The sequence below is a fragment of the Yaniella soli genome (genome assembly GCF_054782375.1).
Genome location: NZ_BAAGSP010000014.1, coordinates 1 through 57,671, shown reverse-complemented (window position 1 = coordinate 57,671; position 57,671 = coordinate 1). Strand labels below are relative to the sequence as shown.

At 56.7% G+C, this 57,671-nt stretch carries 56 protein-coding genes and 1 riboswitch (1 of these 57 running past the window's edge); of the genes, 41 read left to right on the top strand and 15 right to left on the bottom strand.

Features of this window, described 5'->3' with window-relative positions; translation table 11 throughout:
• Positions 1-633: the 5' portion of a threonine synthase gene (thrC, locus tag ACYVJT_RS08900; protein WP_343956848.1), read on the bottom strand. It extends 789 nt beyond the left edge of the window; only the first 633 of its 1,422 coding nucleotides appear in the window; its start codon is at positions 631-633; its stop codon lies off the left edge, out of view.
• A 4-nt stretch (positions 634-637) separates the two neighbouring features.
• On the bottom strand, positions 638-1,930 hold the full coding sequence (locus ACYVJT_RS08895; RefSeq protein WP_343956847.1) for an adenylosuccinate synthase: 1,293 nt from the start codon (positions 1,928-1,930) through the stop codon (positions 638-640).
• 504 nt (positions 1,931-2,434) lie between these two features.
• Between ACYVJT_RS08895 and ACYVJT_RS08890 the strand changes: the two genes are divergently transcribed.
• From ACYVJT_RS08890 to ACYVJT_RS08855, 8 genes are all read left to right on the top strand, one after another.
• Positions 2,435-3,058, top strand: coding sequence for a TRAP transporter small permease (locus tag ACYVJT_RS08890; RefSeq protein ID WP_343956846.1), 624 nt, complete (start codon positions 2,435-2,437; stop codon positions 3,056-3,058).
• Positions 3,055-4,428, top strand: coding sequence for a TRAP transporter large permease (locus ACYVJT_RS08885; protein WP_343956845.1), 1,374 nt, complete (start codon positions 3,055-3,057; stop codon positions 4,426-4,428). Before ACYVJT_RS08890 ends, ACYVJT_RS08885 begins: the two co-directional genes overlap by 4 nt.
• 16 nt (positions 4,429-4,444) lie before the next feature.
• A complete protein-coding gene (gene dctP, locus ACYVJT_RS08880; RefSeq protein ID WP_343956844.1) occupies positions 4,445-5,584 on the top strand; it encodes a TRAP transporter substrate-binding protein DctP in 1,140 nt (379 codons plus the stop codon).
• A 279-nt stretch (positions 5,585-5,863) separates the two neighbouring features.
• Positions 5,864-7,165 carry a M20 family metallo-hydrolase gene (locus tag ACYVJT_RS08875; RefSeq protein WP_343956842.1) on the top strand — a complete coding sequence of 434 codons (1,302 nt, stop codon included), beginning with the start codon at positions 5,864-5,866 and terminating at the stop codon, positions 7,163-7,165.
• A gap of 35 nt (positions 7,166-7,200) precedes the next feature.
• Positions 7,201-8,049, top strand: a complete 849-nt coding sequence (locus ACYVJT_RS08870) for a nitrilase-related carbon-nitrogen hydrolase (protein WP_343956841.1) — start codon at positions 7,201-7,203, stop codon at positions 8,047-8,049.
• 61 nt (positions 8,050-8,110) lie between these two features.
• Positions 8,111-9,526 (top strand): dihydropyrimidinase, encoded by a 1,416-nt coding sequence (gene hydA, locus ACYVJT_RS08865; protein WP_343956840.1) that lies wholly within the window; start codon positions 8,111-8,113, stop codon positions 9,524-9,526.
• Positions 9,527-9,581: 55 nt separating this feature from the next.
• Positions 9,582-10,610 (top strand): TIGR03842 family LLM class F420-dependent oxidoreductase, encoded by a 1,029-nt coding sequence (locus tag ACYVJT_RS08860; RefSeq protein WP_343956839.1) that lies wholly within the window; start codon positions 9,582-9,584, stop codon positions 10,608-10,610.
• 38 nt (positions 10,611-10,648) lie between these two features.
• On the top strand, positions 10,649-11,980 hold the full coding sequence (locus tag ACYVJT_RS08855; RefSeq protein WP_343956838.1) for a uracil-xanthine permease family protein: 1,332 nt from the start codon (positions 10,649-10,651) through the stop codon (positions 11,978-11,980).
• On the opposite strand, the gene ACYVJT_RS08850 is transcribed toward ACYVJT_RS08855, so the two are convergent.
• Positions 11,977-13,578, bottom strand: coding sequence for a PucR family transcriptional regulator ligand-binding domain-containing protein (locus ACYVJT_RS08850; RefSeq protein ID WP_343956837.1), 1,602 nt, complete (start codon positions 13,576-13,578; stop codon positions 11,977-11,979). The genes ACYVJT_RS08855 and ACYVJT_RS08850 overlap by 4 nt on opposite strands.
• Before the next feature lie 115 nt (positions 13,579-13,693).
• Between ACYVJT_RS08850 and ACYVJT_RS08845 the strand changes: the two genes are divergently transcribed.
• Positions 13,694-15,190, top strand: coding sequence for a CoA-acylating methylmalonate-semialdehyde dehydrogenase (locus ACYVJT_RS08845; RefSeq protein ID WP_343956836.1), 1,497 nt, complete (start codon positions 13,694-13,696; stop codon positions 15,188-15,190).
• Between the two features lie 9 nt (positions 15,191-15,199).
• Positions 15,200-16,570 carry an aspartate aminotransferase family protein gene (locus ACYVJT_RS08840; protein WP_343956835.1) on the top strand — a complete coding sequence of 457 codons (1,371 nt, stop codon included), beginning with the start codon at positions 15,200-15,202 and terminating at the stop codon, positions 16,568-16,570.
• 223 nt (positions 16,571-16,793) lie between these two features.
• Here the strand turns inward: ACYVJT_RS08840 and ACYVJT_RS08835 are convergent, their stop codons facing one another.
• Positions 16,794-17,816 carry a zinc-dependent alcohol dehydrogenase family protein gene (locus ACYVJT_RS08835; protein WP_343956834.1) on the bottom strand — a complete coding sequence of 341 codons (1,023 nt, stop codon included), beginning with the start codon at positions 17,814-17,816 and terminating at the stop codon, positions 16,794-16,796.
• Positions 17,817-18,048: 232 nt separating this feature from the next.
• Here ACYVJT_RS08835 and ACYVJT_RS08830 point away from each other — a divergent pair, with 232 nt between their 5' ends.
• The 12 genes from ACYVJT_RS08830 to ACYVJT_RS08775 all read left to right on the top strand — a co-directional run bounded on the left by ACYVJT_RS08830 (position 18,049) and on the right by ACYVJT_RS08775 (position 31,058).
• On the top strand, positions 18,049-18,216 hold the full coding sequence (locus ACYVJT_RS08830; protein WP_343956833.1) for a hypothetical protein: 168 nt from the start codon (positions 18,049-18,051) through the stop codon (positions 18,214-18,216).
• A gap of 136 nt (positions 18,217-18,352) precedes the next feature.
• Positions 18,353-20,065 carry a choline/carnitine O-acyltransferase gene (locus tag ACYVJT_RS08825; RefSeq protein WP_343956831.1) on the top strand — a complete coding sequence of 571 codons (1,713 nt, stop codon included), beginning with the start codon at positions 18,353-18,355 and terminating at the stop codon, positions 20,063-20,065.
• Positions 20,066-20,087: 22 nt separating this feature from the next.
• Positions 20,088-20,342, top strand: a complete 255-nt coding sequence (locus tag ACYVJT_RS08820; protein ID WP_343956830.1) for a PspC domain-containing protein — start codon at positions 20,088-20,090, stop codon at positions 20,340-20,342.
• Between the two features lie 13 nt (positions 20,343-20,355).
• Positions 20,356-21,729: a plasmid pRiA4b ORF-3 family protein gene (locus tag ACYVJT_RS08815; RefSeq protein ID WP_343956829.1), complete on the top strand. Its 1,374-nt coding sequence runs from the start codon at positions 20,356-20,358 to the stop codon at positions 21,727-21,729.
• Between the two features lie 192 nt (positions 21,730-21,921).
• Complete coding sequence (locus ACYVJT_RS08810) at positions 21,922-22,164, top strand: hypothetical protein (protein WP_343956827.1); 243 nt, start codon at positions 21,922-21,924, stop codon at positions 22,162-22,164.
• Positions 22,161-22,538 carry a type II toxin-antitoxin system VapC family toxin gene (locus ACYVJT_RS08805; protein ID WP_343956825.1) on the top strand — a complete coding sequence of 126 codons (378 nt, stop codon included), beginning with the start codon at positions 22,161-22,163 and terminating at the stop codon, positions 22,536-22,538. Before ACYVJT_RS08810 ends, ACYVJT_RS08805 begins: the two co-directional genes overlap by 4 nt.
• A gap of 561 nt (positions 22,539-23,099) precedes the next feature.
• A complete protein-coding gene (locus ACYVJT_RS08800) occupies positions 23,100-24,860 on the top strand; it encodes an ABC transporter substrate-binding protein (protein WP_343956824.1) in 1,761 nt (586 codons plus the stop codon).
• On the top strand, positions 24,857-25,837 hold the full coding sequence (locus tag ACYVJT_RS08795; RefSeq protein ID WP_343956823.1) for an ABC transporter permease: 981 nt from the start codon (positions 24,857-24,859) through the stop codon (positions 25,835-25,837). The genes ACYVJT_RS08800 and ACYVJT_RS08795 overlap by 4 nt, the downstream gene beginning before the upstream one ends.
• Positions 25,838-25,853: 16 nt before the next feature.
• The gene (locus tag ACYVJT_RS08790) at positions 25,854-26,723 is read left to right on the top strand and encodes an ABC transporter permease (RefSeq protein ID WP_343956822.1); all 870 of its coding nucleotides are present in this window, start codon (positions 25,854-25,856) and stop codon (positions 26,721-26,723) included.
• Positions 26,720-28,411: a dipeptide ABC transporter ATP-binding protein gene (locus ACYVJT_RS08785; protein ID WP_343956821.1), complete on the top strand. Its 1,692-nt coding sequence runs from the start codon at positions 26,720-26,722 to the stop codon at positions 28,409-28,411. The genes ACYVJT_RS08790 and ACYVJT_RS08785 overlap by 4 nt, the downstream gene beginning before the upstream one ends.
• Positions 28,408-29,679, top strand: coding sequence for an acyl-CoA dehydrogenase family protein (locus ACYVJT_RS08780; protein WP_343956820.1), 1,272 nt, complete (start codon positions 28,408-28,410; stop codon positions 29,677-29,679). The genes ACYVJT_RS08785 and ACYVJT_RS08780 overlap by 4 nt, the downstream gene beginning before the upstream one ends.
• Positions 29,680-29,717: 38 nt before the next feature.
• Positions 29,718-31,058: an LLM class flavin-dependent oxidoreductase gene (locus ACYVJT_RS08775; RefSeq protein WP_343956819.1), complete on the top strand. Its 1,341-nt coding sequence runs from the start codon at positions 29,718-29,720 to the stop codon at positions 31,056-31,058.
• Between the two features lie 49 nt (positions 31,059-31,107).
• Here the strand turns inward: ACYVJT_RS08775 and ACYVJT_RS08770 are convergent, their stop codons facing one another.
• Positions 31,108-32,331, bottom strand: coding sequence for an acyl-CoA dehydrogenase family protein (locus ACYVJT_RS08770; protein ID WP_343956818.1), 1,224 nt, complete (start codon positions 32,329-32,331; stop codon positions 31,108-31,110).
• A gap of 283 nt (positions 32,332-32,614) precedes the next feature.
• Positions 32,615-32,708: riboswitch (SAM riboswitch) on the bottom strand.
• A 323-nt stretch (positions 32,709-33,031) separates the two neighbouring features.
• Complete coding sequence (locus ACYVJT_RS08765) at positions 33,032-33,430, bottom strand: DUF3151 domain-containing protein (protein ID WP_343956875.1); 399 nt, start codon at positions 33,428-33,430, stop codon at positions 33,032-33,034.
• A gap of 125 nt (positions 33,431-33,555) precedes the next feature.
• On the opposite strand from ACYVJT_RS08765, the gene ACYVJT_RS08760 reads away from it, so the two are divergent.
• From ACYVJT_RS08760 to ACYVJT_RS08730, 7 genes are all read left to right on the top strand, one after another.
• The gene (locus tag ACYVJT_RS08760) at positions 33,556-34,560 is read left to right on the top strand and encodes a methionine ABC transporter ATP-binding protein (protein WP_343956817.1); all 1,005 of its coding nucleotides are present in this window, start codon (positions 33,556-33,558) and stop codon (positions 34,558-34,560) included.
• Positions 34,557-35,237, top strand: coding sequence for a methionine ABC transporter permease (locus ACYVJT_RS08755; RefSeq protein WP_343956816.1), 681 nt, complete (start codon positions 34,557-34,559; stop codon positions 35,235-35,237). Before ACYVJT_RS08760 ends, ACYVJT_RS08755 begins: the two co-directional genes overlap by 4 nt.
• Positions 35,238-35,281: 44 nt before the next feature.
• Positions 35,282-36,181, top strand: coding sequence for a MetQ/NlpA family ABC transporter substrate-binding protein (locus ACYVJT_RS08750; protein WP_343956815.1), 900 nt, complete (start codon positions 35,282-35,284; stop codon positions 36,179-36,181).
• A 157-nt stretch (positions 36,182-36,338) separates the two neighbouring features.
• The gene (locus ACYVJT_RS08745) at positions 36,339-37,265 is read left to right on the top strand and encodes a MetQ/NlpA family ABC transporter substrate-binding protein (RefSeq protein WP_343956814.1); all 927 of its coding nucleotides are present in this window, start codon (positions 36,339-36,341) and stop codon (positions 37,263-37,265) included.
• A gap of 70 nt (positions 37,266-37,335) precedes the next feature.
• Positions 37,336-38,112, top strand: a complete 777-nt coding sequence (locus ACYVJT_RS08740; RefSeq protein ID WP_343956813.1) for an OBAP family protein — start codon at positions 37,336-37,338, stop codon at positions 38,110-38,112.
• A 7-nt stretch (positions 38,113-38,119) separates the two neighbouring features.
• Positions 38,120-39,226, top strand: a complete 1,107-nt coding sequence (locus tag ACYVJT_RS08735) for an SDR family oxidoreductase (protein ID WP_343956874.1) — start codon at positions 38,120-38,122, stop codon at positions 39,224-39,226.
• A 462-nt stretch (positions 39,227-39,688) separates the two neighbouring features.
• Positions 39,689-40,564, top strand: coding sequence for an Abi family protein (locus tag ACYVJT_RS08730; protein ID WP_343956812.1), 876 nt, complete (start codon positions 39,689-39,691; stop codon positions 40,562-40,564).
• A gap of 36 nt (positions 40,565-40,600) precedes the next feature.
• Here ACYVJT_RS08730 and ACYVJT_RS08725 read toward each other — a convergent pair whose 3' ends face one another.
• Positions 40,601-40,789, bottom strand: coding sequence for a hypothetical protein (locus ACYVJT_RS08725; protein WP_343956811.1), 189 nt, complete (start codon positions 40,787-40,789; stop codon positions 40,601-40,603).
• Between the two features lie 55 nt (positions 40,790-40,844).
• Here ACYVJT_RS08725 and ACYVJT_RS08720 point away from each other — a divergent pair, with 55 nt between their 5' ends.
• Positions 40,845-41,387, top strand: coding sequence for a heme-binding beta-barrel domain-containing protein (locus ACYVJT_RS08720; protein WP_343956810.1), 543 nt, complete (start codon positions 40,845-40,847; stop codon positions 41,385-41,387).
• On the opposite strand, the gene ACYVJT_RS08715 is transcribed toward ACYVJT_RS08720, so the two are convergent.
• Genes ACYVJT_RS08715 through pyrE form a run of 5 tightly spaced genes read right to left on the bottom strand, consistent with a single transcriptional unit; the run spans position 41,384 to position 44,335 of the window.
• Positions 41,384-41,719, bottom strand: coding sequence for a YqfO family protein (locus tag ACYVJT_RS08715; protein WP_343956809.1), 336 nt, complete (start codon positions 41,717-41,719; stop codon positions 41,384-41,386). The genes ACYVJT_RS08720 and ACYVJT_RS08715 overlap by 4 nt on opposite strands.
• Positions 41,719-42,741: a class II fructose-bisphosphate aldolase gene (gene fbaA / locus ACYVJT_RS08710; protein ID WP_343956808.1), complete on the bottom strand. Its 1,023-nt coding sequence runs from the start codon at positions 42,739-42,741 to the stop codon at positions 41,719-41,721. Before fbaA ends, ACYVJT_RS08715 begins: the two co-directional genes overlap by 1 nt.
• A gap of 39 nt (positions 42,742-42,780) precedes the next feature.
• On the bottom strand, positions 42,781-43,422 hold the full coding sequence (locus ACYVJT_RS08705; protein ID WP_343956807.1) for a TrmH family RNA methyltransferase: 642 nt from the start codon (positions 43,420-43,422) through the stop codon (positions 42,781-42,783).
• Positions 43,419-43,727 carry a hypothetical protein gene (locus ACYVJT_RS08700; RefSeq protein ID WP_343956806.1) on the bottom strand — a complete coding sequence of 103 codons (309 nt, stop codon included), beginning with the start codon at positions 43,725-43,727 and terminating at the stop codon, positions 43,419-43,421. The genes ACYVJT_RS08705 and ACYVJT_RS08700 overlap by 4 nt, the downstream gene beginning before the upstream one ends.
• A gap of 47 nt (positions 43,728-43,774) precedes the next feature.
• On the bottom strand, positions 43,775-44,335 hold the full coding sequence (gene pyrE / locus ACYVJT_RS08695; RefSeq protein WP_343956805.1) for an orotate phosphoribosyltransferase: 561 nt from the start codon (positions 44,333-44,335) through the stop codon (positions 43,775-43,777).
• 122 nt (positions 44,336-44,457) lie between these two features.
• Here pyrE and ACYVJT_RS08690 point away from each other — a divergent pair, with 122 nt between their 5' ends.
• From ACYVJT_RS08690 to nadE, 8 genes are all read left to right on the top strand, one after another.
• The gene (locus ACYVJT_RS08690; protein ID WP_343956804.1) at positions 44,458-45,057 is read left to right on the top strand and encodes a hypothetical protein; all 600 of its coding nucleotides are present in this window, start codon (positions 44,458-44,460) and stop codon (positions 45,055-45,057) included.
• A gap of 161 nt (positions 45,058-45,218) precedes the next feature.
• The gene (locus ACYVJT_RS08685) at positions 45,219-45,437 is read left to right on the top strand and encodes a hypothetical protein (RefSeq protein WP_343956803.1); all 219 of its coding nucleotides are present in this window, start codon (positions 45,219-45,221) and stop codon (positions 45,435-45,437) included.
• 268 nt (positions 45,438-45,705) lie between these two features.
• Positions 45,706-46,581, top strand: a complete 876-nt coding sequence (locus tag ACYVJT_RS08680; RefSeq protein ID WP_343956802.1) for a sce7726 family protein — start codon at positions 45,706-45,708, stop codon at positions 46,579-46,581.
• A gap of 6 nt (positions 46,582-46,587) precedes the next feature.
• Complete coding sequence (locus tag ACYVJT_RS08675; RefSeq protein ID WP_343956801.1) at positions 46,588-47,532, top strand: sce7725 family protein; 945 nt, start codon at positions 46,588-46,590, stop codon at positions 47,530-47,532.
• Positions 47,525-48,586 (top strand): RES family NAD+ phosphorylase, encoded by a 1,062-nt coding sequence (locus ACYVJT_RS08670; protein WP_343956800.1) that lies wholly within the window; start codon positions 47,525-47,527, stop codon positions 48,584-48,586. The genes ACYVJT_RS08675 and ACYVJT_RS08670 overlap by 8 nt, the downstream gene beginning before the upstream one ends.
• Positions 48,587-48,811: 225 nt before the next feature.
• The gene (locus tag ACYVJT_RS08665; protein WP_343956799.1) at positions 48,812-49,630 is read left to right on the top strand and encodes an exodeoxyribonuclease III; all 819 of its coding nucleotides are present in this window, start codon (positions 48,812-48,814) and stop codon (positions 49,628-49,630) included.
• Between the two features lie 14 nt (positions 49,631-49,644).
• A complete protein-coding gene (locus ACYVJT_RS08660) occupies positions 49,645-50,586 on the top strand; it encodes a DUF8083 family protein (protein WP_343956798.1) in 942 nt (313 codons plus the stop codon).
• 28 nt (positions 50,587-50,614) lie between these two features.
• Positions 50,615-51,433 carry an NAD(+) synthase gene (gene nadE, locus ACYVJT_RS08655; RefSeq protein ID WP_343956797.1) on the top strand — a complete coding sequence of 273 codons (819 nt, stop codon included), beginning with the start codon at positions 50,615-50,617 and terminating at the stop codon, positions 51,431-51,433.
• Positions 51,434-51,884: 451 nt separating this feature from the next.
• On the opposite strand, the gene ACYVJT_RS08650 is transcribed toward nadE, so the two are convergent.
• Positions 51,885-52,322, bottom strand: a complete 438-nt coding sequence (locus ACYVJT_RS08650; protein ID WP_343956796.1) for a hypothetical protein — start codon at positions 52,320-52,322, stop codon at positions 51,885-51,887.
• A 280-nt stretch (positions 52,323-52,602) separates the two neighbouring features.
• Between ACYVJT_RS08650 and nhaC the strand changes: the two genes are divergently transcribed.
• From nhaC to ACYVJT_RS08635, 3 genes are read left to right on the top strand one after another with little or no spacing between them, the layout of a single operon-like run.
• Entirely contained in the window at positions 52,603-54,039 is a 1,437-nt protein-coding gene (gene nhaC / locus ACYVJT_RS08645) for a Na+/H+ antiporter NhaC (protein WP_343956795.1), read from the top strand.
• A 4-nt stretch (positions 54,040-54,043) separates the two neighbouring features.
• Positions 54,044-55,144: a histidinol-phosphate transaminase gene (gene hisC, locus ACYVJT_RS08640; RefSeq protein WP_343956794.1), complete on the top strand. Its 1,101-nt coding sequence runs from the start codon at positions 54,044-54,046 to the stop codon at positions 55,142-55,144.
• 47 nt (positions 55,145-55,191) lie between these two features.
• Positions 55,192-56,007 carry an SDR family oxidoreductase gene (locus tag ACYVJT_RS08635; protein ID WP_343956793.1) on the top strand — a complete coding sequence of 272 codons (816 nt, stop codon included), beginning with the start codon at positions 55,192-55,194 and terminating at the stop codon, positions 56,005-56,007.
• Here ACYVJT_RS08635 and ACYVJT_RS08630 read toward each other — a convergent pair.
• Both ACYVJT_RS08630 and ACYVJT_RS08625 read right to left on the bottom strand, forming a co-directional pair.
• The gene (locus tag ACYVJT_RS08630; protein WP_499418314.1) at positions 55,998-56,339 is read right to left on the bottom strand and encodes a prevent-host-death protein; all 342 of its coding nucleotides are present in this window, start codon (positions 56,337-56,339) and stop codon (positions 55,998-56,000) included. The two genes, ACYVJT_RS08635 and ACYVJT_RS08630, sit on opposite strands and share 10 nt — an antisense overlap.
• A gap of 179 nt (positions 56,340-56,518) precedes the next feature.
• A complete protein-coding gene (locus tag ACYVJT_RS08625) occupies positions 56,519-56,761 on the bottom strand; it encodes a helix-turn-helix domain-containing protein (protein ID WP_343956791.1) in 243 nt (80 codons plus the stop codon).
• Positions 56,762-57,671 lie beyond the last annotated feature (910 nt).

Genomic DNA, 57,671 nt, shown 5'->3' with positions numbered 1-57,671 from the left:
CTTGAACTCAAGGTCTCCGTTGAGGTCTTTGACCAACTGTTGCGCATCATCGAACACGCCTTCGACGACGATGTTGTGCACGTTGTCATCGGTCAGCGTGTACATCTGCGCGCGCTGGAACCGGGACATCCGGCCCTTTGGAGACAGCATGAAGACGCCGATGTTCGGTTTCGACCGGAAGGCATATTCGGCGGCCGAACCAGTATCGCCCGAGGTGGCACCGAGAATATTCAGTGTTTCCCCTCGCTTCTTCAACACGTACGGGAGGGCTTCGCCCAAGAACTGCATGGCCATATCTTTGAAGGCCAGGGTCGGGCCTTGCGAGAGGTCCACCAGCGCGGTCATCTGGTCGATCGGCGTCAGCGGCACGACCATGTCTGCTTTAAATTGCTCACCATAGGCAGCCCGACACAACTCGGCTAGGTCGTCGCGCGGAATATCCGTCCAATACAGGCCGATGACTTCGGTGGCGAGTTCGGCGTAGCTGAGGTCCCGCCAGGATTCGATCGTCTCAGGCTCGACACTTGGGATGGCCTCCGGCACGACGAGCCCGCCATCGGGGGCGAGCCCTTCGAGAAGCACATCAGAGAAGTTTGACGGCTCCATGCCGCCGCGGGTGGATACGTATTGCATGGGTTTAGTCCTCGTAGATGAGATCGCGGACTTGGATGACCTCGTCGCGGCCTGGACCAACGCCCACACCGGAGATCCGGACACGTGCGAGTTTTTCAAGTGCCGCAATGTAGTCCTGGGCGTTCTGCGGGAGATCTTCGAGGCTGCGTGCCCCCGAAATGTCTTCGTCCCAGCCGGGGAAGTATTCGTAGATCGGCTTGGCGTGGTGGAAGTCGGTTTGGGTCATCGGCATGGCATCGTGGCGCACACCGTCGACGTCGTAGGCAACGCAGACCGGGATTTCGTTGATGCCGGTCAGCACGTCGAGCTTGGTGACGAAGTAGTCGGTGAACCCGTTGATCATCGCAGCGTGGCGGGCCATCACGGCGTCGTACCAGCCGGTACGGCGTGGGCGTCCGGTATTGACCCCGAATTCGCCACCGGTGGTGCGCAGCTGCTCGCCCATATCGTCAAAGAGTTCCGTCGGGAACGGGCCGGCACCAACGCGAGTGGTGTAGGCCTTGACGATGCCGATGGTGCGGGTGAAGCGCGTTGGCCCAATGCCGGCACCGACGGAGGCTCCCCCTGCGGTGGGGTTCGACGAGGTCACGAACGGGTACGTGCCGTGGTCAACGTCCAAGAAGGTGGCCTGGCCGCCCTCCATGAGGACCACCTTGTCGTCGTCGAGTCCTTCATTGAGCATGCGTACCGAGTCGATCACCATGGGACGCAGACGTTCGGCGTAGGCCATGAAGTATTCGACGATCTCGTCAACGGTAAAGGCGCGACGGTTATACAGCTTGACCAGCAGTTCGTTCTTCTGGCGCAGGGCACCTTCGATTTTTTGGCGCAGGATCGACTCGTCGTAGAGGTCTTGAACGCGGATCCCCAGGCGAGCAACCTTGTCCTGATATGTCGGGCCAATACCGCGTCCGGTGGTGCCGATGGCGCGTTTTCCAAGGAAGCGTTCGGTGACCTTGTCGAGCGTCTGATGGTACGGCGCGACCAGATGTGCGTCAGCAGAAATGCGCAAGTGCGATGTGTCGTGACCGCGAACCTCGAGCCCATCGATTTCTTCAAAGAGGGCCTCGAGGTTGATGACAACACCGTTCCCAATCACCGAGATGGCTTGCGGCGATAGGATTCCTGCGGGCAGCAGCTTGAGTTCAAACTTCTCACCGTTGACGACCACGGTGTGACCGGCATTATTACCGCCGTTTGGTTTGACGACGTAGTCAACGCGACCGCCGAGCAGGTCTGTTGCTTTGCCTTTGCCCTCATCGCCCCATTGGGCTCCCACGATTGCGATTGCTGGCATAAAATTCATCTCTCCCACGGGGACGGACGTACACCGGCCCACAACATAGAAAGGTTCTCGCACCCGCAGCACGCTGGATTTGGGTCGAGAACAGTTACAACCAGAGTTTACCAAATCACAGTGACGCCTCGAAGTTTGCGAAAGGTGCTCCTCACCGAGGCAACAAAAACCCCATTCCGTCTACTGCGGCACCATAGAACACCATATGAGTCTTACATTATGCTGACAGGAAACATGTCAGGGTCAACAGCAGCCTTGTCGCCAACATCACAATATTCTTTCGAAGCGCACTGTGGCGCAGATCGTATACGAACTCGAGGTGCATCACCGTGGCACAGGACTAGCTCACACGACCGGCGGGGCTGCACAAATGATCAGTTTCGTATATGATTTTCCCAGCTTCACTTTGCTGTGAAATAGCTCACCACACAGCGTGCGTCAAGAGACTGTCGACTCTCAACACCTCTCGAGGCACGAAGAATTCGAGCACTAAGGAAACTCATCATGGAAAAACTGATTCGCGGTATGGCCCGGGTGCTTGCCGTGCTTTCAGCGTCTGCCATCGTGATCATGGTCATTGCGATCACGATCGACGTGTTTGTCCGGAACGCCACGGGCGCTTCACTGGGAGGCATGATCGAAATCGCAGAAACCGCGATGGTCACCGCCGTTGCCTTTGGGCTGGCCTGGGCCGGCGTCAATGGCGAGCACGTTGCGGTGACACTACTGACAGACCGCTTCAACGCAACCTGGACAAAAATTATCCACATTTTCGTGTGGACTGTCGTAGCGATCTACACCGCATGGTTGTCCTATGCGAACATCCTGCGCTCGATCGACTCGACCCAATCATCAGAAACGCGCTTCGGGCTGGTGCAGTGGCCGATGTATCCAATGCGTTGGGTGCTCACCATCGGACTCATCTCGCTATTCATCGTCGCAATCCTCAACCTGGTACGCATCCTGACTGGCAAAGGCCCCATGGGCTTTGCCGATGAGATCGAAGCCGCCCTGGCTGACGAAACTCTTCCCGACGACAACCAACCCACCGCACAACCAGAATCGGCCATGGTGGGCGAAACACCCACCGCCGATGACAAGGCCACTAAAGGAGAGCGAAACTCATGACAGTTGGTGCTGTAATCGCTATTGTTTTGATCCTGATGCTGGCCCTGCTGTTGTTGCGAGTGCCGGTAGCAGTATCACTGGGTGTCTCTGGTGCAATCGGGCTGCTCCTGTTGCGCGGGTTCAACCACACCACACTCGAACTCGGGGCGATACCATTTTCCCAAACGGCGACCTTCTCGCTGACCATCATTCCGATGTTCATCTTGATGGGGATGTTTGCGGTCCGTGCGCACGTGGCGGACTACGTCTTCAAAATTGCCGACCGCGTCCTGGGACGATTCCCAGGTGGACTCGGTATTGCCACCGTTGTGGCTTCTGCAGGCTTCTCAGCCGTGTCCGGTTCCTCCATCGGGACCGCGGCCACCATGGCTCGCCTCTCGGTATCGGAAATGCGCGCCGCCGGTTACCCCGCCTCCATGGCCACCGCGCTGGTCGCCGTCGCGGGTACGTTGGGCTCGATGATCCCGCCGTCCACATTCCTGGTGCTCTACGCGATCCTCGCTCAGCAATCTGTTGGCGAAATGCTGGCCGCCGGTATAGTCCCGGGTGTACTGTCGGCTATCGCCTACTCACTATGGATCATGTTTGCCGGCTGGCGGATGCGGCGCGAAGGCAAGGTTGTTACCCAGGCCGATAGCGTCCACGACGCCCTGCATCAGGCTTCGGAGATCACGACCGCACAAAAAGAAAAAACCGCGTTGAGCAAACTGCCATGGCGCGGTCTGGTCTACGTCGTCATCCTGTTCACTATTGTGCTGGGCGGCATGTACTCCGGTATTTTCACCGCGACCGAATCCGCCGCATTTGGCGCGATCGCCGCGGTCATCATTCTGCTGTTCGAGCTGCGCAAAGAGGGCCTTAAAGGCATTGGCCAAGGCATCAAGGGCGCGCTCGAGGCCACGGCTTCGACGACGGCCATGGTGTTCTTCATTGTGATCGGCTCCGGTATTCTCACCGCATTCTTCATCGCGGCACGGGTACCAAACATGATCACGGAGACCGTGCTGTCATGGGACATGTCACCGACCCTGGTCATGCTCATCTTGCTTCTGAGCCTGGTGCCACTGGGCATGGTGCTGGAATCACTGTCATTGCTGATGATTTCCGTACCCCTCCTGTTGCCAGTTGCCCTGGAATTCGGATTCGACCCGATCTGGTTGGGCATTCTGATCGTCAAGTTCATTGAAATTGGCATGGTCACACCACCTGTAGGCATCAACGCATTCGTGGTCTCTGGCACCACGGGCGTTCGCTCAGAAACTGTCTTCCGTGGCATCATGCCATTCTTTGTGATCGACCTGGTGTTGATCGCAATCTTCTTCTTCGTCCCCGACATCATCTTGTACCTGCCAAGTTTGGTTCAAAATTAGGAAGGCAAACTCAACAATGAAAAAATCACTCACACCTCGCTTAGGGAAGCTGGCAGCTGTTGCTGCAGCCGGCGCCCTCGCGCTCACCGCCTGCGGTGACGGCGTCGTAGACCAAGGCGGTGGCTCCGGCGAAACCTTCGAGTTCACCCAGGCCAATGGTGCGCTTGACGGCACACCACACGCTGCGGTTTCCGAAGCATACATGGACGCCGTCGAAGAGGCATCCGACGGACAGATCACTTTCGAACGCACCAGCTTCGAAGCGACCTGTGCCATGGATGAAGTTGCTGACTGTGTCAGCGATGGTCGCGCCGACATTGGCGTCACCGTCACCGACTACACCCCGCACCTGCTGCCAACCTTGTCGGTCATGTCAATCTCGTTCTTGAACAACGACATCCAGGCTTCGGTTGAAGCACTCTACGACGTGCACAACAACTACGAACCAGCCAGCCAGGAGCTGGAAAACGCCAACCTGGAATACATTGGTGCATGGCCAGTCGGTGCATTGCTGCTGGGCTCAGATGAACCAATTGAAAGCCTGGAAGCCGTGAACGGCATGTCCGCTCGCGCCGCCGGTCCGGTCACGCAGCGCACACTGGAAGCAGCTGGCATCAACGTCAACGCGATCACCGCAGCTGAAACCTACGAATCATTGCAGCGTGGCGTCATCGACTCCGTCGCCTCGTCATTGGACTTCGCAGTGAACTACAACATCACCGAACAGCTCCCATACTGGGTTGACCCAGGCCTGGGTCAGTACACCGCTTACGGTATGTGGTGGAACAAGGACGCCTACGATTCCTTGACTCCAGAACTCCAGGAAACCGTTGATGGCGTCACCCAAGAATTCAACCAGGGTGAAATCATCGCGACCTCCAACGGCGCCCTCGAAGAGGTCTGCCAGGGCATGCTCGACTCCCCTGACGTCGAGAACTTCTCTTCATGGCCTGAAGAAGAAACTCAAGCATGGGAAGATCTGGCCGGCGACGAAGCCCAAGCAGCGTGGTTGGAAATCATGGAAGACTACAACTTCACTGACGCGGAAGCATACCTCGATGAATATGTCGCCGCATACGAAAGCCACGAGTCTGAAGAGAACCCAGTTGACGCTGGGATCGCCTGTGCCGACACCTGGCAGGAACAGAACAGCTAAAACACACACCTAGCGAATAGCTAGCACACCACTTGTGGGGATGAACCTTTTGAGGTTCGTCCCCACAAGTATTTAACGGCAGCATACGCAGAACAGTATGTAAGAAATCCTTGAATGAAGTCTTACACCTTGTCACTGTGATTCACATCTCACTTACGCGAGTATGGGTGTCAGATAGTAAATAACGCACCCGGCCGGAGATATGAAAAAGCGCGTATCTGCTCCGCGCCTTCGCGAAGGACACTTTCTTCGGCCCGCCAGAGAATGTAGGAAGACACCTTGACCAACACCTCCAACAATAACTCCACACGATTCGGGCTCGACGCCGAGCGGTTCCTATCAGATTTTCACCACACCACCATCTACGGCGCGACGGACAAGAACGGGATTGATCGCCAAGCCGGCAGTGACGAACACGGCGCGGTACGAGATTGGATCGAAGAACAGGCGGTCGCGCGAGGTTTCAACGTCGTCACCGATGAAATCGGCAATATCTTTGCCCTCAAAGAATGGGTGCCAGGTGCCCCCTTCGTGCTCGTCGGATCCCATCTGGATAGCCAGCCGCTGGGCGGACGATTTGACGGCACCTACGGTGTGATCGCGGCGCTCCATGCGGCATCGGCGGTCGATCAAGCCGTCACCGACGAGCTCATTGCCCCACAAACAAACATTGCCGTCGTCGACTGGTTCAACGAAGAAGGTAGCCGGTTCCCGCCATCGATTATGGGCAGTTCGGTGTTTGTTGGCTTATTCGACCTCGAAAAAACTCTGCAAACCACGGACCCGGACGGTGTGACCGTCGAAGAGGCCCTCACCCACACGAAGCGACGCGGAACCGCGATCGACCTGCCCGTCGCTGGGTACGCGGAGATCCATATCGAGCAGGGCAGACGGCTGGAACGTGCTGGCATACCCATCGGGGTCGTAGACCGCAGTTGGTACACCCAGAAACTGCTAGTCACCGTCACCGGCGAACAATCCCATACCGGTGCCACGCTGATGTCGGATCGTCGCGATGCACTCGTGGCCGCGTCACACGTGGTGATCATGGTCGAAGAACTCGTCGACGACTTCGAGCCCGAAACAATTGTCACCTCGGTCGGTAAATTCGATGTCGAACCGAACTCCCCCATCGTCGTGCCGCGTCAAGTAGATCTCGTGGTCGACATCCGTGCCGACGACAAAGCAGACGTGCTGCGTGCACGAACCCTGCTGCTTGAGCGGATGGATCGATTAGCCACCAGACGCTCGGTCACCATTGATGCTGAAGACTTTGATATTCGCCCGGTTCAACGCTTCCCCGAGGACGCGGTGGCACTGGGCGAAAAAGCCGCCATCGACGAGGGCGAAGAGTCGCGTGTGATGGCCACCCTGGCCGGACACGACTCGGTCGCGCTCAATCGGGTCACCCCAAGCGTGATGTTATTCGTCCCCTCCGTCGACGGCGTCTCACATTGCGAACGTGAATTCACATCCGACGAGGACCTCGTCACCGGCTTGAGAGTGCTCACGAATCTGGTCTCCCGCATGATCAGCGGTGAATTAGCAGAGGTCGAACCCGGCGGCTCACTGACTGAATAACCACACACCCAATGTTCTCCACGAAAGGAGCGTCCATGAACACAGTACGCGTAGCGTTGAGTCAAACCACCTGGACCGGCGATCAAGAATCCATGCTGGACAAGCACGAGGATTTCGCGCGCCGTGCCGCTGCCGAAGGTGCTCAAGCGATCTGTTTCCAAGAACTCTTCTACGGCCCCTACTTCGGGATCACAGAAGAACGTAAATACTACGACCTGGCGGAGCCGGCTGATGGGCCGATCGTCACCCGCTTCGCTGCCTTGGCAAAAGAGCTCTCATTAGTCATGATCCTACCGATCTACGAAGAAGAACAACCCGGCGTCTACTACAACTCTGCTGTGGTTGTGGACTCGGATGGTTCGATCGTGGGCACCTACCGCAAAAATCATATCCCGCACGTCGATAACTTCTACGAAAAGTTCTACTTCCGTCCCGGCAACCTCGGATGGCCAGTCTTTGATACCGCCATCGGCAAAATCGGGGTCGCCATCTGCTACGACCGTCACTTCCCTGAAGGATGGCGGATGCTCGGGTTGGCAGGCGCCCAAATTGTGTTTAACCCCAATGCGGCAAAACCCGGTTTATCGAACCGTCTCTGGGAGTTGGAACAGCCCACCGCGGCAGCAGCCAACGGCTACTTTGTGGTGGTCCCCAACCGAGTCGGTCGCGAGGACAACGAGTACGGTGAGCTGGCCGTGGACTTCTACGGTAGCTCCTACGTGGCCGATCCCCGAGGCAACGACGTCGGAGAGCGCGGCTCGACCCAAGAAGAAGGCCTGCTGGTGCGCGATTTGGATATGGACCTGGTGCGAGAAGCACGCAACGAATGGCAGTTCTACCGCGACCGTCGCCCAGACACCTATGACGCGATCGTCGCACCGTAAACGGAGCAGCTCACTGAGCACAACACTTTGAAACCCACTCTGGCCACAAGGAGAAAAACCTATGAAGACTCTGATCACCAACGGAACCGTGATCAATGCGACCGGAACCGCACAAGCCGATGTACTCGTCGACGCTGAGAAGATCGTCGCCCTCTTCAGCCCCGGCACCACGGACGTGCAAGCTGACCACGTCATCAATGCTGCCGGAAAATACGTCGTCCCGGGTGGCATCGACGCCCACACGCATATGGAAATGCCGTTCGGCGGCACCTATGCCAGCGACACGTTTGAAACCGGTACTCGCGCGGCCGCCTGGGGTGGTACCACCAGCATTATCGACTTTGCCATCCAAAAACAGGGCGAACGTGTCCAAGACGCCTTAGAAACCTGGCACGGGCTGGCAGCAGGCAACAGCGCGGTGGATTACAGTTTCCACCAGGTCATCGGTGGTGTCGACGACGAGTCGCTCAAGGCCATGGAATCGCTGGTCGATGAAGGCGTCAGCTCGTATAAAATGTTCATGGCCTACCCCGGGGTTTTCTACGCTGATGACGCCCAAATAGTGCGGGCCATGCAAAAAGCCCGCGAGCTGGGCATGATGACCATGATGCACGCAGAAAACGGCCCGGCCATCGACGTCCTTGCCGAACAGCTCGTGGCCCAGGGCAAGTCCACCCCGTATTATCACGGCCTTGCCCGCGCCTGGCAGATGGAAGAAGAAGCCACCCACCGGGCCATCATGCTGGCCGATCTGACCGACACCCCACTGTACATCGTCCATGTAGGTGCCAAACAGGCGCTGGAACAGATCGCTTGGGCCCGTGATAAAGGCAAGAACGTGTTTGCTGAAACCTGCCCGCAGTATCTCTATCTGTCACTCGAAAAGCAATTGGGCGCCAGCTCCGAGCAATGGGGAGATTTCGAAGGCGCAAAGTGGGTATGCTCCACTCCACTGCGTGCCGAAAGCGAAGGCCACCAGGACGCTATGTGGCAGGGCCTGCGGACCAACGACCTGCAGATGGTCTCGACCGACCACTGCCCATTCTGTATGAAAGACCAAAAGGAACTCGGCAAAGATGACTTCCGGTCCATCCCCAATGGCATCGGCTCCATCGAACACCGGGTCGATCTGCTCTACCAGGGTGTGGTCGACGGACGCATCTCCCTGCCACGCTGGGTCGAACTGATCTCCACGACGCCTGCCAGGATGTTCGGCATGTACGGCAAAAAAGGCGTCATCCAACCCGGAGCAGACGCCGACATCGTCATCTACGACCCGAATGGACACACGTCCATTGGCGTTGAGAAAACACACCACATGAATATGGACTACTCGGCCTGGGAAGGCTTTGAAATCGAAGGCCACGTCGATGTCACCATGTCCCGGGGCAAAGTACTGATCTCGGATGGTCAATACCACGGCACCAAGAGCCATGGACAGTTCATCAAACGTGGCCTCAGCCAAGCACTCATCTAAACCCGATTCATCCCTCTCACTGCCCACACCCTGCAAATGAAAAGGAGCCAATCTCATGGATTTTGGAGCCGTCGCACAAGTCAATGCCCCCGCAGCCCGCATCATCTCTTTGGCGCAACAGGCTGAAGAGCACAAATTCAGTCACTTTTGGACCTATGATTCCCACATCCTCTGGCTCGAGCCATACGTGGTGCACTCGCTGATCTTAGATCGGACCAGCCGGTTGACGGTCGGTCCCATGGTGACTAACCCGGCCACCCGCGATGTGACCGTGACAGCCTCGACCTTTGCAACGCTGAACCACCACTTCGGCAATCGCACCATCTGCGGTATCGGTCGTGGCGACTCGTCGCTGCGAGTCATGAAGAAAAAGCCCGTCGGCATGCAAGAGTTCCGTCGCTCCATCGAGGTCATCAAGGACCTGTCGAACTCTCGTGCCACGGAAATTAATGATGCCACCATCCGGTTTCCATGGTCACAAAAATCTGAGACAGAAGTCTGGGTCGGCGCCTACGGTCCCAAGGCGCTAGCTATCGCCGGAGAAGTCGGCGATGGCTTCATTCTGCAGTGTGGCGACGTCGAAATTGCCGCATGGATGATCAAGACCGTCCGCGAAGCCGCAGCCAATGCCGGACGCAACCCCGATGACATCGCCTTCTGTGTCGCCGCACCGTTCTACATCACTGACGGCACCCAGGAATCTCGTGAGCACGCGATTGAGCAATGTCGCTGGTTCGGTGGGATGGTCGGCAACCACGTCGCCGATATTGTGTCCCGCTACGGTTCGGACAGCGAGGTCCCCCGTGCCTTGACCGATTACATCAAGGGTCGCCAAGACTACGACTACAACGAACACGGCCGATCAGGGAATAGCCACGTGGATTTTGTGCCCGATGAGATCGTAGAACGGTTCTGCATGATCGGCACCGTGGAAGAACACATCGCAAAACTCAAGCAGCTCGAAGAGCTCGGCATGACCCAGTTCGCCGGATATTTGGACCACGATAATAAAGAAGAGACGCTGCGCGTCTACGGTGAATCGGTCATCCCCGAGTTTGCCGAGCACATCCAGGCCACATCATAAGGCCTTGCCTTAGGCAGGCACGAAGGAAGTTGATCCTCATGAGTACAAACTCAAAGCCTCGGCAAATTATCCCCGGTCTCGGTTGGAAACTTCACGGCGACGGAAAAACCGTGACACCGGGAGACGTGGTAGCTCCCGACGAACGCTTGGGCTGGTTCCGCACCTTGGGTATCGGCATGCAGCATGTCGTGGCCATGTTCGGTGCAACCGTCCTCGTCCCACTGATCACCGGGTTCCCACCCACAACCGTCATATTCTTCTCGGGTATCGGTACGATCCTGTTTTTGATCATCACCGCCGGGAAAGTCCCATCATATTTGGGGCCATCGTTTGCATTCATTGCACCGATCATGGCTTCAGTCGGCACCTACGGCATGGGCGGCGCCGTGGGTGGTGTCATCATGACCGGTGCGACACTGGCGCTCGTCGGGGTCGTCGTCCATTTCGCCGGGGCGAAGTGGATCGAACTCATCATGCCGCCTGTGGTCACCGGTTCAGTGGTCGCACTCATTGGTTTGAACCTGGCGCCGAGCGCCTGGGACAACGTCAACGCGGGGCCAGTGACCGCCACCGTGACGATCGCGGCCATGCTCATCGCGGGTGTTCTCTTCCGTGGCATCTTGGGCCGGTTGTCCGTCTTGGTCGGTGTGGTGGTCGGCTACATTGTGGCGGTCATACTCGGCGAGGTGGATTTTGCACCGGTTGGTGAAGCCGCCTGGTTTGGGCTGCCCGAATTCACCGCTCCGACGTTTCATATCGGCGTCGTCGGGCTCTTCGTTCCCGTGGTACTCGTGTTGATCGCTGAGAACTATGGACACGTGAAATCCGTCGAAGTCATGACCAAACGGGACCTAGACCCTGTCGTTGGTCGTGCGTTGCTGGCCGACGGTGCCGCTACCGTGGTGGCCGGCGCCGGGGGCGGTATCGGAACCACCACCTACGCTGAGAACATTGGTGTGATGGCTGCGTCCCGCGTGTATTCCACCGCCGCCTACTGGGTTGCCGGCTTCTTCGCTATCGGTCTGGCCCTGCTACCGAAATTCGGTGCGCTGATCGCCACGCTGCCACAAGGGGTCCTCGGCGGAGCCGGCACGGTTCTGTACGGCATGATTGCGATTCTGGGTGTCCGCATTTGGATGCAAAATGGCGTCGATTTCGCCGACCCAATCAACCTCGCGGTCGGCGGTGTACCACTGATCATCTCGGTGGCAAACTTCACCATGGTCTTCGGGGAAATCGTCTTCGAAGGCATCGCCATCGGAAGTTTCGCAGCCCTTGCGATCTATCACGTGATGAACAGTATCGGCAAAGCACGAGGCACACGCATCGCATCACAGCACGCCGTCGAACAAGAAATGGACAAAGCCTAACCGGCAGTGCTGCGGCTGTGTAAGACCCCATACATCGTGTTGGGGTTCATACGATATGCCATCACGGCCAAATGCAGAGCGGTGTTTTGTTCGGCATCATCCTCCAAGCTATACCCGAGCACGGTTTCCAGTCGTTTGATTTGCGAATACAACGCCGGCCTGGACATGTGGCGGGAGCGGGCAAGCTGGGCCTTATTATGCGAGGTCAACACGGCCTCGAGGAAATCGAGTCGGCTCTCGAAGCTCTGCCGGCTTCCAGTGCTGTTCGATAAGCCAGCCAATTCGGTTGCAACAAACGCCACGAGTTGATCGTCGTCCTGCAGCGTCGCCAGCAGACCGCGCAACCCCAAGTCTTTGGCGAAAAAATACGCGCGGGACTGGCCCGTTGCTTTAACATACGCTTGGGCAGCCTGAGCGATTTGGGCGGCATTCGACAGCTGTTCAACCGCTGCTTTGGCTGAGGGCGCTTCCGATGCGAGCCCTGCCACGAGCCCGCCTCGTCCCCGAAGCCTGGCGCTAAACCGGGCGCGAGTCGCCTCCACAAAACTCGACAGGGCTGCCGGATCGGCCAACGGAAGCAGCACATCGACCACACCGATTTCACTTCGGGCAGCAAAGACCGATACCTTCTGCGAATCCCCGACGCTGTCCAACACGTCCAACAGCATGCCCGACCACCGGTTCAATAGCTCCTCGCCGGCGTCTTCGCCCAGAATGCGCACGACCATCGGAAACCACTTCACCTCGGACAACACATGACGCCCCGATGTCTCGGTGAGGCGCCAGAGCACTTCCTCTTCAGATAAGTCCGTGCCACCACGAAGCTGATAGAACAACGACGAAGCCGTCGACCTGCGGATCTCATCCTGCGAGCGCTTGGCTAACACGGAGATCGAGAGAGCTTGGGCGGCGCGTTCCAGCACGGTGGTGACCAAAGAAGCATCCGCTTGGCACCCCTCCACGATGATCAACCGCCCCAGGGTTTCGTCACCGGCCACCACGGGATGTTCCGCCACGACGACGGTATCGCTCTTCGCCTCGGCGGTTTCCCACTTGACCTGACACCCGAGCAGCGTCGTTGCTTCGGTCACGATGCGATCGGTCGAGGCTGAACCAACCGACAGCCTGGTAAAGGTTTCGTGGATTTGGCGATCTGTTTCGATCTCATGAAATCGTGCGGCAGCAATATTTTCGTGGATGGTCTGAGTCAGTTCCACGAAGCGAATGCGACCGGGCAAAAGGTAAATGGGAAAACGTCGATGACGAGCAGCCGCGGCGAGTATGTTCGCGATGTGTTCTCTACCCGGGAGGATTTCTGCTGCGACGGCCACCGCCCCCGTCTGCTCAATGGTGTCCAGGAAACGGTTTGCTGCCGCCACCCCGCCTTGAACTCCCCCGGCTGCCCGATCCAAAAACGTCGCGGTGGTGAGTACAAACTCCCCACCGGGTAGCAACCCCTCTGGGCGTTCCGTCTCCAGAATGTGCATCCAACGCACCAACTCGTCCTGGGCACCGGCGACTGGTTGAGAAAGCAGTTCAGGGTGGCCCTCTTGGAAAATATCGAGACCGACGACCTGACCGACTGTGACATGGAGCATATACACAGTGTAATGGCATATGGATAAAACGCATACAAGCTGTCTCTGTTATGTGCGACTCCCACGGGGCAAAGTGAAGGGTACTGGACCTTCTGCGAGCAAAGGATGCATCTGCATGAACACTATTAATCATTGGATCAACAACGCCTATACCGAAGGTGCCGAGACGACGGTCGAACGCACTGATGTCACCAACCCGGCCACCGGTGAGGTGTCCGGTCAGGTCGCGATGGCCGGCAACGCCACCGTTGATGAAGCCGTCGCCGCCGCAAAAGCAGCATTTCCAACATGGCGCGACACCTCGCTGTCCAAGCGCACCCAGGTTTTGTTCCGCTACCGTGAACTGCTCAATGAACGCAAAGAAGAGCTCGCACAACTCATCACCGCCGAGCATGGCAAAGTACTCGATGATGCGCTGGGTGAGGTCTCCCGTGGGCTCGAGGTCGTTGAGTTCGCGTGCAACATGCCCCACCTGTTGAAGGGCAGCTTCACCGAAAACGCTTCCACCAACGTCGATGTCCATTCGAAGCGTCAACCGCTGGGCCCGGTCGCCATCATCTCGCCGTTCAACTTCCCGGCCATGGTGCCGATGTGGTTCTTCCCAATCGCCATCGCCGCGGGCAACACCGTCGTCATCAAACCATCCGAAAAAGATCCGTCAGCCGTCAACTGGGAAGCCGAGCTGTGGAAAGAAGCCGGCCTGCCCGAGGGCGTCTTCAACGTCGTCCACGGTGGCAAGCCTGCCGTCGACGCGCTGTTGGAGCACGATGACATCAAGTCGGTCTCGTTTGTCGGCTCGACCCCGATCGCCAAATACGTCTACGAAACCGCGACGTCACACGGCAAACGCGTCCAGGCACTGGGCGGCGCGAAGAACCACATGCTGGTCCTCCCCGACGCCGACTTGGACTTGGTCGCCGATAACGCCATCAACGCAGGCTTCGGCTCTGCCGGGGAACGTTGCATGGCCATCTCCGCACTCGTGGTCGTCGGCGATGTGGCCGATGAAGTCGTCGATAAGATTGCCGAACGCGCGCGCAAACTAAATACCGGTGATGGTACTCGCGGCACCGATATGGGACCGCTGGTCACCTCCGAGCACCGCGATAAGGTTGCCGGCTACGTCGATGCCGGTGAACAAGAAGGCGCTACCGTCGTCGTGGATGGTCGTGAAGGAGAATACGATGCTGACGGCAACGGCTTCTTCTTGGGCCCAACGCTGTTCGATCATGCCACCACCGATATGAGCATCTACACCGACGAGATCTTCGGCCCCGTGTTGGTCGTCCTGCGCGTCGATACTTACGACGAGGGTCTGGAACTGATCAACGCCAACCCGTACGGCAACGGCACAGCAATCTTTACCAACGATGGTGGTGCAGCTCGTCGCTTCGAAAACGAGGTCGAAGTGGGGATGATCGGCGTCAACGTTCCGATCCCGGTTCCCATGGCCTATTATTCGTTCGGTGGCTGGAAGAACTCGCTATTCGGCGACACCCACGCGCACGGCACCGAAGGCGTGCACTTCTTTACCCGTGGCAAGGCCGTGACCACTCGGTGGTTGGACCCCTCCCACGGCGGCATCAACCTTGGCTTCCCTCAAAACCAGTAAAGGAAACTCATGACTGTCACGAATTCTGCACAGATCACTGACGCGCTCAAAGCCGAAGGGGAACGTGCCTATGATTTGGATCGGAAGCACGTGTTCCATTCCTGGTCTGCCCAAGGCGGGCTGGATCCTTTCAAGGTCGTCAAAACCGAGGGCTCATTCGTGTGGGACAGCGATGGCAAACGCTACATCGACTTTTCCTCACAGATGGTCAACACCAATATCGGCCACCAGCATCCCAAAGTGGTCGAGGCTATTCAGGAGCAAGCCGGAAAAATTGCGACGATTGCGCCTGCCCACGCCTCAGCACCACGCTCCGAGGCTGCACGGCTGATTGCCGAACGCGCACCCCAGGGCATGGACTACGTGTTCTTCACCAACGGGGGTGCCGATGCCAACGAGCACGCGATTCGCATGGCGCGCCTCCACACCGGCAAATCCAAGGTACTCTCGGCCTATCGGTCGTATCACGGTGGGACGGATCTGGCGATGAACGTCACCGGTGATCCTCGTCGTCTCCCAATTGATCAGGCGAGCGCGGGCACCGTGCACTTCATGCCGTGCTATCCCTACCGGTCGTATTTCAATGCCGAAACCGAAGAAGAAGAGGTCCAGCGGGCCCTGGAGCATCTCGAGCAGACCATCATCCTCGAGGGCCCAAATACGATCGCCGCGCTCATCCTTGAAACGGTCCCCGGTACCGCGGGGATCTATGTTCCGCCAGAAGGCTACATGGCCGGGGTGCGCGAGCTGACCGAGAAATACGGCATCATCTTCATCGCCGATGAGGTCATGGCCGGCTTCGGACGCACCGGCACCTGGTTCGCGGTCGACCTGTGGGACATCACCCCGGATCTGATTACCTTCGCCAAAGGTGTGAACTCCGGCTACGTGCCACTGGGCGGTGTGGTAATCAATGAAGCCATCTATGACACCTTTCGCGACCGCGTGTATCCGGGCGGGCTGACCTATTCGGGACACCCTCTGGCAACCGCGGCGGCCGTCGGCGCGATCGAGGCGATGACCAACGAGCAGATGCTGGACAACGCCACCCGGTTGGGCAACGACCTCATCGGGCCCGAGCTACGGCGCATGAAAGAACAGCACCCGGCCATCGGAGATGTGCGCGGGGTTGGCTGCTTCTGGGCCGTCGAGTTGGTCTCCAACCGTGATACCAAGGAGCCGCTGGCACCCTACGGTGGCAGCTCAACGGCGATGGGCGAAGTCATCGGCAAGTGTAAAGAACTCGGACTGCTGGTCTTTGCCAACTTCAACCGCATTCACGTGGTGCCACCGCTCAATACCGCCGACGATGTGGTTCGTGAGGGCCTGGCGGTCCTCGATGAAGCATTGGCGTTGGCCGACAAGCACTATCAGGGCTAGCACATACCGGCAACGATGAAGCCTGGCGTCGTGATCCCAATACGGGATGCGACGCCAGACTTCTGTCAGGGGTCCACCTCGAGGGCTACTCTTCGACGGATCGCACGACTTTTGCCGGGGAACCAACCACAATCGCTTTTTCTGGCACGTCCTTGGTGACCACTGAGGCAGCCGGGTGTTGAGCAAATCCTCGAGCGTCATGAATGTACTCCTGTGCCTGTTCTTATGGTTTCAGCATGACTTTGATGGCCTCGCGCTGATCCATCGCCGCGTAGGCATCTGCCGCCTGGTCCAGTGGCATCGTTTGATCGAAGACCTTGCTCGGATCGATCTCGCGGTCCCAAATTTTCTGGACGAGATCGGGCAAAAACCGCCGCACCGGAGCGGGACCACCGTGTAAGTGGACCAGCCCGAAGAATAATTCGCCGCCCGGCAGTTCAACATCATGCGAGACCCCAACGTAGCCCACGTGACCGCCCGGACGAGTCGACTGGATCGCCTGCATCATCGATTCTTGTGATCCCACGGCCTCGATGACGCTGTGTGCGCCGAGCCCATCGGTGAGTTCTTTAATCATGGCCACGCCGTCATCACCGCGCTCTGCGATGATGTGGGTGGCACCAAACTCGCGCGCCAATTCCTGGCGTGCCGGGTATTTGCTCATCGCGATGATCTGTTCGGCGCCCATCTCCTTGGCAGCCAGCACACCCATCAGCCCCACGGCACCATCGCCAACCACGGCAACCGTTTTGCCCGGGCCGACTTCAGCCGCGTGGGCAGCAAACCAGCCGGTTCCGAGCACATCCGAGGCCGCCAACAGGGACGGAATCATATCGTCATCGGGCACACCCGGAGTCGCGACCAGCGTGCCATCGGCATAGGGAATACGGGCATATTCGGCCTGGGCGCCAATGCTACCGTCGACAAAAATGGCGTTGACACAGCGAGATTGATAGCCCGCGGCACAGATCTCACAGGTATTGTCCGAGATCACGAACGAGCCGACAACGAAATCACCGGGTTGTACGGTCTCAACGTCGTCGCCAATTTGTTCGACGATGCCAACATATTCGTGGCCCATGAGCTGTTGATCCGGAATATCTGTGCCCCAATAGGGCCACAAGTCTGACCCACATACACAAGCGGCGACGATCTTGATGACCGCGTCGGTGGGCTCCTGAATGGTTGGATTGTCACGTTCTTCGACCCGGACATCACCGGGACCATGCATCACTACTCCGCGCATGGGTTCCTCCTTCGTAGCGTTGGTCTACGGTTCTGGTGACGATGCTACGCCTTGAAAACCTGTCTTGGGAGGGTCTGTCAGGACCTGTCTCGTGGAATGGCGCTGACCAATGGCGCAGAATAGGAGTGTGTATGTGTCGGTAGAAACGCTTACGATCGTCATTTCCGCCGCCGGTTTGCTCATCACGCTCGGCGGTGGACTTTTTGCTGGCTTCGCGTGAATGATCGGGCGCATGGATGACTGCTTTGCTGAAATACGCGGAGAGTTCCGCCAAGACTTCCGGGGAGTGCATGAGGAATTCGGCTCGGTACGTGAGGATATTCAGCAACTCCGCAGCGAAATGAACGACATCAAAATTTCGGTAACCCGCTTGGAGGGCCCACGCCAACGACTCATCTAGCACCGAAGGCCAACCAGCTAGTCATTCCACATTAGGACAACTCCGCTACCTGGGAGGAAAGACATACTTCCCTATGACGGACCTGCGACACGAGTAGACTGTGACTCATCGCCCAAACCGTTTTAAGGGAGCTGTTGTGCGAACTTACCCGCATCATCTGACCACGGATTTACCGGTGCTGCCGGTCCCCCGCCTCGATGAGTCGCTTGAACGGTACCGCAAAACTTCGGCCGCGGTCCTGGATGCTGCCGGGGAGGCAGACGTGAATCAGGCCATCGCCGACTTCGCGATCGGTCAGGCGCCAGCCCTGCAGCAGACCCTGGAAGAATACGCGGAAGCCACAGCCGAAACAGGTTCCAATTGGATGGCAGAGCAGTGGTTGGCAAGCTACCTCAGCGACCGCGAGCCACTGCTGCTCAACACCAGTGTGACGTTCCAGCTGAACCTGCCCACCGAATCCACGGGTGTCGACCGCGTCGTGGAACTCCTCCAGCGCATCGGCAGTATCCATATTCTGCAGGCCAAACGGGCCACCCCGGCAGAAGTCAATGCACGCGGTCAGCGGATGTCGATGGATGGCTGGGCCAACTTCAACGGCGGCATTCGCACCCCTGCGGCCGACGTCGACTTGTGGACGCGAGCCGGCAGTGGCGCAACCTATTGCAGCATCGGCATCCTGCACCTGGGTCGCATGTGGGAAGTGCCGCTAACGGGCTCCGAGGGCAAGCTCCTCAACACAGAGCATCTGCGTGCCTCGGTGCACTACGTGCTTGCGCAAACCCAGCCGGCCAAACACAGCTTCGCCGGATTCTCCGCACTGGGCTCAGCCGTACTGGCAGAAAACCCGCCCTGGCGTCAGCACGAAAACCGCGACGTCTATGACCGGTTGTCGAACATGTTGTTCACCATCACGCTGGATCCCAATGCCGAGGATGACATCTACACCCTGAAGCGTTGGGCTTTTCATCCCGGCAATGCGTGGGTCTATAAGCCCATCAGCTACCAGGCCTCGCTGGATACAAACATGCTCACCGCCAGTGTGGACCACACGGCACTAGATGGCGGGACCTTAGCTGCAGCGGTTGCGAGAATGCAACAGGTCGATCTGACCGCATTGGATACCCAGTCTGACGCGCAGCTTTCCGAGGCGACCGAGTTGACCTGGACCAACGCCCAGTACGATCTCACCGAGTACCACGCCAAGGCGAATATGATGCGAGCGGAGCGGGTGTTGGTCCGGCGCGACCAGCATCTACCATTCGAGATCAGTGCCGATGCTCGAGCACAGCTGATCTCGATGATCGCCCAACAGCTCACGTTCGGTACCATCCGCGCCCACTATCAGGCCTGCGATATGCGACACTTTCGCGCCGGCCGCACCGAGGTCATTCGGCCCGTCACGCTCGAAGCTGTCCATTTTGTCACCAACCTGGTCAATGGCAGCCCGTCGCAAACCCAGTTCAACGCGGCACTAGCCGCTCATCGTGAATGGGTCATTGCCGCAAAATCGGGGCAGGCATTCGACCGGCACTTCTTCATGCTGCAACACATCGGCACAGAGCTCGGTGGCGCGCACGCACAGGTTTTCACTGAAAACACCGAGGCACGCGAAAACTTCCTGGCCACCTCAACGATGGGCAATCAAGACGTCATCATGCGCTACCTGTTCGCGCCGATGCAAGACGATGGTTTCGCCGTCAATTACACCACCGTCACCGGGGGCACAGAATTTTTGATCACCTGGGTTGAAGGCACACCGAAGGCCGAAGCGTTCCAGCACAACCTGCAGCGGGCTGCCGAGTTGCTCTACGACTTCATCGCGTCGATCGACCCCATTCACTCAGCCTGAGAATTCGCGTAGCCTCGAGAACATGAACTCTCTATTCAATTCGATCCGCCGCATTGACTTCCGGCGCGGACCACAACGAATCCTCGGTGGCATTGCAGGAGGGATCGCGCACCGGTTCAATATCAACGTGTGGATCGCCCGACTGTTGGTGCTCTTGTCATTCCTGTTGCCCGTACTTGGTGTGTTGCTCTACGTCATCGTATGGATTGTGACTCCATGGCGGGACGGGAGCATCCCCCTGGAGCGGCTGCTGACCAATCGTCCACCGGCACACTGACATGCTTATCGATATGCCACCACGCCCAAAGAAACGACGTGACCCACTTTCCGAGACACATATCTTCCAACTGCGCATCGACGTAGCCGATGCTCGACCTCCCATCTGGCGACGCCTCGAAATACGATCCGACGTGAATCTCTGGACACTGCATCGCGTGATTCAGGGAGCATTCGGTTGGGAGGACGCACACTTATATCGATTCTCCCTCGGCGATCCGTTCGGTTGGGACAGTGAACTTTTCCTGTGTGAATTTGATGTAGCCGACGGCGGCGATGGCACCCCTGTAGACAACGTTCGCCTCGACGAAACACTGCAAGAAATCGACGATCAACTGGAATATCTCTACGACTACGGCGATAGCTGGCACTTAAAAATCAGACTCGAAAAAGTCCGCCGTGCGTTGCCCGACGATCCCACCGTGGTCTGCACCAACGGTCGACGTGCAGCACCTCCGGAAGATTCGGGCGGCATCAGCGACGCGGAGTACCTGGCCGAATTCTTCAAGGACCCGGCGTTTTTCGATCTCGAGGCCACTAATGAGCTCATTGGCAGTTGGCTTGAAACTCCTCCAGGTTTCGCACCCGCAGGGTCGAACCCTGCCCTTGCTGAAAGCGCGGAGGCGGAGCACGCGCAACTCCTGCGGTTTCCGCAATTCAGAGCCATTCTTGACCACTGCTATGACCCACAAGCTCGACATCAAATCACCAGTCGCTTACAAAAACTCGAAGCAGCAGATGATCAAGACATACGCCCCGACGAAGCAGCTCGGCTCGAGTCGCTCAGTGCTGTGCAACTGTTCTTGGATCAAGTTGGTACCGGTGTCAAACTCACCAGTGCCGGATACCTTCCACCAAAAATCGCCTACCGGATTGGCCAAGAGCTTGGACTCTGGGGTTTCCAACTCTCGACCGGTGGCGAATCAAAAATGTTACAGGTCATGGATTTTCGTGCGGCACTACAACACGTGGGATTGGTCCGAAAATACAAGGGTGACTTGGTGCTCACGAAGGCGGGCAAGGACGGGCTGGAAGTTCCGCCACTGTTGTGGAATCACATCGCGCGTCGCCTACTGCCTCGTGAGACTGCATCCCGAAACTTCGCCCACGATGCAGCCCTGCTCGCCCTCCTTTTCGCGGCTACATCCGATGGTGCTCTCGACCTGGATATGGTCGCGAATGTGATGACCGCTTCCGGTTGGCGCGTAAACGACGAAAGCGTGGAGAAACACGACGTGGTATTTCAGGGCTCGTGGCAAACTGTCTTGCTGTGGTACATCGCCCCGAAAGATGAACGTCTCTGGTTTAAAAGCACAGTCAGTCCTGCCGCAGCAGAAATCGCGCGCGCAGCACTACTTGGCATGAAGCCCGCATCAAGGGTGCAATGAGCATTGTGAAGACTCGGTTGGAGACTCTTCTGGCAGAGACGCTAGGACACACTGACTGCGATTTCACAACGTCCGGACTGGGCCGTCGAACAAATCCCAGCGCAGCAGTGGTGCATAAGAACCACGAAACACCTCGTGCGATCCAATGAAGCAGTGGGTGCACTCTGCACCCATTTGAGCTAGAATTGAAGCATGCCCAAAGTAATACAGATCCGCGGTGTACCTGATGATGTGCACGATGCACTCGCTGAATCAGCAAGAGCCAAAGGACTCTCGCTGACCCAGTACATGCTTGGGCAACTTGAGCATCTGGCTCGGTTGCCACAGATCGCACGGGACAACCGCGCGACCATTCGCAGCATTCAGAAGAAGGTCCCAGATCCGGTAGATCGCAACACGATTCTGTCCGTGCTCCATGAGGGCCGTGACGAATGAGAGTCGTGGACGCCGGGGTGGTCGTCGAACTGATTGTCGGCGGCCTTGATCCTGATCTTCTGGGCGACGAAGAACTCGCGGCGCCCCATCTGATCGACAGTGAGGTCACACATGTGTTGCGGGGTCTCGTCCGCCGCCACGCACTTACCGAAGAACAGGGCGGCTTCGCGATGAAGGGGTTCAGTGGTCTTACGATCACAAGATATCCTGCAGACTGGCTTCGGCCGCGGATGTGGGCCCTGCGACACAACCTCAGCGGCTACGACGCCACCTATGTCGCCCTTGCAGAAAAGACTAACGCCACTGCCCTTCTGACCACGGATGCCCGCTTGGCCCGCGCTCCGGGCATCGAATGCACGGTCCAATTGTTGTAGGCAATCGCTCTACGGGCAGTCATGGGTTACGCCTTCTGGTTTACCTCTAAAGACCACATGCTGGCTGATGTCACGCCACCAAGTACCCCGCGCCAAACTACAACCGCAACGTTCGGTCAGATTCGGTTGGCGCACTCCTGGCAGAGAAGCTAGGCCACCCTGACCACGAGTTCACGCTGTCCGAGCTTGGCCGTCAAACAGGTATCAGTGCAGCAATCGTGCATCGAGAAATCAGCTGGGTTGACCGACGGTGATGTATTAGTCAACTGACAAGAGGGCCGCAATCACCTGATGAGCGCGAACACGGGGACACCTCTTGCCACAAGGCCACTTTGAAGTTTACAGGACCGAAACTCCAGGTATTCAGACTGGTTCCACGCTTTTCAAGAATGTGACGTCACGAATGCCACATCCCGTCATAAAAGCCACTTCGGCACGATGTGTGGCCCGAAGTTCCTTCTCAATCCACCAATATGACGAGATTTTTGGCCCAGACTCCAGCTGCTCGATACGTTCAATAGATCACATCCACCTGCTACGTACATTCGCACAGGAGATCAATTGCAACGTCACGAAATCGCTCAGCAGAGCAATCCCACCGACGGGCCCCTTCTTGAAGACAAATCCACATCGGGCGGGACTCCACTGCTTCAGTTGACCCGGTTTTTTACCCAACAACCACGAGCGACTCTTCTGGGTATTTCCTTGACCGTACTCCTGTCAATTACTGGTTGTGCCCCCAACGTCGAAACCGGCGAACCAACAAGCGGCGAGCCTCAGGTCGGCGGAACGCTCACCTACGCAACTGGTGACGTGGAGCCACCGTGCCTCGACCCGATCATGAACGGCAACGTCCCCCAAGCTCTGGTGGCTACTCAGTATCTTGAGCCCCTCTTTTTTCAAAATGACGATAACGAGATTGAGCCGTGGTTAGCCGAGACTTGGGAATGGTCCGAAGACCGGTTAGCTCTAGATATCACCGTCAAAGACGACGTGACGTTCACAGACGGTCAACGACTCAACGCCGAGACCATCCAGAAGAACATCGAGTACATCAAGGATCCGGCGACACTGTCGAGCACAGCCATCCTGGCCGTGGAGAAGGTTGACTCGGTAGAATTCGTTGACGAATTCACCGCACGACTGCACCTTTCGGAGCCCGACAACGCCATGTTGGAGCACCTTGCCCAGGTATGGGTGCCCATCCAATCGCAACAGGCGCTAGCTCGGGGTATGGAGGAGAACTGTTTATCTCCGGTCGGCACCGGTCCATTCAAAGTGGAGTCGTGGGACAAGCAGCGTCAGATCGTGCTGGTTCGTAACGACGAGTATCATACGCCTGCGCCTTCGGCCCAACGTACCGGCCCGGCATACCTGGACCGCATCATCTGGCGGTTCCTCCCCGACCATGCGAATCGCTTTGCTGCTTTACAGTCCGGCGAAGTAGATGTCATCGACGTCGTGCAGCCCCAGGATGCCATCGTCGCCGATGCGGATCCATCGTTGGAAACACTGATCGGGTCGCGGCCGGGACATGTCGTCAATTTGGCGTTCAACACCACGGAAACTCCGTTCGACGACGTCCGGGTCCGTGAGGCGTTCACCCGTGCGGTAGATGTAGATGCTGCGCTGAAGAGTATTTTCCTCGACACCGTTGATCGGTCAGACTCAGTGCTCAGCTCGATCACGCAATACAACCACCAGCAGCCGGAGATCTTTAGCCGGGATGTTGACCGGGCTAATGCTTTGCTGGATGAAGCCGGTTGGACGGAACGCGACGCATCAGGCTACCGAATACAAGACGGCGAACAGCTGTCGGCCGTCGTGTTACAGACGGATTCGGTGCTGGTCCCCGTGGCTGTTCTGGAGCAATTTCAGGCCAGCGCCAAAGACATCGGGTTCAAACTGATCATCGATCAGGAAGAGTCATCGACCTACACAGAACGACGCAATGCGTGGGACTACAACTTGATCCCGTTGTACTACACCAAAAACTCCCCCGCGGTTTTGAATCTCACGCACGATACCGCCAATATCCCCTCGATCGTCGAAGGCGGCTACCACGCCAATAGTAACGGACTCGAAGGGCCGAAAGCTGAGCAGATAGACGAGCTCCTGCACACCGCTGCGGTCACCGGCGATACGCAAGAACGCGAAGAAGCCTATGTCGCAGCGCAGGAAGCCGTCCACGGCCAGTACCTCAACCTGCCAATCTTCGATCAGCAAACCAGACTCAGTTTCCGCGCCGATGTCAACGGCATCCGGCTCATCTCGCCACTAGGTATGCCCACCTTCTATGACACATGGTTGGACCGAACATGACCACAGCACACATCTCCATATCTGATTTCAAAACGAAAACCCTGACCACGGTCCGCTGGATGCTCACCCGCATCTCGGGTGCGATCTTCGTGCTGTGGGCCGTGGCAACCATTGCGTTTTTCGCTCTGCGATTGGTGCCCGGTGACCCGGTGGATGCACTACTCGGCGGCCCGGGGGCCAATGCCACCGAAGAGGTTCGGCAACAGACACGCGAACTGCACGGATTAAATCGTCCCGTCCTGGTGCAATACGGCGCCTACCTGTTGAACCTGGTGGTCGGCGATCTTGGAGAGTCCTACCAATTACGCCAGCCTGTGGCACAGGTTCTGGGCGAGCAGATGGGCAATACGTTATTACTGGCCGCCCTGGCACTGATGTTGGCCTGGGTCTTTGCCCTTGGGTTGGCCCTGTGGTCAGTCCGCTCCGGCCGTACCGCTGCAGTCGTGGCCAACATTTTAGAAATCGTCTCGGCGGCCGTACCGCATTTCTGGTTGGGCACTATCCTCATCCTGATCTTCAGCGTGAATCTCCAGCTGCTTCCGACCACGTCAGGGGCACCGGGCGTGCCAAGCCTGATTATGCCGGTGGTCACTCTTGCCGTCCCGCTGGCCGGGTTCCTCGGCCAAGCGATGCGCGAATCGATGGTCACGGCCATGCATTCTCCTTTCGCGTTGTCTGCGCGAGCGCGCGGAGAGACAGAAATCGGGGTGAGCATGCGTCACGCCATACGCCACGCAGCACTACCCGGAATCAATCTCACAGGATGGGCGTTCGGTTCACTCATCAGTGGTGCAGTAGTTGTCGAAACCGTCTTCGCCAGGCCAGGACTTGGCCGAACGCTATTAGAAGCCGTGATTGTGCGAGATGTACCCGTCGTATTGGGCGTGGTGATATTGATCGCCACAATCTACGTGGTCGTCACGCTCTTAAGCGACTTCGCCGAGCGGTTGGCTGACCCGCGGCTCCGCGGCGTCTAAATCGAAAGGTAATTCCATGACACAGACCCTGCAAACCACACCAACCCCGGTCGAGGTCAAACCGCCCCAGCGCGCGAGCCGGCGACGGTTCCGGCCGGCCATTGTGATACCGAGCGCGGTGGTCGGCTTCCTGATCGTAGCGACCATTGCCCCGGGGATCATCGCTTCCGGTGACCCGCTCGCCATGGAACCGGCCAACGCTTTTGCTAGTCCGACGTTCGCACATCCTTTCGGTACGGATGAATCTGGTCGAGATGTATTTACCCGCGTTATTCACGGCGCGCGGAATTCGTTATCCATCGGTCTGATGGCCACCGTCATTGGCGTAGGGCTGGGACTAGTACTCGGGGTCATTGCCGGGTGGGGTTCGAAGGTCGTGGATTTCGGGGTCAACCGTGTGCTCGAAGTGCTCTTCGCGTTCCCGAGCCTGCTGCTGGCATTGCTGGTGATTACCATCCTGGGCCCCGGTGAAATAGCTATAACACTGGCGGTTGGGCTGTCCACGGCACCTGGCTATGCACGGATTATCCGATCACAGGTGCGTTCCATCAGGGCTTCGAATTACGTGGAAGCGTCTGTGGTGCAGGGCCACTCACAGGGTTTCCTTATTCGCAGACACGTCCTCCCAAACGTCGCGGCCCCATTATTTGTGCTGGTGACACTCGGCGTGGGGCAAGCCATTGTCTGGGCTTCGTCGCTGAGCTTCCTAGGCCTCGGCGCGACACCTCCCACCCCCGAATGGGGTGCCATGCTGGCTGCCGGCTGCGGGTATATGAGTATCGCTTGGTGGATCACTCTCTTCCCCGGGATCTTCATCGTCCTCAGTGCAGCCGCGACCACCATCCTGGGACACAGTCTCCAACAGCGTCAGAAAGAACGGTCATGAATCAGCCACTAGCAGCCAACATCCAGAATCTCTCCGTAGCATTTTCCGGTCAGCACGACGACGCGCTGGTCGTGCACAACGTGGATCTTCAGATTCAGGCTGGCGAGTGTCTCGCCGTCGTCGGAGAATCCGGTTCCGGTAAATCTGTCACCGCCCGCACACTCGTCGGGCTCACCGGCGCCAACGCGAACATCACCGCTGATGCAGTCGAACTCGGCGGGGTCGACCAGCTGCACAATACCGCAGGTCAATGGCGGCGCATCCGAGGGGCCGAGGTTGGGTACATTCTCCAGGACGCACTGGTATCTCTGGATCCACTGCGCCCTATCGGTCGCGAAATCGACGACGCACTTCGCATTCATACAAACCTCTCCAAAGCCCAGCGCACCCAACGTGTCCTGCAGCTATTAACCGATGTCGGTATCCCCGAGCCCGAACAGCGCATACACCAACGATCCGGCGATCTCTCCGGTGGGCTACGCCAGCGCGCACTCATCGCGTCGGCAATCGCACTGGACCCACCCCTGCTGGTCGCCGATGAGCCAACGACCGCTCTGGATGCCACGGTGCAGCAACAGATCCTCGACTTATTGACGAACTATCAGCAGCACGGCACCGCACTATTGCTGATCAGCCATGACCTTGCCGTTGTTGGGCAGTTGGCGGATCGGATTGCCGTGATGCAAGCAGGCCACATAGTTGAGACGGGCCCCAGCGCCGAGGTGTTAGGCAACCCGCAGCACCCTTATACCCAACGGCTCATTGGAGCCGTCCCGACAGACCGACCCCGCGGATCCAGACTCGCCGAAGATGCGGTGACGATTTCGGAACGTCAATACGCCATGATCACGTCGCAACAACAAGCACAAACCGTATCCGCCGCTGACACGGAAGTCACCGAACCCTTGCTGGTCGGAACACAGCTGCGAAAGATCTACCACAACCCGGACCGCAGCACCCGTGTCGCCGTCGATGATGTCTCCTTCTCGCTGACGCGCGGCACCACCCTGGGCATTGTAGGAGAATCCGGCTCGGGCAAAAGTACCGTTGCCCGTTTGGTGTTGGGACTCACCAGACCCGACCACGGGTCAGTGCGATTCAACGGTCGCGAATGGAGCGCTCTTGCCGAACGCGAGCGCCGACCCGACCGACGACGCATCGCCGCCATTTATCAGGACCCGTTGGGCTCATTTGACCCCCAATGGACCGTCGAACAGATCCTGGCGGATGCGCTCATCGATGGTGGGAAGTTATCACGGGCCGACCGCAGCGACGAGCTCGTGCAGTTACTTGAAACCGTCGGGCTCGCAGCTGTCCACCTGCACCGTCGTCCCCAGAATCTGTCCGGTGGACAGCGCCAACGCATCGCCATTGCACGCGCGATAGCGTCCGGTCCCGAAATTATCGTGTGCGATGAACCGGTATCGGCCCTGGATGTATCGATTCAGGCTCAAGTCCTCGACCTTTTGGATGTACTGCAGCGTGAATTTGGTTTCAGCTACCTCTTCATTTCCCATGATCTGGGCGTCGTCCAACATGTCAGCGATGAAATCATCGTGATGCGGGAGGGCACCGTGGTGGAAGCCGGACGCGCCCACGAAGTCTTCAACAACCCGACACATCCCTATACCCGATCGCTATTAGCCTCAGCACCGCGATTGGCCACAACAACCGAAGGGCACCAGTGACCACAACATTTATACCCACCACAAGTTTTGCCGAGCTTACGGCCACGTTTCAACCCGTGTTTGATGAAATCGCCTCCGGTGCAATTGCACGAGAGACCAATCGTGCGCTGCCATATGACGCAATCCAGCGTCTGGCGCAATCAGGTTTCACATCGCTTCGGGTCCCCACTGAATATGGGGGTTTGGGCGCATCGCTTACAGACACCTTCTTGTTGCTGGCCCGCCTCGGGGAGGCGGATCCGAACCTCGTCCAGGCTCTGCGAGCGCACTTCACCACGGTGCAGCAATTGCGGGGAGCTGATCGCAGCCAGCAACAACGCTGGTTTCCCCGCATTGTGGCCGGAGAAATCTTCGGTAATGCCACCACAGAAAAAGGCAATAAACCAGGCACGAACTCAACCCGCCTGGAGCATCGGGACGGTCGGTGGTATCTCAATGGCACCAAATATTACAGCACTGGCAGTCTCTTCGCGGACTGGATCAAAGTAGCCGCTGATCTCGCTGACGGTACCTCGCGCAGGGTGACAGTCCATCGAGACGATCCCGGCGTGGAGCTCGTAGATGACTGGGACGGTTTTGGGCAGCGGCTGACTGCTTCCGGCACCACGCACTTATCGAGCGTGGCAGTCGATCCTTCCAACATCGAGCCACCCGGAAATGAGGAAGGCCCTGGCACTCTAACGTCCTTCGTACAACTTGTATTATTAGCTGCGCTCACCGGGATTGGCCGAGCTGTGCGACGCGATGCAGTTGAATACGTACGAGGCCGCAACAGAACATTTGCTCACGGGGTGGGTTCTAGCCCCCAGCGCGACCCGCTCATTCAAGAAGCAGTGGGCCGTATCTCCTCGCGTATTTTTGGCGTAGAGGCGGCATTCGCCGTCGCCATCAACTCGTTAGATGCCACCGTTGCCCGGGCCGAACAGCTTGATGGCCTCATCGAAGATACTGCGGAACTGGACACGGTCACCTCGGAAGCTCAAGTTGTCGTTGTTGAGCAAGTGCTGGCCGCCAGTACACAATTATTCGAAGTGGGTGGCGCCTCAGCAACTTCACAGTCCCGTGGGTTGGACCGACACTGGCGCAACGCCAGGGTGCTCGGTAGCCACAACCCGCTGACCTATCGTGCCCGTGAAATTGGTCAACAACGACTCACCGCAGATGCCGGGATCGCACCCGTGTACATCGGCGCCGCGCAGCCAACGGACGCTACCTTCTCTGAACCTTCCACTGACAACCCAACATCTACCCAGGAGAACCAACTGTGAGCACAGCCAAAACCCCACTACTTTATAACGCTTTTGTCATGAATACTGGATCCCATATCCAACACGGACAGTGGAGGCATCCAGAAGCCCGGCAGTCCGAATTCAACGACCTGAAATTTTGGTTAGAACTTGCACACACCCTCGAAGAAGGTCTGTTCGATGCGATGTTCTTCGCCGATGTATCTGGACTCTACGGACCAGCAGGCGGACAGTATGTAGATAATGCGCACGAAGGATTACAAATTCCGTCCAATGATCCGACGGTGCTGCTGGGTGCACTCACTGCAGTAACTCAGCACATAGGACTGGCTACCACGTCCAATGTGATGCAGAACCACCCTTTCAACTTTGCTCGGCAGCTCAGCACACTCGACCATATGTCGGCAGGACGCGTCGCGTGGAACATCGTCACTTCCACACAAGAAAATGCTGCACGGAATTACGGTTTAGATGCCCTGGTCGAACACGACGCACGGTACGACTGGGCCGATGAATACCTTGAGGTGGTCTACAAACTGTGGGAAGGCTCGTGGGACGAAGGAGCCCTCTTGCAAGACAAGGCTGGAAGTCGTTTTTCTGATCCGGCAAAGATCCACAAAATCTTCCATCACGGACCGCGGTACACAGTTGAGGGGCCCCATCTTCCGTCACCATCACCACAGCGTACACCGCTGCTCTTCCAGGCTGGCGGTTCGGAGCGCGGCATCCGGTTTGCAGCCCAACATGCTGAGTGCCAATTTATTGTCACCCCCAACCCAGCCGTGGCCAAGGACCATATTGATCGGACGCGCGCCAAAATCGCTGAGGCTGGTCGGAACCCGCACGACGTGAAATTCTTTCAGGGCCTGTCGTTAGTCATCGGCGATTCAGCATCAGATGTGAAAGCAAAAGAACAGGATTACCTGGAGTACGCGTCGGTGACTGGGTTTTTGACACACGCAGCATTGGGGATTCTGCCGGACGGATCCCGGTTGCCTGACGATACGCGTCTCATTGACATCCCAAATAATGGTGGTCAGGCCCATGTGGAATGGCTGCGTCGGGCCACTCCCCACCGTGAACCTACACTTGCTGATCTCGCAAACGGCCGCATCCGTCGAGGATACGTGGCCGGCACCCCAGAACACATCGCAGACCGACTCGAAGCGTGGCAGGAAGCGGGCGTAGACGGAATTAACCTCATCAATTGGCGGTTACCCGGCAGTTATGACGAATTCAATGAGAAACTGTTGCCGGTTCTGCAGCGTCGAGGCCTGGCCAAAACCGAGTACGCCGAAGGAACTCTACGAAAGAAGATCTTTGGTCATGACCGCCTCCCGGCGAATCACCCAGGAGCCCAATACCGCGGGGCTTTTGCTTCAGTGACCACTCCCGGCTAAATTTTGTGTGGTTTGGGCCTGACTGGTGGTGCCGGCCCTGGTGCAGCACCTAGCTTTGTTGGTGACCGCTACTCGTGGCAATAAATGGTGTTGGTTGTGCAGCGTTAACTTCCCAATCACCTAACATACGTGCTTTAAACACAGCAGGATCATGGGTCGCTAGGGTGCGGGCATTGCGCCAGTGCCGGTCCAGCTCCCAACTGGTCGAGGTAGCGGAAGCGCCGAGAGTGTCAAAAATTCGGGTACACACATCCAACACCAGTTTGGGCACCATCACACTGGCACGCTGAGCAAGCAGTCTTGCCTCATCTAATCTATCGGTATCGAGTTCACGGCCTATGGCCCGCACGAGTTCTTCGGTAGCCGCCAGTTGAGCTGACAACTCACCGATAATGCCCAGCATTTGGTTGTCGTTGCGAGGAATGCTTCCGGTGGAAGTGTTGAACACCCTGGTACGCCCGCGCATTTGAGCAACCCCGTCACGTAATGCTGCCCGGCCGATTCCTGCCAGCAAAGCAACCAGTGAAGCCTCATGAAATATGGGGACCCGGGTGTACCGTCCATCAATGTCCAACAGCGCTTCCACACCGGCATCGCGCATCTGCAGCGTTCCGGTTGCTGTCATTCGCTGACCGAAACCATCCCAGTCATCTTTTACCTGGATTCGAGGCTGACGCACCCGGACCACGACCAACCCCTCAGCCACATCGTCTAGAGACAGTCCAGCTGCACCGCTCCGTCGACGACGTCGCAATTGCGCTTCGGCCAGGCTCTTTTCTAATGTGGCACTTACGACCGTCCACGTTGAAGCCAAGGTACCGGTTGTGTAGAACTTGGCTCCGGTAATGCGTAACGTACCGGTATGATCTCGGGTGACTACGGTGTCCTGATCTTTCGTCGGCTCGTGATGGGAGGACAGCGCGGAGCCGCCCCAGTCACCATCCCCGATACGTTTCCACCACTGAGCTCGAACCGTCGAGTCTGGCACCAGCCGCAGATATTCAACAAATGCCAGATGGCTGCGCCATATGTGTGCCAGATTGGCATCCACGGCTGCTAGATCCATCAGCAACCTCAGGACCGTCTCATAATTTGCGCCATCACCACCTTCGTGTTCCGGGATACTGAGTGTTCCCAGCCCGTGGGCGCTGAGTTGACGCATGGGGATCAGTGGCAGATGGCGTCCGGTTTCTCTGGCACGTTCACCACGTGCAATATCAGCAAATAGTGGTGCGTATTGCTCTGCGAGCGCCTGATAATTCTTCGAAGTCATATTGTTCTACTCATTTCAGCGCGCTGGTGCCACTCGGAGTGTTTTTCTGACGCCGAATGCACCAGCCATTGATGACGGTATTGCGCCCAAGAACTTCATCTGCGGGTCGACGGGGCCTACCGCGGTACACGACGGGTTATTACGCGGCAGCTGTCCGATACTCAACCGGCATCTGGCCTGCGGCGATGTCCCGAGGCATCACAGCTTTCAACCCGCTGAGTATTTTTGTAACAGTAGCGTGTAAACCCGCATACACATAAGGTAACGACATCATGGGTTCTATCCTCCATCGGTCCTGGCGTGAGCACCCTTACCCGGTAATCGGAGGGTTGCTGCGGCATCATGGAGCCAGATCTCTCAGCCGCTCTGGATGGTTATGTGTTTTGGACTCTACCTGGTTAACCATTTCGAGCACCATGCGTGCTCTGTGGTCTGCTTCAAACCACGTAATGTTGTGCTAAACAAGTTGGGTTACACCGCTGTGCGTTCCGAAGATCGCAATATTGCTGCATTGCTTAGGTTCAGAATGATTTTCCCAGCTAGTACAGCGTATGGGAAAACCGTAGAGCCGTACCACGTTGCGCAGACGATGCGACCCTACGGTTTACCTGATCAGCTAGGTGTCTTGGCGAAAGGAAAGCCCTTGCTCGGCCAGTGCTTTACCTAAAATGCGGACGACCTTACGGCCATAACATCCCGCCTAATTCGCAGCCTCGATCTGCTCGGCTGCTGATGAATCCGAGTCATTGAGGAATTTCGTGATGCGATCGACCTCGTCGGTCTCACCAATCGCAGCGGCGGCACGACCCAGCGAGTAGAGAGCCCGCAAGAAACCGCGATTTGGGATGTGGTCCCACGGGATAGGGCCAGCGCCCTTCCACCCGGCACCGCGCAGTGAATCGAGGCCACGGTGATAACCCACGCGAGCATAGGCGTAGGACTCGAGCGTGCGGCCGTCGTCCCAGGCGTCTTCGGCTGCGAGCGCCCAGGCGAGTGAGGAATCCGGGAATCGCTGTGCGATCTCCTCGGGCAGGTCTCCCGCCTCGTAGCGAGCCTGTACTTCCGGTTCTTCCGGCAGCAGTGTTGGGTCCGGTTCCATCAGATTTTTACCGAGCAGTGACGACAAGAGTGTTTCCTTCCGAGAAGCCAAAATAGCAATGTCTAAGCCCTCTTAGTCTGCCAGTGTTTATACTGAGTCAACAACCAAATGTGGCAAAGGATCCCATGATTTCCGTTCGAGAGCTGACAAAGGTGTATCGGCAACCCGCCAGGGATGTCGTCGCCTTGGATAACATCAATTTGGACATCGACGACGGCGAGATTCACGGCATCATCGGCCGTTCGGGCGCGGGGAAGTCGACCCTCGTGCGCTGTCTGACGCTGCTGGATCGTCCAACCGAGGGCAAGGTGATTGTCGGGGACCAGGATCTCACCGGCGTCACCGATACCGAATTGCGCAACGCCCGTCGTCGCATCGGTATGGTGTTTCAGCACGCGAACCTGCTCTCATCACGAACCGTGGCCGACAATATCGCGATGCCTCTGGAAATCGTCAAAACTCATAAGGCCGAGCGTCGCGCCCGGGCCAAGGAGCTCATCGACCTCGTGGGATTGAGTGGACTGGAAGACACCTACCCGGCGCAGCTGTCGGGTGGGCAGCGCCAACGCGTGGGGATCGCGCGTGCACTCGCCGCGGATCCGGACGTCCTGCTGTGTGACGAGCCGACGTCTGCATTGGATCCGGCCACGACCAACGAGATTCTGACACTGATCCGTTCGGTCTCCAGCCGTCTGAATCTGACCGTTGTGGTGATTACTCACGAGATGTCGGTGGTCAAGACACTGTGCGATTCGGTCTCGCTGCTGGATGACGGCAAAATCTTGGAGTCGGGCAAACTCGCTGAGGTCGCCGGCAAGGTCAACTCCCGGTTGTCTCGCGCACTGCTGCCGTTGCCGACACATGAACTGGCTGCCGCAGATTTGGTGTTGGAAGTTGTGGGCAAACAAGATGCGGTCAACGTACCGATTGCTTCCCACATCGCCGAAGAAAATCCGGTGACCGTGCACATCACGGCCGCCAATGTTGAAACCCTGGGTGATACTCGGTTCGCTCACTATCTATTGGCCATCAGCTCGGCTGAGCAGATTAACATCACCGGCATTGAAGCCACGCTTGCACGTCACGGATACAGTGAGCGCGCTCGCGCAAAGGAAGGGGTGCAGGTATGAACTGGTTTGAAGAACTCCTGAACAACCGCGCCCTGGAAACAGCATTGCCCGAAGCGATTTGGGATACCGTGGTCATGGTCGGCATCTCCGGTGTCGCGACCGTGATCATCGGTGGGGTCATCGGCATTATTCTGCACATCACCCGTCCCGGCGGACTGGCCCCGATGCGCGTCACCTATGCGCTGCTGTCGTCGATCATCGTCAACATTACGCGTTCGATACCATATGCGATTTTGATGGTCGCACTGATCCCGTTCACCCAGTGGATAGTTGGCACCTCGATCGGTCCCATTGCGGCAACCGTGTCTTTGACCATTGCCACCGCTCCGTTCTTTGCACGCTTGGTCGAGACCTCGCTGCGTGAAGTGCCAACGGGAACCGTTGATGCCGCCCAGGTGATGGGCCTGTCGAACAGCCAGATTGTGACGAAAGTTTTCCTCCCGGAGGCACTTCCGGGTCTGATTGCTGCGATCACGAATACCATTGTGGTATTGATTGGGTATTCGGCTATGGCAGGGCTCATCGGCGGTGGCGGTCTCGGCCGTCTGGCCTATAACTACGGGTATCAGCGCTATGATCCTCAAATTATGGTCGTCACCATCGTGGTCATCGTCATCGGGGTCCAACTGATCCAGTGGATCGGCGACAAGATTGTCGAAGTGGTCGATCACCGCTGAGCCGGTCCAGCAATAGCCTTACAGAAAACTACACAGGAGCATTTATGTTTAACTCATCCTCACGCCGGCCACGCGCGTTGGCCTTGACCGGTCTGGCTGCCGCCTCCGCACTGGTTCTTGCCGCTTGCGGTGGCTCGGACGACAACGCCGAAGGGCCAACCGCCAACGACGATGGCGTCACTACGCTGTCAGTCGGCGCAAGCCCGGTCCCCCACGCTGAGATTCTCGACTTCGTGTCCCAAGAACTGGCCGCTGATGCCGGACTGGAAATTGAAGTGGTCGAGTTTGATGACTTCCAGCTGCCAAACCGTCAGATGGACGAAGGTACCCTGGATGCCAACTACTTCCAGCACGTGCCCTTCTTAGAACAGCAGATCGAAGATCACGGCTACGAAATCTCACACGGCGAGGGCGTGCACATCGAGCCGTACGCGATGTTTACCAGTCAGCACGACTCCGCCGACGACATCACCGAAGGCGCCACCATTGGTATTACCTCGGATGCCGGCAACCAGCCACGCGCGCTGATGCTGCTCGAAGAAGCGGGACTACTCGAGGACATCGATGGTGAATCGGCCGCGCTGACGCTGACCGAAGAACAGAATCCAATGGGCTTGGAGTTCGAGGAGAACCCACCCGAGATCCTTGCCCAGGTTGTTGATGACCCATCCATCGATGCCGCCATCATCAATGGCAACTACTTCCTCCAAGCCGGACTCAACGTTGATGACGCGATTGTAGTTGAGGAAGCCGAAGACTCCCCGTATGCCAACGTGCTGGCGTGGAATTCCTCGGCTGACGACAATGAGGCCATCCAGCAGCTCGATGAACTGCTGCACTCCGAAGAGGTAGCCACCTACATCGAAGAAAACTGGCCCGAAGGCGAGATCATCCCCGCCGGTCAGTCAGGCGCGACCGACGGCGATGACGCTGATCAACAGTAGCCAAGGGCTCGTATAACTCAGCGCCGCGTGGCATTCACCTGAAATTGGTGGGTGCCACGCAGCTGTTTAACCATTTCAAATTGGCTCATCCGATCTTAACGTTGGCCTATACATCTACAGTTGCCGAAGGTTACCGAAGACCGTATCAGGAGCTCATATGGTTACCACATCCCGTAGGTTAAACCGTCGGATCATGCTCGGCATGACCGCGATCTTCACGTCATTACTCTTGACTGCATGCGGCGCCAGCGAGCAAAGTACTACGACGCCTTCCGCCTCCCCTTCACCGTCTTCGAGCGACGCAAACCTCACCACCTTGACCGTCGGGGCGAAACCCCAACCACACAGTGACATCCTCGAATTTCTAGCTGATGATCTGACCCGCGACGAGGGCTTGCAACTCGAAATTGTTGAAATGACCGATCATCAGATAGCGAATAGCCGTCTTGCTGCAGGTGAATTGGATGCAAATTTCGTACAACACATCCCAGCACTCAACGAGGACGTCAACGCAAACGGTTACAGTTTTTCCTATGGCGCAGGTGTCCATATTGCTCCCTACGCGCTGTTTTCGAGTCGGTATGACCGCATCGAGGCCCTCCCCGAGGGCTCGACCATCGGGATAACCTCGGTGGCAGCGGATCAGTACCGTGCTCTACGATTGCTCGAGGCGCACAGGCTACTATCTGACATTGAGAGGGATACAAAGCCAGCAGAGCTCTCGGATCAGCAGAACCCATCGGGTCTACAATTCAAAGAATACGATACGGATGCGCTTGATCAGCAGCTCGAGGATAACGCCACCGACGCTGTGATCATCCACGCCCGACATTTTGACCAGGCAGAACTCAACATCGAAGACGCCCTGTTGGTCGAAGGAGTGAACCTCTCACCACATTCCAGCATTCTGGTCTGGAATAGTTCAAACGAACACCACGAAGCCATCCAGCGGCTCGATGAACTACTACACTCCGACGAGGTAGCCACCTACATCGAAGAAAACTGGCCAGAAGGCGAGATCATCCCTGCCGGCCAGTCAGACGCGCCCGAAGGCGATGACACTGAACAATCCGACAGCGAGTAATCACTCCAGCGACGATCCGTGATGTTGATGAGCTGTTTTCGCCGGTGTGCTCAGTACGTAGAGTTGCGCCATGGGACACAATTATCTGAAAAGTATCGGTGTTGGAGTTGCTGCTGGTGCGGCGACCGCAGCGGGCATTATTGCTGGGCGCAAAGTAGCAACCACCGCCAAGATCAGTCAGGGACACCCAGCGAAACATCGGATGCTGGACGTCAGTTCTAATCTGCTGCAACCCAAATATCCACTCGATGCCATGAGCACGTATCTCAACGGCTTCCACTTCTACGCCGACGATATGGGCCGGCAAGTCGAAGCCACACACTTTTGCATTCACCTGCGTCATGACCTGCACCAGTGCGTGATCTTCGACAGCAACGAGCCCGACGCACGGCTGATTGGAATCGAATACATCATCAGTCAAGAGCGCTTTCGTGATCTCCCCGAGGACGAAAAACGTCTGTGGCACAGTCACCACTACGAGGTAAAGTCTGGCGCCCTCGTGGCACCGGGCGTACCGGAGCTTGCCGAACACTCGTATTTCGAAGACCTCGTGACGACGTACGGCAAGACATTCCACACGTGGCAATACGACAAAGAAGACTTCCCGTACGGCATCCCGCAGCTGATGATGGGCTTCACCGATGACGGCCAAGCCGACGAAGAGCTCTTCCAGACACGCGATCGTAGGCTCGGCATTTCGACGTCAGACAAGCGCAACAACAGAGCCGACATACCCAACCCCGCGGTGCTGGCCGGTGCCAACGCTTGGGAAACCGGACAGTCGGTACAAATGCGAATAGAACAGGTAGAATTCACACGCCCATCAGCCCGACAAGGAGGCAATTAACTTGTCGATGAAGAAACTCAAAGGCGCAACCGTCGTGATCACCGGTGCATCCAGTGGCATCGGCCGTGCGACCGCGCTACGATTCGCGAAAGCTGGAAGCAATGTCGTGCTAGCCGCCCGCGGCAGAACAGCACTCGAAGAAGCCGCCAAAGAAGTTCGACAACACAAGGTGCGCGCCCTCGCGGTACCCACAGATATTTCCGACGAAATTTCTGTCAACACGCTTGCACGCCAGGCTGTAGAGCAATTCGGTGGCATTGATGTCTGGGTCAATAACGCATCAGTCACCTTATTCGGTGCGGTGGATACGGTCCCCACGAAGGATATCCGACAAGTACTCGACACGAATGTGATGGGGTATGTGCATGGCAGCCGTGCGGCACTGGGAACCATGCGAAAACAAAAACGCGGGGTGTTGATCAACGTGTCGTCGGCGGTTGCCAATGTGCCACAGCCGTACACCGCCGCCTATTCGATGTCGAAGGCGGCAACCAGCTCGTTGTCCGTGAGCCTTCGTTCAGAATTGTGGCTCGATGGCTTGAAAAATATTCACGTGGTGAACGTCATTCCGCCAAGCGTTGATACCCCGCTGTTTGGTCGTGCGGCGAATTACAGCGGGCGCAAAGCTCGCGCTATGCCTCCGGTGTACCCACCGGAACGCATCGCCAAAGCCATGGTGAAAGCCGCGACTAAACCCGAACCCGAAGTGCCCGTAGGCCCCGGTGCGGCGCTCATCGTCAAACAACACCGAGCTGCACCACAGAAGACCGAGCGGATGATGGCCATTCAAACGGATAAATCCCACCTGTCGCGGAAAGAAGCCGCCACTCCATCGTCCGGAAACCTGTATGAATCACTGACAGCCGATACCGATACCGTGCACGGTGGTTGGAACGGCAAGCGCCGGTCGGCACGACGCAAGATCATCGGCGTCGGTTTGATCATGGGGACCGCCGGAGCCGGTGTTGCCGGCGTTGCTGTCGCGAATAAGCTACGGCCTCGTCTACCTGGCGAAAAGGCAGTTAAAACTGTTGGGAAGAAGGCGGTGAAAGCCGCAGCAAAGGGTGGCGCCGGCGCTGCAGGTCTCGCAGCGAAACGTGTAGCGGGGAAATGACCTAAATTCGCTCAGTGCTTGTCGCTCCCAGGACATGTCCAGGAGTATGGTGCGGGCACGAAACAGTGCCCCAGAAACAGTCTTTCCACCTATCGCGACGAAACGATCTTCGACGCGTGGAGCCTCATTGAAGCGATACAGAGGAATTTTTACCGCTCCACCGGGGCCACTGCGATTGAGAAACGATTCCCCCAAGTACAATGATTACCGCTCGTACTTCAATACTACTTGGGCCTAGTGGGCAGGCCACGAAAAAGTAAGGTTCACCCTGCTCACGAGCACGTATCGACGGTTTGAGTTATGCTGCGAGATTGATATCGCAACAGAGCAGCTTGAATGATTTACCGGGTGCGCGCGCTGTGTTATTCTGAAGTTAATCGACCCCCTCCCAAGCCTCTTACAAAAGCTCAAATGGGAGGGGCCTCTTTTCTTTCCGGGGTATCTGTGAAGCCAAGTCTCTCTGTGGAAGAGCAAATACAGCTCCTAAAGAACCGTGGTCTCGTGATCGAAGATCACGCGGAGTGCCAGACCTTTCTTACTGCCACGAACTATTATCGTTTTTCAGGGTATATGCGTTACTTCCAGCGCGCTCCTCATCTAGGCGATAACTCATTCCACCCAGGCACCACATTCTCGAATATCCGCGATATCTACGACGCGGACGAAGCGTTACGAATGGCATTAATAGTGCCACTGACACAAGTGGAACTCTTATTGCGCACTCATGTAGCCCGCGTTATTGCCCACGAATATGGCCCGTATGGACGCTATCTTCGGCAGGACTTCTACACCGATATAGAAGACCGTGAGACCACTGTCGAAGCATGCTTGCGCGACATCGACCGCAGTAGAGAGCGCCACATCCTGCGCTATAAAGGCGATGTCGATCGCAGCATTGACTACAGCCGGTTACCAGTCTGGTCAGCGGTCGAAGCATGGTCCTTCGGGACGCTCTCTAAAGCGATCGAACGCGGAGCAAGTGGAACACTCGCAGGTGCCGTCGCCGAAAGTATTGGCGCTGCAAAAGGTGGGTTCCCATATCGAATAAGAGCGTTGGTATATCTACGTAATAGGTGCGCTCATCATAATCGACTCTGGCATCATTCCGCTCTCGACGCCGGCCCTACACCGAACAACGTACGTAAGAAGGTAAAACGTCTGGCGGGACAGTTCCATCAGCGGTCTGTTCTCGATATCATCGCTTCGCTCGATGATATCTCGCGGCGTAGTCGAGTTTCTGAACCTCTCCTACCGACCCTGGTACAACAACACTCTCGAGCATCTGCTTTCTGGCACGGGCTCGCGCAGCCTCAAAGCCCCCTCGATAACCAAAACTGAGCTCTATACCGATAAATCAGTCCCGATGCTCGTCTGTTATCCACGGCGGTACAACTGCGCTTCGAGATCCTCAATGCGGCGCCTGAGGGAGTCAATGTCGCGTTGCCACTCTTCATCACGGTCAGCGTATTTCGACATATTTGAGCTTTTGCCGAAGATCATCACCATGCCCCACACGATGATGGCGACGATCGCGATCCATGCGAACCAAGGGATCATTTCCATGACGAGTTCCTCTCGGGAGTGTAACGGGTGTTGCACAGTATACTTCGCGGGATCAATGGCAACCACCGAACTGTATGCAACACCGTCGTCGGTGGCGTTTAATGGGGCCATGACTATGCATGAGCTTGTAGCACCATACGAATTTCTGATCGGTACTTGGGAGGGCCACGGTCACGGCCAGTATCCGACCTTGGATGACTTCCATTACCGGGAAACCATTACGTTTACCGCGACCGAGGGCAAACCGTTTTTGCGCTACGAACAGCGAACAGCCAACTCTGACGGCGTGGCCATGCACACCGAAGTTGGCTATCTGCGGCCACAAGAAAGTGGCCATATGGAGTTTGTGTTGGCTCAGCCTACGGGCCAAACCGAACTGTTAGAAGGCACTGCCACCGCCAATGATGACGGGAGCCTGACGATGGTGTTGGGCTATTCGGAGGTGCGCAATACCACCACCGCAAAGCTGGTCGAGCACACCATGCGTCACTATGTTTTCGACACCCACCGGACCTCGGTGTACACCGAATACGATATGGCGGCAATGGGCGAAGAAATGCAACAGCATCTGAGCAGTGAACTGTACAAAACCGTTTAGAGGTCTTCGACCATCCACACTTCAGTGACGAAGTAGGCGGTCTCTTCATACGGGTGGGCAGCGATGGCGGCTTCGACCACGCTGCGAGCAATCTCGCGAGGAGCCAGTACCTCAATTTTGTGTTCGGGCACATCGGATGGCACGCCGACAGCTCCCATGCGCGGCTGGGAGCCCTGCATGGGGGTGAACCGTCCAACACCGGTCGTGGACCATGATGCCCCGCGGTAATTGCCGAGTTGTCCGGCACCAGCGGTCTCCAGTGCGTTGCGCACGTCCTCGGCATTACCCATTGGCACGTAGATGCTGATCTGCACCCATTTGGAGTCAGCCATTATTTCAACGACTTTCCAGCGGAGCCAAGGTTCTGGCAGGCCTCAACTACACGAGCGGCCATGTTGGCTTCGGCGGCCTTACCCCACGCGCGTGGATCGTACTGCGACTTATCGCCGACGTTGCCGTCAATCTTCAGCACACCGTCATAGTTTTCAAACATATGGGTGGCCACCGGACGGGTGAACGAGTACTGGGTATCGGTATCGACGTTCATCTTGATCACGCCGTATGACACCGCATCGGCAATATCTTGTTCCGATGAGCCGGACCCACCGTGGAAGACCAGGTCAAACGGGCGATCCTGACCGAGTTCCGCACCTACAGCATCCTGAATCTCTTTGAGCAGTTCCGGACGCAGTTGCACACCACCTGGTTTGTAGACGCCGTGGACGTTACCGAAGGTGAGCGCGGTAATGTAGCGGCCATTTTCGCCGGTACCCAGCGCCTTGACGGTCGCCAGACCATCGTCGACGGTCGAGTACAGTTTGTCATCAATCTCTGCGGCGTAGCCGTCTTCTTCACCGCCGACGACACCGACCTCGATCTCCAAGATCTGCTTATTGAAGGCCGTACGTTCAAGGAGCTGCTCGGCGATGCGCAGGTTCTCAGGCACGGTTTCAGCCGAACCATCCCACATGTGCGACTGGAAGATCGGATCGCGCCCGGCTTTGACCTCGGCTGCCGACGCATCCATGAGCGGGATAACCCAGTCCTCAAGTTTGTCGCGCATCGCGTGGTCGGTGTGGATGGCAATGCGCACACCGTAATTTTTGGCCACTTCACGGGCGAATGCGGCAAACGCCAGCGACCCGGTGACCATGTCGTTAATATTGGAGCCGGAGAAGTATTTTGCCCCACCGTTGGAAACTTGAATAATGCCGTCGGATTCGGCTTCTGCGAATCCACGCAGCGCTGCGTTGAGTGTCTGTGAACTGGTCACGTTGATCGCAGGGTACGCGTACCCGCCGGTCTTGGCGGCGTCGATCATCTCGGCGTATTGATCTGGGGTGGCAAATGCCATGAAAGCTCCTTGGATATGAAACTTAGAACTGTGGTTAGTCTAGCGAACGGAACCGCCGTGTTGTCGGACCCAGGCGTGCATGGCAATACCGGCCGCGCTGCCCGCGTTGATCGAGCGTGTTGAACCGTACTGGGCAATCGACAACGTGGCTTGAGCATCCGCATGGATTGCTTCCGACAACCCCGGGCCTTCTTGCCCAAAGACCATGACGCAAGCCTGCGGGAAGTCGAACGTCTCGATCGGCACAGAGTCTTCGAACAGATCCACGCCGAGCACGGGCAGCGATTCTGCGTCGGCCCAGGCGAGGAATGCTTCGACGGTTGGGTGGTGGTGCACGTGCATGTATTTATCGGTCACCATCGCCCCGCGTCGATTCCAGCGACGCCTGCCGATGATGTGTACGCCGGCCACGTTGAATGCGTTTGCGGTGCGGACGACGGTGCCGATGTTGAAGTCGTGTTGCCAGTTTTCGATGGCGATGTGCAGCGGATGCCTGCGGGTATCGAGGTCCGCGACGATCGCATCGACCGTCCAGTACCGGTAGTGGTCGGCTACGTTGCGACGGTCACCTTCGGCAAGTAATTCAGGATCCCACTGCTCCCCTTCGGGCCAAGGGCCTTCCCAGGGCCCGACGCCGACTTCGCGATCTTCCCAACCGGTCTCGCGGTGCTCTGTTGTCACTGTTTGTCGTTGAGTGCCCAGGCGGCACCGGCAGCTGCGGCCGTGCAGGCGAGCACGGATGGCCAAGAGCCAAGCTTTTTGGCCAGCGGATGGGATGCCCCAAAGGCACCAAGGTAGACGGTCGACAACAGTGCGGTGGTCCCGGGACCGGAGGCGCGGTGCCAGCGGCGTCCTGCGGCAATACCGGCTGCACCCAGTACGATGCCGCCCAGGGCACGAACTTTGGTGACACGGGCGGCAACATATCCACCGATCATGCCGGTGACGACGAGGCCTGCTGTTGGTTCGGGTTTCGTTGTGGCCACAAGGGTCCTTTCATTGAGAGACGCTCGGTCTTGCGAGAACCTGAGTTTTAGTCGAGTCCGAGCTCGTTTTTTGAGAATGCGTAGAGATACGGCACACCGGCCTCTTGCGCGACGTGTTCTGCCGCGCCGGTGTCACGGTCGACAATCACGGCGACGGCTTGAATGTCCCCGCCCGCATTGCGCACACCGTCCACGGCGGTCAGCGCGGAGCCGCCCGTCGTCGAGGTATCTTCCAGGATGACGACTTTGCGACCGTCCACGCCGGGACCTTCGACCTGGCGTGACATGCCGTGTTCCTTCTGGGTTTTGCGCACCACAAAGGCATCGATCGCCCGGTCACCGGCAGCATGCATCACCGCGGTGCCGACGGGATCAGCACCCATGGTCAGTCCACCGGCGGCTTCGAACTCGATACCCGCCTCATCTAACAGGCCCAGCATGACCCGTCCTACTAATGGCGCGGCTTCGTGATGCAGGGTGATGCGGCGCAGGTCAATGTAATAGTCGGCTTCCTTCCCGGAAGACAACGTGACGTTTCCATGCACGACGGCAAGTTCGCGAATCAGTTCAGCGAGCCGGGCACGGTCGGCTTTGAGATCATGGGTCATGGACTCCATCTTACGTTGCCGAAACCGTCGTTGAACGATGGTTGCATTCGCTCAACACTCAAGGACGCTCGGGTACAGTACGGAATAGCAGTTTTATACGACATTCACGAAAAGGAACCTTCATGTCGATCAAATCTTTGGGCAAAATCGCAGCCGTTGCCGCAGCCGCAGGTCTCACGTTGACCGCATGTGCTGATGACAGTGTCAGCCAGTCTCGTGACCAGGAAGAAACCTGTGGTTTCATCATGGGCGCTGAGACCAAAGCGAATGAAGGAATCCAGAGCAGCATGATGAACGTACAACAGGGTGATGACGCCGATGGTCGCACCACCCAGGCTCTCGAATCAGCCGCGCTCGACATCCGGAACTACTCATATAATGTTTCCGATGATCAGCAGAACCCCGATACCGGTGAAGAGATCCCACTGCGCACCGCACTGCAGGTACACGCAGCCTACTTTGACGAGATGGCCTCGCTGATGGACGGCGGCGTGGAAGCCATGCAGGGCTTTGATCCAAATAGCTTCGAAGCCGAAGGCACCTCCCTGACCTCGGCGCTGGAGACCATCAACGGCTACTGCGCCTCCTATGCTCAGCAGCAGATGCAGGGTCAGACGCCACAGGGGCAAATGCCGCAACAACAGATGCCACAGCAGGGCATGCCAGAAGAAGCACCCGAAAGTGAAGAGGCTCCTGCACCTGAAGAAGAGGGTGCAGAGTAATTCGACGCCTGCTGGCACCCATCATCGGTGGGTTATTCCTCGTCGGCTGCGGTGATGCTGCAGCCGACGAAACGTGTGCGGAACTTCAAGACTATGAAGCCAGGGTCGTCGACGCCGAAGAAGACGAAGCCAACCAAGTGCTCACTGAAACGTATTCGGATATGTCTGACCTTGCCGAACGCACCGATGGTGAGCTCGGGGACGCGTTGACCGACCTGCAGCCGCTGTTACACCAGCTCGAAGCGCTAACCGGCGACGACGAGCAAGCGGCAGCCGAAGCCCAAAATGCGGTCGAGGAGCTGTCCGAAGACGAACTGGCAACCATCGACGAGGCAGCCAATTATGTGAATGAAACCTGTGACCTGACCGTGTTATTTTAGAATCATTTCATCGCATTCGGTTTGGTCCACAAGAATAGACCTCTGGGGCTCGAGTACACCCTACCCAGCGAATGAAGTTCGGACAGCAACGGACTCAGAAGGAAGTCGTATAGCGCACTAAGACTCTTATGACCGACCCAGCCGATGTTCTCGTTGAATGACGTATAAGGTAGTCGCAGATGGTCTCAGTTGGCATTTCAAAGCGCTAGAACTTGTCCGATAATATCGACTATAAGCTAGCTCAATAGAAACGGAAGGGGCGAACTTCATGCATGATCTCGCAGCATTGTCGCGCATATTTTCTGCGCGTATTACAAGAGAATTAGCGACTGATGCGTATTCCCCTCTTCTTGGACGCTTACTCCGTCAGACTGGTCTCCTGTCGAAGGAGATGCAGAATGATCGAGTTGAAGATGTAATGGGAGCAGCGTTTAGTGAGCTAACACAACTCGGAAAACGCGATGATTATGTCTTTCGGTCCGCTATCGTCCAAAAGATACTTTTAGGCAGACATTCACTCAATACCTCGACTCTTCTCAATGAGTTTCGAATCGGTAAGTCCCGTGTCGATTTGGCAATTTTGAATGGCAAATCCACGGCCTACGAAATCAAGTCAGATAGAGACTCTTTAAAGAGGATTAATAGTCAACTTGATGACTATGCGAAATTTTTTGAAGAAGTCTATGTGGTGACGTCCGAGAACCGCCAAAACGAAGTTATTGCGTCCATCCCTGAGTCCACGGGCTTATTAATACTTACCTCTGCTTCGAAGCCTGCTCTTCGCACAATACGCAAAAGTCAGAATCACACGAGCCAAAACGACCCCGAGATAATCTCTGACTCCTTACGTCTTTCGGAAGCAAAAGAATTACTCACACTCTTAGGGTGCGAAATACCAACTGCCCCAAATACCATCGTGCGCCAGCTGCTTCGTTCCGAATTCAAACAGCTTGGACCTGAACTTGTAAACAAAGCAACTCTCGAAGTTCTCAAAAAAACCCGCAATACCCGAACACTGTCCGGGTCTATTAGTTCCGTTCCAGAATTCCTACGGGCATCTGTTCTCTGCACACAGTTAACAGCTCCTCACGTTGAAACGTACCTTCAAGCATTGGCCCGGTCTGCACACACCATGGGGAAATAATCATCTATGTATACACCTTATCTTCGCGGTAAACAATACGAGCTCATCGCTTTAAGGGAGCTGGCTCCGGACCTCAAGGACTGGAACGTTGTGCCCTTAATAGAACCAGTTCGCAATACTTTTACCTCGTTGGCGACTGCCATGAAGGAACTAGCTAGTGCCAACGCGCCGTTCCGCATCATATTGAATCCAAAAGTCGGTCAATTAACGAGTTCAGAAGATGCACTCCTGGAGTTCCTTGGGTCGGATACATCGTTTATGGAGCATGGTCTACCCACAATTGCCTTGGCGGATGATGCAGATCTTGCCGCACTCGCGCGTCTCGCCAATTATTGGACCCATAAACCTTTTTCAATACTTCATAATGGCTTTGGAGATGCTGAGGCCCTTCATCAGCTGCTCGCAAAGACCGGTCAACCTGATCTACATCTCTTCGTGGGCGATGAACAAGAACTTTACATGAGGCAATTTCGAGGTGAGGCTCGGGTTCTGATCAAAGACGGCTTCAAGTTGGAACGTAATGCCGACTACAAACCCGAAGACCCTTTCTCTGATCTTCATGAAATATATCAAGATCAGGGTTTATCCGGTTTCGGAGATTTTTTAACGATAGGCGACAACTATTCTGAAACTGGCGGACCTGCTTATGCAGTGGCAATCCACTTAACTTATTTTAATGCTTACAGATACAACTCCATGTATTGCAAGCACTACAAATCACACACGAACGATACACCTACAGACCCGGCAAATAAGTTCCTCGAGGCCGTAACGAACGTTCACAACGACATAGCGAATGGATTCGACCAATTTACTGAGACCACCGCTTTACAGGAACTCCTGGCGTTATACGAGCGGAAGCATTTCCCGGGCTTAGGTTACGTCAAAAAGTTGTCAATCAAACATCATATTGAAACTGTCGGTTCTTTCCTAGAAGATGCAGATGATTAAAGAACGCAAATGTTGTGCTGCTTGTTTCGGGGATCCCGGACTCGAGAACATATTCTTCACGGAACAATCGCTCGAAGTTGGCGAATGCGGATACTGCAGAGAAACTGATGTCCGACTTCAGGTTCCGTCAGCACTCCAGGACGAATTCGAACAACTGCTGGAAATTTACAACGTCGAACCTACATACGGTGAAAGTCTTCCGACACTATTCAAGAAGGATTGGAAGCTGTTTGCGAATGAGAGGCTCAATTTCGACGCAGTTCAAGTATTACTTGGAGATATCTTTGACGATGGCGAACGCGCAAGACGCATATACAAACCGGAACCGCTCTCAGACAACAGCGCATTAGACATTCTCCATGATTTTCGTCAACGGATCACTTTTGAAAATCGCTGGTTTTTGGAAGATAGCGATTCAGACTACCGGCCTGTTTTTCATCGCATCGAAGAATTTCATGACCTGCTGAGGCTAGACCTAAAGACTCCGCAAAAATCGTGGTACCGTGCAAGAAAAACTCCGGGTAATACAGCCCACCCCCTGTCAGAGATGGGGGCTCCACCAGCAAACCTCACATCAAGCGGCCGTGTGAACCCGGCTGGTATACCGTATTTATACTTGTCTTCATCCGTACAGACAGCTCTAGCTGAAATCAGGCCCCGTCCAGCAGAAAATGTCACGCTAGCTACGTTCGCTGATATTGACCGAGTCGTGGCCGCTCTCTATGATCCAAGATATTCAATAACACCTTTCGGTCATGAAGACTCGAGGCTCGTGCGGAAACTTCGGGACCTACTACCGATCTTGGAATATATGAGTAATCAATTGTCGCGTCCCGTTGCTCCAGACGATGCCGATTTCGAATATGTCCCCACACAATACTTTTGTGAATTTCTCAAATCGCTTCGTTATGACGGGGTGCGGTTTCGAAGCGCGATCTCTGAGGGTGAGAACCTCGCGCTATTTAATCACCATGGCATTCACCCGGAGAGTGTCCAACTACACCAAATTACAAATATTGAAGTCAGCGCGAGAATCACCAACGTCGCAGATTAGCCAACGTCGATTCTGGTGAGTCGTCTACGCCGCTGTTGAAAAATCTGGCCTGTTTATTATTGCCACATAGATAGACAGCTGCAGACTCAGCCATAAGAAGAACGTGAGCTGCTATTCCTAGGAACGTTCCTCCCACTCCAAGGCCTTTGCCCTATTAGTTTGCGGGTATCGTAAGTTATCCACACGTCGCAACTGGAGACAGAATCGCCGGGTAAGGTTGAGGTTATGAAATTTGCGACGTGGAATGTGAATTCGCTGCGTGCCCGAGCTGATCGGGTTGAAGACTGGTTGGATGCCACCGATGCCGATGTGCTGACCATCCAAGAAACCAAATGCCGGGATGAAAACTTCCCCTGGGGTGCCTTCGAAATGGCCGGCTACCAGGTGGCCCACTTTGGGTATTCGCAGTGGAACGGGGTGGCGATTGCTTCCCGTGTTGGCCTGGACGATGTGCAACGCGGTTTCAATGGGCAACCGGCGTTTGGCAAAAATGGCGTAGACGCCCAGGTTGAAGCCCGTGCGATCTCGGCGGTCGTTGGTACCAAGAACACCGACGTCGAACCCTTCCGCCTCTACAGTCTCTATGTGCCCAATGGTCGCAGCCTCGAAGACGAACACATGGGCTATAAGTTGGACTTTCTAGACCAGCTGCACTCCCACATCACCTCCGATCTCGACGCGAACACCCGCGTGGCACTGACCGGTGACTGGAACGTCGCACCGTATGACGAAGACGTGTGGGACATGGACTTCTTCCTCGAAAACGGCATGACCCACGTGTCTGAGCCCGAGCGCAGAGCATTCCGACAATTCGAAGAATCCGGTCTTGTAGATGTTGTGCGGCCACGTCACCCGGGCCCAGAAACGTATACCTACTGGGACTATCAGCGGCTGAGCTTCCCGAAGAACACCGGGATGCGCATCGATTTCATCTTGGCCTCACAAAACCTGGCCGCAGAGGTCACCGACGCGTGGATCGACCGGGAAGAACGCAAAGGCACCGGCCCCTCGGATCACGTGCCGGTGGTAGCTCAGTTGGGCTAAAGGGGACGGTCGCGATGAGGCACCTGGCATTTTTGCGCATCTACCAGCCACTGGAGCAGCTCCCCGAGCGCATCCAACCGTTGGCTCAAGATGCCGCGAAACGCTCACGTGCCGATATCGAAGCCGAAGCAGCCGAACGGCTCAACCGTAGGCTGCGTCCCGAAGCGAACTCGACGTTTCCCAACACTTCCGACCCACCGATCATTCGATATGTGGAGCTCAAGGATGCCTATGGCAAACTCCAGCAGTATTTCCACGTCAATTACATCGCGCGTGCGACCTTCGAGGCCACGCAAGTCCGGCGCAAATATTATGACGATGCGCTCTATACACTCCTGGTCCCACAAGACGGACTGGATACGTTCGAGAAAATCGCCGAGCTGCAAGCCGATGCTGGACTGGTGAGCCGTCCGATCAACACCTTTTACTTGGACCTGTGGTCTGTACCCTTACACTGGCACGCGATCTTCGGCGGTGCGCCCGAAACACACCAGACCAATAGGGTCACCGAAGACGTCATCGACGGCACCACGGTGATTCGTCGGCTCCGCGACATCAACTCCGCGTACTTACGCATTGGCGAGATCCAAAGACTCTTGGCTTTCTACGGTCCCGAGCCATATAAGCATCCGTATCACCGAAATATGATCGGGCTGCTTCGCTGGTTTCGGCACTTCTACCAGGTCAGCTCCCAACTACGCAGCGTCGTAGAGCTCGACTACGGGGCACTGAGCAAATACGCTTGGCCTGATAAAGCTGGCAAGCTGCTGGAAGAGGGCCACGACGTATTGGCCCGCATCTACCAGCTGGATGACGAACTGGAAATGGAAGAACCAGAGACCTACACCGGTTTACCCCCGGCTATGTTAGAACAGGCAGCAGAGGCCATGCGTGCCAAATACCGTTCGGCACAGGCTGTGTGGAAATGCATTCAGCGCTACGAGCATGCCAACTAGGACGAATCAGAGACACAAGGAAGACGATATGCAACGCGAAATCATTGACACCTTAGGCGCCGAAGCCGACATCGACTTGGATTCTGAAATCGTACGCCGCGTGAACTTCATGGTCGACTACCTGCACCACACCGGCGCCGGCGGCCTCGTGCTCGGCATCTCTGGTGGCGTCGATTCCACCGTGGCCGGTCGCCTCGCCCAGATGGCCGTCGAGCAGTACCGTCGCGTCACCCCCGATTGGCAGGGCCGCTTTATCGGCGTACAACTCCCCTACCATGTCCAAGCAGATGCGGATGATGCTGAAGCAGCCCTCGAATTCATTGAGCCTGATCAAGCGGTGAAGCTGCAGATCGGCTCGGCCACGGATGCCCTGGGTGAAGCGTTCAAGGATGCCACGGGTGAACAGGCATCCGATTACAACCTCGGCAATGCCAAAGCCCGCATGCGGATGACCGCGCAGTATCTAATCGCCGGGCACCATAATGCCCTGGTGGTTGGCTCTGATCAGGCGGCTGAAGCCCTCACCGGGTTCTTCACCAAGTTTGGTGACGGTGGCGCAGACATCATGCCGCTGTCTGGTCTCACCAAAACCCAGGTGCGAGACATGGGGACGCGTCTCGGTGCAAGCTCCACACTCATCGAAAAAGTTCCCACCGCTGATCTGCTGACTGACAACCCGGGCCGGACCGATGAGGACGAACTGGGCATTTCCTACGGTGACATCGATGCGTTCCTCGAAGGCAAAGACGTCGGCGATGATTCCGCGACGAAACTCGAGACGACGTATAAACGCTCAGAACATAAGCGCCGCACACCGGTGACGCCGTTCGATACGTGGTGGCACTGAGCTTTTTCGAAAAGCCCCCAGATCAGAAGGCTTGAAGCCCTGGCCAATTGCCGTAGTACTTGAACTACGTAGTCACGATCTATGTGTGGTGAAGCTAGGTCAGAACCTGCAAGTTACGAAGGTTTTACGTCCTTGCGGCATTAACATTCGTACTGCGAAGCAGCGCTACCGCCTCCCTGACACTTCCTCAAGAGCAGCGAGCACTTGTCCTTCGAGCAGATCGGCTTCGTTCACGCCGACCCCTCCACTTCACGTCTCGTGTACCACCGTACATAAAAGTGGTGTTGCACTTAAATCACGCAAGAGGATACAAATACAGTATTACTTGCGCCAATTACCCATGCCGCTAGAAATACTCACAAATCCGCTGAGGGGCTCACCACTGCGTCAATAACATCGAAACTCGTTGAGCTCACCGGTCCGTGAATCCACCCGGTGGTCTCGAGTCGTCTTACCGGCCAATTGCTGCGCGCACCTCAGTAAATTCTTCTTCAGAAAGAAAATCTTGCATAAACGCTGAGACAACCTGGTCCCAACTACCAGGAAGTCTGCCTTCATGCGGGCTTGGGGCATCCTCTCCAAACGTATATGGGAATCGTTTCAATTCGTCTATTAAACTGGCACGAGGTGCTTGATTAACGAAAGCATCAAGAATGCTTTCTTCTGGCATTCGCACTCTCACGTCACCTCGACGCTCCGCAGTTTTGAGTAACCGATGAACGCTCGCCTGACTCGTAACCAATAGATCAGCAATCTCTCGTTGAGTTAGACCACGCGCCTTCGCCCGTGCAGCTGCGCGCACATCCTCAAATACATCTAGCCGCTGACGAGCCTGCCGGCGCAAGGCCTCATAGCGTAGCTCCTGCATATCCGGGGACAAAGTAGCCATAGTTCCTCACCTTAACGTGGCTCCGTCTTAGCTGCGATTCATCATGAATCATAGCCCTTGTGGATAAGTGACACCCACCCTCCCTGCACCGCCATGTCCAACCACGTGTAGCTATAATGCAAAGCCGGTATCGAGCAATTTGAGAAACAAGTCACTAGAACACTAAGCAATTTGTGCAGCCTCCTAGGAATCGCGTTGCACAGTTCACAATTTTTCATCATGATGTGGTCTATATCTCCCAGCGTTCAGGCATCGCTTGACCACACATGTAAGGACTCCTATGCAGGCACGGAAACTGCCCTCCATACCCATTGCCCTCTTACCTATCCTCATTCTGGTGATCATGGCGCTCGTGTCGATCACTTTCTGGGACATCGGCATGCTCATACCGCTCATGACTGCTGTAACGGTCGCAGCCCTCATCGGCAAAGCGCTCGGCTACTCCTGGGACGACATCGAGCACTCACTCGCCCAAGGTGTCACCAGAGCACTGCCCGCGGTGTTCATCCTGTTTCTGATCGGCATGATCGTCGGAACATGGATCGAAGGCGGCCTAATCCCGACCATTATTTACTATGGCCTCCAGTCGATTTCGCCAGAAATCTTTTTGGCACTGGCCTGCCTGGTACCAGCTATTGTCTCGCTGGTGCTCGGCAGCTCGCTGACGACGATTGCCACCGTGGGCATCGCGTTCATGGCTATCGGTGAAGGCATGGGATTCCCTGCACCGATCGTTGCCGGGGCCGTCATTTCGGGCGCATTCTTCGGCGATAAACTCTCCCCGCTCTCAGACACCACCAACCTGGCCGCTGCGATGGGCGGGGTCAAGCTCTTCGACCACATCCGCCACATGCTCTGGGATACGATTCCGGCACTGGCCATCAGTGCGATCATCTTCTGGATCCTCGGTGGGTCACTGTCGGCAAATTCGAGCGCAGATACCGAACAGCTCAACGCACTCATCGCGGGCCTCGACGAGCAATTCGTCATTCATCCACTGCTACTCCTCGTCCCGGTCGCCGCCATCGGGCTCATCTTGCTGAAGCTTCCAGCTGCCCCAACCCTGTTGCTGGTTGCGCTGATGGGCGCCGCCTCCGCACTGCTCGTACAGGGCAGCACCGTCACCGCGGTCATGCAGTCCATGGCCTCCGGTTACGCATCAGACACCGGATTCGAGTTCCTCGACGACCTGCTATCTAACGGCGGCATCGACTCAATGCTGGCCACCATCGCGCTCGTCATCGTCGCAACCGCGCTCGGCGGCATCCTCGAAACCACCGGCGTCTTCAAAGTCATCGTCGGAACGCTCATTCACCGCATCAAACGGGCCGGCTCCATGGTCGCCGGATCCCTACTGTCCGGGTTCGTCGTCGCCTTCGCCAGTGGTGAGCAATACGTCTCCGTGCTACTGCCCGCCCGCGCATTCGTGGTGCCATTCAAACGCATGGGACTCTCACCGCTGAACCTCACCCGAACAGCCGAAGCAGCCGGTACCGTTGGCATCAACCTCGTGCCCTGGTCCGTCCCAGCGGTCTTTGCCTCCGGAGTATTCGGGCTGGCCGCCACCGAGTTCATTCCGTTTATCTTCTTCGCCTTCCTGGTGCCACTGATCAATCTGATCTACGCCTACACAGGCTTCACCATCAAACGCGTCGAACCGGTCCCGGCAGACGAAGCAATCGAGACCACCTACGCACCGGTAAAGGAAAGCAACTAACCACATGACACAGAAAACAGCCACATCGCTCATCCGTCCTGCGCTCGAAGAAGTACCGAACTATAAGCCGGGTAAACCACCTGCCGCCGTCGACGGATTGCAGCCGTATAAGCTCTCCTCAAACGAGCACTTCTTGCCGCCAATATCCGCTGTCGTCGAGGCCCTGACCGAGGTCACGAATCCAGCGACCTACCCCGACCCGGCCGCAAAAGCCCTCACCGCAGAACTCGCCAACTACCTGCAGGTCTCCGAGGATCACGTCGCGGTCGGCGCAGGTGGATCCGAAATCATCACCGCGCTTGCACACATCACGCTGGAAGCCGGCAGCGAGGTCATCTACCCGTGGCCAAGCTTCGAACTCTACCCGCAGGCCAGCGCACTCAACGGTGCCCACAAAAAGCCCATCGGGTTGACGGATGACTTCGGACACGACCTGCCTGCGATGGCTCAGGCCATCACCGACGACACCCGGCTGATCCTGCTGTGTTCCCCGAACAACCCGACCGGCCCAGCGGTTACCGCCGACGAGTTCACCACCTTCATGGCGCAGGTGCCATCCGATGTGTTGGTCGTCCTGGATGAGGCGTACTGGGAGTTCTGCACGGATGCCTCAGCCGTGGACAGTCTAGCGATGCTCAAGCACTATGAGAATCTTGTGCTGATGAGGACGTTTTCGAAAGCCCACGCTCTGGCGGGGTTCAGAATCGGCTACGCAGTGGGGCAGCCCGAGGTCATTGCTGCTGTCCGCAAAGCAACCGTGCCCTTTGGTGTCACCCCACCCAGCCAGCACGCTGCTATCGTCTCACTGCGACACGTCGATCAGGTGATGACTAGGGCCCACTCCATCGCGGCAGCGCGTGATGAATTTGTCGATGCACTGCGCGCTCAAGGCTGGAATGTGCCCGACTCCCAAGCTAATTTTGTGTGGTTGCCGCTCGCAGAGCATTCGGCTGCATTCGAGGAGGCCTGTGTGAAGCAATCATTAGCCGTGCGGAACCTCAACTCGGGTGTTCGCATTAGCATCGGACCGCCCGAAGCGATGGACCGAGTGCTGAATGTCGCTGCCCGGTTCCGCCAGCGTCACTTCTCGACCAACAAGGTCTAGGATGTTCACAGACCTATTGTGAGTTGGTTTATCAGAGAGGACTATTTATGACGCGAAATGTTGTTGTGACGGGTGCGGGTTCAGGAATCGGCGCGATGTGTCTGAAGCTCGTGGAAGAGCGCGGAGATAACGCTATCGGACTCGACCTACGCAACGCAGAGTTTGAAGTAGACCTCTCTGACGCCGATGCGGTGGCGACTTTCGTCGAGAAGATCGAAGCACAATACGGTCACGTCGACGGCGTCATAGCCAATGCCGGCACGCAGGCCAATTCGCCGTTGGATCTCAAGGTGAATTATTTTGGCGCTCGGAACTCAGTAACCTCGTTCCTTCCACTGCTACAAAAATCTGACAATGCGCGGGTGGTTGTCACGGCTTCTGCCGCGAGCCTGCAGCCCACGGATACAAAGCTTGTTCAGCTACTCCTCGACGACAAACAAGAGGAGGCTTTGGAATACGGCCAAGCATTGGCTGACCGAGGCGGTATGGCAGGGTACGCCAACTATTCGGCGTCGAAAAGGGCAATCGCCACCTGGGTCCGGCGGGTTGCCCCCACACAAGACTTTGCAGGTGCCGGAATCGGCATCAACGCCGTCGGTCCAGGTGTGGTCGCAACACCGATGACCACGGAATTATTGTCTACCGATGAGGGGCGCGATATGGCTTTCGGCGCGATGCCTGCACCATATAACGGTGCTCAGCGGCCCGAAGACATTGCAGATGTATTGGTCTTCCTGGTCTCCGGAATGAATCGCTCCATGACCGGACAAGTCATTTATGTTGACGGTGGTTTCGATTCGATCAGCCGCGGAGAAGACATCTGGCATGCGCCGAAATCCATGGACCAAGCCACTCAGGAATAATCAGCTCCTGAAGGGCACTCGGAAACAGCATCGTCATCAATCCATTCAACTGGCAACTCTCCGAGGCTAGCGGCAACTGCCTCAGCGGTCTCGCGCCACGAAGTGAGAGTCGACAATGCGAGATGGGGTTGACCGGTTGAGAAGTTTGCTCGAGCAGCGTTCAATACCTCGCGGACACTATCTTCCTGGTCGTCTGGTGTAAGCGCGAGCATCCATGGGAACTGGCCAACCATAAACTCAACAACATTTCGGCCATCGCTTGTGGTTACACCCATCAGTTGTGCGGCGAGTTGGAGGAGCTCGTTGCGAGCGTGATCTTCGCGTTCAGACATGAGAACGAGCGGTTCGCCGTCACGACGGGTCACGGTTATTGGGTGATCCGCAGCTGCGGCGAAGACATCAGCCGAGTTTCGACAGAGATCCGATGATCTGTACATTGTTCGAGCATGCCTAGCCATGCAATCAGCATACTTCTGGTCGCATTCTGGGCATACCGTCGGCTAGCAAGCTCTTAGGGTGAGGAACTTTCGGCCAGAAATTTGCTACTTGGTGATGATTTCAGATTTATACGAAGCTCAAGCTGTGCTCCCATAGCGTGCAAAGTACGCGCAAGCTTGCGTACCGTGATATTTCTTTCGCCCTTGAGGCGCGCGGTAATCTCGCTCTTTGGAACACCTAATGCTCGTGCAAGTTCTGAGCGCGTCATCCCACTTGCCTCGAGCGCTTCAGCGATGAGCTCGCTAGCATCAATCATTGCTGATTCCTCAGCGTAGGTGGCCTGATATTCAGCGCCATCGTTCGAAAAGTGTGAGCATGAGCGTACGCCGCCTAACCAGGACCGGTAATGCCGCTTACCTCAATGTCGACAAGGACTCGATGTAACCACGCTTGTGGGCAGCCTCCTCAAGGAGCCGGTAAGTCGTGCCGAAATTCCAAGAGTCGCGAACAATCGCGCACTACTCGCGATAGGCACCGCATAAGTAAACAAGCCACATGGTCCAGGGCATACGAACCCGCATTAAATTGATGGGGACCCAACAGAATCTCCTGTTGGCCCCAATGCATGAGCTATCCGAGTTGGCTGGTCGCCGATACGTTATGTCATCAGGCCCTACAGAAATGTTGGGCTGAGCACTCCAAGAAGTCAGCCCGCCGTCAACCGGCAGGTTCACACCTGAAATAAAGCTCGCGTCACCTGAGGCTAAGAACGTGATGTCGGCAGCACTACACACTGGCACGGACCCCGCATCAAACTCGGCCGCAATCAGATGGGCAACCTCTCTGGCTGTGTGATCGACCAGAGTTTTCGCTCCGGAGCTGCCCGCCTCTTTGAGCGGGTCACCGGCAAATCTGACGACTAGCCGTTCCTCATTTCCGACTGTAGCGAATTAAGCCCTAAACAAATCGGCATATGGGCTTATCTGGGCCTTATCCAGCGCACACGCTGGTTTTGGCGGCTGTTTTTCAACCCGGGGATGACACGTACGCCCACTGCCGGATTGCGTTTTGATAACAGATTGATAAAGTATGTAACGATTTGCTAACGACGCAGGGCCAATGGGCTCCGTCGATACGCAGCAAGATCTTACGTCAATGTTGGTAAGCCCAACGCATGTTGGCGGTTCATTTACCACGAATATCATCCACACCGGAGGACGAATAAT

Bases quoted from the DNA above. Each gene is read 5' to 3' on its own strand.
- ACYVJT_RS08895 (WP_343956847.1), bottom strand. From the start codon at position 1,930: ATGCCAGCAATCGCAATCGTGGGAGCCCAATGGGGCGATGAGGGCAAA.
- ACYVJT_RS08890 (WP_343956846.1), top strand. From the start codon at position 2,435: ATGGAAAAACTGATTCGCGGTATGGCCCGGGTGCTTGCCGTGCTTTCA.
- ACYVJT_RS08885 (WP_343956845.1), top strand. From the start codon at position 3,055: ATGACAGTTGGTGCTGTAATCGCTATTGTTTTGATCCTGATGCTGGCC.
- dctP (WP_343956844.1), top strand. From the start codon at position 4,445: ATGAAAAAATCACTCACACCTCGCTTAGGGAAGCTGGCAGCTGTTGCT.
- ACYVJT_RS08870 (WP_343956841.1), top strand. From the start codon at position 7,201: ATGAACACAGTACGCGTAGCGTTGAGTCAAACCACCTGGACCGGCGAT.
- hydA (WP_343956840.1), top strand. From the start codon at position 8,111: ATGAAGACTCTGATCACCAACGGAACCGTGATCAATGCGACCGGAACC.
- ACYVJT_RS08860 (WP_343956839.1), top strand. From the start codon at position 9,582: ATGGATTTTGGAGCCGTCGCACAAGTCAATGCCCCCGCAGCCCGCATC.
- ACYVJT_RS08855 (WP_343956838.1), top strand. From the start codon at position 10,649: ATGAGTACAAACTCAAAGCCTCGGCAAATTATCCCCGGTCTCGGTTGG.
- ACYVJT_RS08850 (WP_343956837.1), bottom strand. From the start codon at position 13,578: ATGCTCCATGTCACAGTCGGTCAGGTCGTCGGTCTCGATATTTTCCAA.
- ACYVJT_RS08845 (WP_343956836.1), top strand. From the start codon at position 13,694: ATGAACACTATTAATCATTGGATCAACAACGCCTATACCGAAGGTGCC.
- ACYVJT_RS08840 (WP_343956835.1), top strand. From the start codon at position 15,200: ATGACTGTCACGAATTCTGCACAGATCACTGACGCGCTCAAAGCCGAA.
- ACYVJT_RS08835 (WP_343956834.1), bottom strand. From the start codon at position 17,816: ATGCGCGGAGTAGTGATGCATGGTCCCGGTGATGTCCGGGTCGAAGAA.
- ACYVJT_RS08830 (WP_343956833.1), top strand. From the start codon at position 18,049: ATGGATGACTGCTTTGCTGAAATACGCGGAGAGTTCCGCCAAGACTTC.
- ACYVJT_RS08820 (WP_343956830.1), top strand. From the start codon at position 20,088: ATGAACTCTCTATTCAATTCGATCCGCCGCATTGACTTCCGGCGCGGA.
- ACYVJT_RS08815 (WP_343956829.1), top strand. From the start codon at position 20,356: ATGCCACCACGCCCAAAGAAACGACGTGACCCACTTTCCGAGACACAT.
- ACYVJT_RS08810 (WP_343956827.1), top strand. From the start codon at position 21,922: ATGCCCAAAGTAATACAGATCCGCGGTGTACCTGATGATGTGCACGAT.
- ACYVJT_RS08805 (WP_343956825.1), top strand. From the start codon at position 22,161: ATGAGAGTCGTGGACGCCGGGGTGGTCGTCGAACTGATTGTCGGCGGC.
- ACYVJT_RS08795 (WP_343956823.1), top strand. From the start codon at position 24,857: ATGACCACAGCACACATCTCCATATCTGATTTCAAAACGAAAACCCTG.
- ACYVJT_RS08790 (WP_343956822.1), top strand. From the start codon at position 25,854: ATGACACAGACCCTGCAAACCACACCAACCCCGGTCGAGGTCAAACCG.
- ACYVJT_RS08785 (WP_343956821.1), top strand. From the start codon at position 26,720: ATGAATCAGCCACTAGCAGCCAACATCCAGAATCTCTCCGTAGCATTT.
- ACYVJT_RS08775 (WP_343956819.1), top strand. From the start codon at position 29,718: ATGAATACTGGATCCCATATCCAACACGGACAGTGGAGGCATCCAGAA.
- ACYVJT_RS08770 (WP_343956818.1), bottom strand. From the start codon at position 32,331: ATGACTTCGAAGAATTATCAGGCGCTCGCAGAGCAATACGCACCACTA.
- ACYVJT_RS08765 (WP_343956875.1), bottom strand. From the start codon at position 33,430: ATGGAACCGGACCCAACACTGCTGCCGGAAGAACCGGAAGTACAGGCT.
- ACYVJT_RS08760 (WP_343956817.1), top strand. From the start codon at position 33,556: ATGATTTCCGTTCGAGAGCTGACAAAGGTGTATCGGCAACCCGCCAGG.
- ACYVJT_RS08755 (WP_343956816.1), top strand. From the start codon at position 34,557: ATGAACTGGTTTGAAGAACTCCTGAACAACCGCGCCCTGGAAACAGCA.
- ACYVJT_RS08750 (WP_343956815.1), top strand. From the start codon at position 35,282: ATGTTTAACTCATCCTCACGCCGGCCACGCGCGTTGGCCTTGACCGGT.
- ACYVJT_RS08745 (WP_343956814.1), top strand. From the start codon at position 36,339: ATGGTTACCACATCCCGTAGGTTAAACCGTCGGATCATGCTCGGCATG.
- ACYVJT_RS08740 (WP_343956813.1), top strand. From the start codon at position 37,336: ATGGGACACAATTATCTGAAAAGTATCGGTGTTGGAGTTGCTGCTGGT.
- ACYVJT_RS08735 (WP_343956874.1), top strand. From the start codon at position 38,120: ATGAAGAAACTCAAAGGCGCAACCGTCGTGATCACCGGTGCATCCAGT.
- ACYVJT_RS08725 (WP_343956811.1), bottom strand. From the start codon at position 40,789: ATGGAAATGATCCCTTGGTTCGCATGGATCGCGATCGTCGCCATCATC.
- ACYVJT_RS08720 (WP_343956810.1), top strand. From the start codon at position 40,845: ATGGCAACCACCGAACTGTATGCAACACCGTCGTCGGTGGCGTTTAAT.
- ACYVJT_RS08715 (WP_343956809.1), bottom strand. From the start codon at position 41,719: ATGGCTGACTCCAAATGGGTGCAGATCAGCATCTACGTGCCAATGGGT.
- fbaA (WP_343956808.1), bottom strand. From the start codon at position 42,741: ATGGCATTTGCCACCCCAGATCAATACGCCGAGATGATCGACGCCGCC.
- pyrE (WP_343956805.1), bottom strand. From the start codon at position 44,335: ATGACCCATGATCTCAAAGCCGACCGTGCCCGGCTCGCTGAACTGATT.
- ACYVJT_RS08690 (WP_343956804.1), top strand. From the start codon at position 44,458: ATGTCGATCAAATCTTTGGGCAAAATCGCAGCCGTTGCCGCAGCCGCA.
- ACYVJT_RS08685 (WP_343956803.1), top strand. From the start codon at position 45,219: ATGTCTGACCTTGCCGAACGCACCGATGGTGAGCTCGGGGACGCGTTG.
- ACYVJT_RS08680 (WP_343956802.1), top strand. From the start codon at position 45,706: ATGCATGATCTCGCAGCATTGTCGCGCATATTTTCTGCGCGTATTACA.
- ACYVJT_RS08675 (WP_343956801.1), top strand. From the start codon at position 46,588: ATGTATACACCTTATCTTCGCGGTAAACAATACGAGCTCATCGCTTTA.
- ACYVJT_RS08670 (WP_343956800.1), top strand. From the start codon at position 47,525: ATGATTAAAGAACGCAAATGTTGTGCTGCTTGTTTCGGGGATCCCGGA.
- ACYVJT_RS08665 (WP_343956799.1), top strand. From the start codon at position 48,812: ATGAAATTTGCGACGTGGAATGTGAATTCGCTGCGTGCCCGAGCTGAT.
- ACYVJT_RS08660 (WP_343956798.1), top strand. From the start codon at position 49,645: ATGAGGCACCTGGCATTTTTGCGCATCTACCAGCCACTGGAGCAGCTC.
- nadE (WP_343956797.1), top strand. From the start codon at position 50,615: ATGCAACGCGAAATCATTGACACCTTAGGCGCCGAAGCCGACATCGAC.
- ACYVJT_RS08650 (WP_343956796.1), bottom strand. From the start codon at position 52,322: ATGGCTACTTTGTCCCCGGATATGCAGGAGCTACGCTATGAGGCCTTG.
- nhaC (WP_343956795.1), top strand. From the start codon at position 52,603: ATGCAGGCACGGAAACTGCCCTCCATACCCATTGCCCTCTTACCTATC.
- hisC (WP_343956794.1), top strand. From the start codon at position 54,044: ATGACACAGAAAACAGCCACATCGCTCATCCGTCCTGCGCTCGAAGAA.
- ACYVJT_RS08635 (WP_343956793.1), top strand. From the start codon at position 55,192: ATGACGCGAAATGTTGTTGTGACGGGTGCGGGTTCAGGAATCGGCGCG.
- ACYVJT_RS08630 (WP_499418314.1), bottom strand. From the start codon at position 56,339: ATGTCTGAACGCGAAGATCACGCTCGCAACGAGCTCCTCCAACTCGCC.
- ACYVJT_RS08625 (WP_343956791.1), bottom strand. From the start codon at position 56,761: ATGATTGATGCTAGCGAGCTCATCGCTGAAGCGCTCGAGGCAAGTGGG.